42 protein-coding genes and 1 pseudogene (1 of these 43 cut by a window edge) are annotated in these 47,748 nt (G+C 70.8%); 28 read left to right on the top strand and 15 right to left on the bottom strand.

Annotated features, from left to right (window positions below; all coding sequences use genetic code 11):
• Together AB0I04_RS29250 and AB0I04_RS29245 are read left to right on the top strand one after the other, a co-directional pair.
• On the top strand, nucleotides 1–570 hold a 570-nt coding region (locus tag AB0I04_RS29250), incomplete at its 5' end, for an SDR family NAD(P)-dependent oxidoreductase (protein WP_360891219.1).
• A gap of 81 nt (nucleotides 571–651) precedes the next feature.
• Nucleotides 652–1,461 (top strand): M15 family metallopeptidase, encoded by an 810-nt coding sequence (locus tag AB0I04_RS29245; RefSeq protein WP_360891216.1) that lies wholly within the window; start codon nucleotides 652–654, stop codon nucleotides 1,459–1,461.
• A gap of 4 nt (nucleotides 1,462–1,465) precedes the next feature.
• On the opposite strand, the gene AB0I04_RS29240 is transcribed toward AB0I04_RS29245, so the two are convergent.
• Entirely contained in the window at nucleotides 1,466–2,389 is a 924-nt protein-coding gene (locus tag AB0I04_RS29240; RefSeq protein ID WP_360891236.1) for an MBL fold metallo-hydrolase, read from the bottom strand.
• 110 nt (nucleotides 2,390–2,499) lie between these two features.
• Between AB0I04_RS29240 and AB0I04_RS29235 the strand changes: the two genes are divergently transcribed.
• Nucleotides 2,500–3,921: a hypothetical protein gene (locus AB0I04_RS29235; protein WP_360891213.1), complete on the top strand. Its 1,422-nt coding sequence runs from the start codon at nucleotides 2,500–2,502 to the stop codon at nucleotides 3,919–3,921.
• A gap of 4 nt (nucleotides 3,922–3,925) precedes the next feature.
• On the opposite strand, the gene AB0I04_RS29230 is transcribed toward AB0I04_RS29235, so the two are convergent.
• Nucleotides 3,926–5,251: an MFS transporter gene (locus tag AB0I04_RS29230; protein WP_360891210.1), complete on the bottom strand. Its 1,326-nt coding sequence runs from the start codon at nucleotides 5,249–5,251 to the stop codon at nucleotides 3,926–3,928.
• Between the two features lie 23 nt (nucleotides 5,252–5,274).
• On the opposite strand from AB0I04_RS29230, the gene AB0I04_RS29225 reads away from it, so the two are divergent.
• Nucleotides 5,275–5,949, top strand: coding sequence for an FCD domain-containing protein (locus AB0I04_RS29225; RefSeq protein WP_360891207.1), 675 nt, complete (start codon nucleotides 5,275–5,277; stop codon nucleotides 5,947–5,949).
• A gap of 14 nt (nucleotides 5,950–5,963) precedes the next feature.
• On the opposite strand, the gene AB0I04_RS29220 is transcribed toward AB0I04_RS29225, so the two are convergent.
• From AB0I04_RS29220 to AB0I04_RS29200, 5 genes are read right to left on the bottom strand one after another with little or no spacing between them, the layout of a single operon-like run.
• Nucleotides 5,964–9,953 carry a glycosylhydrolase-like jelly roll fold domain-containing protein gene (locus tag AB0I04_RS29220; RefSeq protein ID WP_360891204.1) on the bottom strand — a complete coding sequence of 1,330 codons (3,990 nt, stop codon included), beginning with the start codon at nucleotides 9,951–9,953 and terminating at the stop codon, nucleotides 5,964–5,966.
• Entirely contained in the window at nucleotides 9,950–10,780 is an 831-nt protein-coding gene (locus tag AB0I04_RS29215) for a carbohydrate ABC transporter permease (RefSeq protein ID WP_360891201.1), read from the bottom strand. The genes AB0I04_RS29220 and AB0I04_RS29215 overlap by 4 nt, the downstream gene beginning before the upstream one ends.
• The gene (locus AB0I04_RS29210; protein WP_360891198.1) at nucleotides 10,777–11,715 is read right to left on the bottom strand and encodes a sugar ABC transporter permease; all 939 of its coding nucleotides are present in this window, start codon (nucleotides 11,713–11,715) and stop codon (nucleotides 10,777–10,779) included. Before AB0I04_RS29210 ends, AB0I04_RS29215 begins: the two co-directional genes overlap by 4 nt.
• A gap of 4 nt (nucleotides 11,716–11,719) precedes the next feature.
• The gene (locus tag AB0I04_RS29205; RefSeq protein ID WP_360891197.1) at nucleotides 11,720–13,012 is read right to left on the bottom strand and encodes an extracellular solute-binding protein; all 1,293 of its coding nucleotides are present in this window, start codon (nucleotides 13,010–13,012) and stop codon (nucleotides 11,720–11,722) included.
• Nucleotides 13,009–15,768, bottom strand: a complete 2,760-nt coding sequence (locus AB0I04_RS29200; RefSeq protein WP_360891194.1) for a family 78 glycoside hydrolase catalytic domain — start codon at nucleotides 15,766–15,768, stop codon at nucleotides 13,009–13,011. Before AB0I04_RS29200 ends, AB0I04_RS29205 begins: the two co-directional genes overlap by 4 nt.
• A gap of 487 nt (nucleotides 15,769–16,255) precedes the next feature.
• On the opposite strand from AB0I04_RS29200, the gene AB0I04_RS29195 reads away from it, so the two are divergent.
• Both AB0I04_RS29195 and AB0I04_RS29190 read left to right on the top strand, forming a co-directional pair.
• Entirely contained in the window at nucleotides 16,256–16,789 is a 534-nt protein-coding gene (locus AB0I04_RS29195; protein ID WP_360891191.1) for an rRNA adenine N-6-methyltransferase family protein, read from the top strand.
• 203 nt (nucleotides 16,790–16,992) lie between these two features.
• A complete protein-coding gene (locus tag AB0I04_RS29190; RefSeq protein WP_360891188.1) occupies nucleotides 16,993–18,135 on the top strand; it encodes an epoxide hydrolase family protein in 1,143 nt (380 codons plus the stop codon).
• Between the two features lie 48 nt (nucleotides 18,136–18,183).
• Here AB0I04_RS29190 and AB0I04_RS29185 read toward each other — a convergent pair whose 3' ends face one another.
• Nucleotides 18,184–19,149: a winged helix-turn-helix domain-containing protein gene (locus AB0I04_RS29185; protein WP_360891186.1), complete on the bottom strand. Its 966-nt coding sequence runs from the start codon at nucleotides 19,147–19,149 to the stop codon at nucleotides 18,184–18,186.
• Nucleotides 19,150–19,208: 59 nt separating this feature from the next.
• Between AB0I04_RS29185 and AB0I04_RS29180 the strand changes: the two genes are divergently transcribed.
• Nucleotides 19,209–20,504, top strand: a complete 1,296-nt coding sequence (locus AB0I04_RS29180; RefSeq protein ID WP_360891183.1) for an MFS transporter — start codon at nucleotides 19,209–19,211, stop codon at nucleotides 20,502–20,504.
• Nucleotides 20,505–21,065: 561 nt separating this feature from the next.
• Here AB0I04_RS29180 and AB0I04_RS29175 read toward each other — a convergent pair.
• Nucleotides 21,066–21,719 (bottom strand): TetR family transcriptional regulator, encoded by a 654-nt coding sequence (locus tag AB0I04_RS29175; protein ID WP_360891180.1) that lies wholly within the window; start codon nucleotides 21,717–21,719, stop codon nucleotides 21,066–21,068.
• 76 nt (nucleotides 21,720–21,795) lie between these two features.
• On the opposite strand from AB0I04_RS29175, the gene AB0I04_RS29170 reads away from it, so the two are divergent.
• From AB0I04_RS29170 to AB0I04_RS29160, 3 genes are all read left to right on the top strand, one after another.
• Nucleotides 21,796–23,301, top strand: coding sequence for an FAD-dependent monooxygenase (locus AB0I04_RS29170; protein WP_360891177.1), 1,506 nt, complete (start codon nucleotides 21,796–21,798; stop codon nucleotides 23,299–23,301).
• 168 nt (nucleotides 23,302–23,469) lie between these two features.
• On the top strand, nucleotides 23,470–24,669 hold the full coding sequence (locus AB0I04_RS29165; RefSeq protein ID WP_360891174.1) for an RNA-guided endonuclease TnpB family protein: 1,200 nt from the start codon (nucleotides 23,470–23,472) through the stop codon (nucleotides 24,667–24,669).
• Nucleotides 24,670–24,908: 239 nt separating this feature from the next.
• Nucleotides 24,909–25,583, top strand: a complete 675-nt coding sequence (locus tag AB0I04_RS29160) for a nucleoside triphosphate pyrophosphohydrolase (protein ID WP_360891171.1) — start codon at nucleotides 24,909–24,911, stop codon at nucleotides 25,581–25,583.
• Nucleotides 25,584–25,649: 66 nt separating this feature from the next.
• Here the strand turns inward: AB0I04_RS29160 and AB0I04_RS29155 are convergent, their stop codons facing one another.
• A complete protein-coding gene (locus AB0I04_RS29155; RefSeq protein WP_360891169.1) occupies nucleotides 25,650–26,141 on the bottom strand; it encodes an LURP-one-related family protein in 492 nt (163 codons plus the stop codon).
• A 159-nt stretch (nucleotides 26,142–26,300) separates the two neighbouring features.
• Between AB0I04_RS29155 and AB0I04_RS29150 the strand changes: the two genes are divergently transcribed.
• The 5 genes from AB0I04_RS29150 to AB0I04_RS29130 all read left to right on the top strand — a co-directional run bounded on the left by AB0I04_RS29150 (nucleotide 26,301) and on the right by AB0I04_RS29130 (nucleotide 31,996).
• Nucleotides 26,301–27,053 (top strand): DUF429 domain-containing protein, encoded by a 753-nt coding sequence (locus AB0I04_RS29150; RefSeq protein ID WP_360891166.1) that lies wholly within the window; start codon nucleotides 26,301–26,303, stop codon nucleotides 27,051–27,053.
• A gap of 137 nt (nucleotides 27,054–27,190) precedes the next feature.
• The gene (locus AB0I04_RS29145; RefSeq protein ID WP_360891164.1) at nucleotides 27,191–28,924 is read left to right on the top strand and encodes an ABC transporter ATP-binding protein; all 1,734 of its coding nucleotides are present in this window, start codon (nucleotides 27,191–27,193) and stop codon (nucleotides 28,922–28,924) included.
• 85 nt (nucleotides 28,925–29,009) lie between these two features.
• Nucleotides 29,010–31,028, top strand: a complete 2,019-nt coding sequence (locus AB0I04_RS29140) for an ABC transporter ATP-binding protein (RefSeq protein WP_360891162.1) — start codon at nucleotides 29,010–29,012, stop codon at nucleotides 31,026–31,028.
• 25 nt (nucleotides 31,029–31,053) lie between these two features.
• Nucleotides 31,054–31,488: an SUKH-4 family immunity protein gene (locus AB0I04_RS29135; RefSeq protein WP_360891159.1), complete on the top strand. Its 435-nt coding sequence runs from the start codon at nucleotides 31,054–31,056 to the stop codon at nucleotides 31,486–31,488.
• Nucleotides 31,489–31,525: 37 nt separating this feature from the next.
• Complete coding sequence (locus tag AB0I04_RS29130; protein WP_360891156.1) at nucleotides 31,526–31,996, top strand: cupin domain-containing protein; 471 nt, start codon at nucleotides 31,526–31,528, stop codon at nucleotides 31,994–31,996.
• Nucleotides 31,997–32,119: 123 nt separating this feature from the next.
• On the opposite strand, the gene AB0I04_RS29125 is transcribed toward AB0I04_RS29130, so the two are convergent.
• Complete coding sequence (locus tag AB0I04_RS29125; RefSeq protein ID WP_360891153.1) at nucleotides 32,120–33,043, bottom strand: NADP-dependent oxidoreductase; 924 nt, start codon at nucleotides 33,041–33,043, stop codon at nucleotides 32,120–32,122.
• Nucleotides 33,044–33,200: 157 nt separating this feature from the next.
• Here AB0I04_RS29125 and AB0I04_RS29120 point away from each other — a divergent pair, with 157 nt between their 5' ends.
• Nucleotides 33,201–34,064: a helix-turn-helix transcriptional regulator gene (locus AB0I04_RS29120; protein ID WP_360891150.1), complete on the top strand. Its 864-nt coding sequence runs from the start codon at nucleotides 33,201–33,203 to the stop codon at nucleotides 34,062–34,064.
• Nucleotides 34,065–34,253: 189 nt separating this feature from the next.
• On the opposite strand, the gene AB0I04_RS29115 is transcribed toward AB0I04_RS29120, so the two are convergent.
• The gene (locus AB0I04_RS29115; protein ID WP_360891148.1) at nucleotides 34,254–34,883 is read right to left on the bottom strand and encodes an LUD domain-containing protein; all 630 of its coding nucleotides are present in this window, start codon (nucleotides 34,881–34,883) and stop codon (nucleotides 34,254–34,256) included.
• A gap of 218 nt (nucleotides 34,884–35,101) precedes the next feature.
• On the opposite strand from AB0I04_RS29115, the gene sigJ reads away from it, so the two are divergent.
• Nucleotides 35,102–36,040, top strand: coding sequence for an RNA polymerase sigma factor SigJ (gene sigJ / locus AB0I04_RS29110; RefSeq protein ID WP_360891146.1), 939 nt, complete (start codon nucleotides 35,102–35,104; stop codon nucleotides 36,038–36,040).
• A 14-nt stretch (nucleotides 36,041–36,054) separates the two neighbouring features.
• Here sigJ and AB0I04_RS29105 read toward each other — a convergent pair whose 3' ends face one another.
• Nucleotides 36,055–36,183, bottom strand: coding sequence for a hypothetical protein (locus AB0I04_RS29105; RefSeq protein ID WP_360891143.1), 129 nt, complete (start codon nucleotides 36,181–36,183; stop codon nucleotides 36,055–36,057).
• 194 nt (nucleotides 36,184–36,377) lie between these two features.
• On the opposite strand from AB0I04_RS29105, the gene AB0I04_RS29100 reads away from it, so the two are divergent.
• From AB0I04_RS29100 to AB0I04_RS29090, 3 genes and pseudogenes are all read left to right on the top strand, one after another.
• The gene (locus AB0I04_RS29100) at nucleotides 36,378–36,797 is read left to right on the top strand and encodes a PPOX class F420-dependent oxidoreductase (RefSeq protein ID WP_360891140.1); all 420 of its coding nucleotides are present in this window, start codon (nucleotides 36,378–36,380) and stop codon (nucleotides 36,795–36,797) included.
• Nucleotides 36,745–36,948, top strand: a pseudogene (locus AB0I04_RS29095) (helix-turn-helix domain-containing protein); the annotation flags it as partial. The gene AB0I04_RS29100 and the pseudogene AB0I04_RS29095, both read left to right, overlap by 53 nt.
• A 51-nt stretch (nucleotides 36,949–36,999) precedes the next feature.
• Nucleotides 37,000–37,554, top strand: a complete 555-nt coding sequence (locus AB0I04_RS29090; RefSeq protein WP_360891232.1) for an IclR family transcriptional regulator — start codon at nucleotides 37,000–37,002, stop codon at nucleotides 37,552–37,554.
• 23 nt (nucleotides 37,555–37,577) lie between these two features.
• On the opposite strand, the gene AB0I04_RS29085 is transcribed toward AB0I04_RS29090, so the two are convergent.
• Nucleotides 37,578–38,771: an ROK family transcriptional regulator gene (locus AB0I04_RS29085; protein WP_360891137.1), complete on the bottom strand. Its 1,194-nt coding sequence runs from the start codon at nucleotides 38,769–38,771 to the stop codon at nucleotides 37,578–37,580.
• A 54-nt stretch (nucleotides 38,772–38,825) separates the two neighbouring features.
• Here AB0I04_RS29085 and AB0I04_RS29080 point away from each other — a divergent pair, with 54 nt between their 5' ends.
• The 3 genes from AB0I04_RS29080 (at nucleotide 38,826) to AB0I04_RS29070 (ending at nucleotide 43,167) form a co-directional block, all read left to right on the top strand.
• A complete protein-coding gene (locus tag AB0I04_RS29080; RefSeq protein WP_360891134.1) occupies nucleotides 38,826–41,042 on the top strand; it encodes an HAD-IA family hydrolase in 2,217 nt (738 codons plus the stop codon).
• 44 nt (nucleotides 41,043–41,086) lie between these two features.
• Nucleotides 41,087–42,247: an epoxide hydrolase family protein gene (locus AB0I04_RS29075; protein WP_360891131.1), complete on the top strand. Its 1,161-nt coding sequence runs from the start codon at nucleotides 41,087–41,089 to the stop codon at nucleotides 42,245–42,247.
• Between the two features lie 122 nt (nucleotides 42,248–42,369).
• Nucleotides 42,370–43,167: an alpha/beta hydrolase gene (locus AB0I04_RS29070; protein ID WP_360891128.1), complete on the top strand. Its 798-nt coding sequence runs from the start codon at nucleotides 42,370–42,372 to the stop codon at nucleotides 43,165–43,167.
• A gap of 86 nt (nucleotides 43,168–43,253) precedes the next feature.
• Here the strand turns inward: AB0I04_RS29070 and AB0I04_RS29065 are convergent, their stop codons facing one another.
• Nucleotides 43,254–44,219 carry a hypothetical protein gene (locus tag AB0I04_RS29065; RefSeq protein WP_360891125.1) on the bottom strand — a complete coding sequence of 322 codons (966 nt, stop codon included), beginning with the start codon at nucleotides 44,217–44,219 and terminating at the stop codon, nucleotides 43,254–43,256.
• Nucleotides 44,220–44,337: 118 nt separating this feature from the next.
• Here AB0I04_RS29065 and AB0I04_RS29060 point away from each other — a divergent pair, with 118 nt between their 5' ends.
• The 5 genes from AB0I04_RS29060 to AB0I04_RS29040 all read left to right on the top strand — a co-directional run.
• Nucleotides 44,338–45,300 (top strand): carbohydrate kinase family protein, encoded by a 963-nt coding sequence (locus AB0I04_RS29060; protein ID WP_360891123.1) that lies wholly within the window; start codon nucleotides 44,338–44,340, stop codon nucleotides 45,298–45,300.
• 2 nt (nucleotides 45,301–45,302) lie between these two features.
• Nucleotides 45,303–45,518: a hypothetical protein gene (locus tag AB0I04_RS29055; protein ID WP_360891120.1), complete on the top strand. Its 216-nt coding sequence runs from the start codon at nucleotides 45,303–45,305 to the stop codon at nucleotides 45,516–45,518.
• A 359-nt stretch (nucleotides 45,519–45,877) separates the two neighbouring features.
• Complete coding sequence (locus AB0I04_RS29050) at nucleotides 45,878–46,636, top strand: SDR family oxidoreductase (protein WP_360891117.1); 759 nt, start codon at nucleotides 45,878–45,880, stop codon at nucleotides 46,634–46,636.
• The gene (locus tag AB0I04_RS29045; protein ID WP_360891114.1) at nucleotides 46,633–47,448 is read left to right on the top strand and encodes an SDR family oxidoreductase; all 816 of its coding nucleotides are present in this window, start codon (nucleotides 46,633–46,635) and stop codon (nucleotides 47,446–47,448) included. The genes AB0I04_RS29050 and AB0I04_RS29045 overlap by 4 nt, the downstream gene beginning before the upstream one ends.
• A gap of 60 nt (nucleotides 47,449–47,508) precedes the next feature.
• Nucleotides 47,509–47,748, top strand: the 5' end (the start) of a protein-coding gene (locus AB0I04_RS29040; protein ID WP_360891111.1) for a hypothetical protein. It continues 468 nt past the right edge of the window; only the first 240 of its 708 coding nucleotides appear in the window; the start codon lies at nucleotides 47,509–47,511; its stop codon lies off the right edge, out of view.

Below are 47,748 nucleotides of genomic sequence, written 5' to 3'. Positions count from 1 at the left end.
CTAGGGGCCGCTCCGGGGGCCCCCCCCCCCCCGGGGGGGGGGGGGGGGGGGGGGGGGGGGTGGTGGGGGCGCGGGGGGGGGGGGGGGGGGCGGCCCCCGCTCGCGCGGATGCCGCGCGAGGCCATCGAACGGCTGACCGCGGTGAACCTCACCGCCCCGATCCTGCTGACCCGCCTGCTGCTGCCCGGCATGGTCGAACGCGGCGTCGGCCACGTGGTGTTCGTCGCCTCCATCGCCGGCGCGGTCGGGGTACGGGAGGAGGCGGTGTACTCCGCGACCAAGGGCGGGCTGATCGTCTTCGCCGAGGGCCTGCGCCATGAACTGCGTGACGTCGGCGTGTCGGTGATCCTGCCCGGCGTCGTCGACACGCCGTTCTTCGACCGGCGGGGGACCCCGTACGCGCGCCGCCGGCCACGGCCGATCCCGCCGGAGCGAGTGGCTCGGGCGGTCGTGTCCGCGATCGAACAGGGCCGCGCGGAGTGCTACGTGCCGGGCTGGCTCCGGCTGCCGTCCCGGCTCAGGGGCGCGGCACCGGGCGTCTTCCGCGCTCTCAGCGGACGGTTCGGCTGACCGAACGGCGGCCGTTCCGCCGCGCGGGCCGCCGATTCGCCCGGGCTTCCCGGAAACGGGGCGACCTGATAGGCCAGAGGAATGCAGAAACCCGCCACCGCACTCCGCCGCCTCGCCGTCTCGATCGCGGCGCTCCTCGCCGTCACCGCCGCATCCCCTGCGGCGCAGGCGCGTACGGAGCCGAAGGCCCCCAAGGAGTTCGTCGCGCTGAGCGACGTCGACCCGACGATCATCCAGGAGATGCGCTACTACACGGTGCACGATTTCGTGGGCAGCCGCATCGACGGATACCGCCAGCCGATCTGCATTCTGACCCGGCCCGCCGCCGAGGCCCTGCACAAGGTCCAGCGGAAGCTGCTGCGCCAGGGCTACTCACTGAAGGTGTACGACTGCTACCGCCCGCAACGCGCCGTGAACCACTTCGTACGGTGGGCGAAGGACCCGAACGCCACCTCGATGAAGGCCGAGTTCTATCCGCGCGTCGACAAGTCGCGGCTGTTCGCGGACGGCTACATCGCCGAGAAGTCCGGGCACAGCCGGGGCAGCACAATGGACCTGACCATCGTGAAGCTGCCCGCCCGGCCGACGCCGCCGTACCGGCCGGGACAGCGCCTGGTCCCCTGCTACGCACCGCAGGCTCAGCGGTTCCCCGACAACTCGATCGACATGGGCACCGGGTTCGACTGTTTCGACACGCTCGCGCACACCCTCGACCCGCGGATCAAGGGCGTGCAGCACGCGAACCGGCTCATGCTGAAGAAGAGCATGGAGGCCGCCGGCTTCGTCAACCTCGCCGAGGAGTGGTGGCACTTCACCTACCAGCCGGAGCCGTTCCCGAACACCTACTTCGACTTCCCGGTCTCGCGCGGTTCGCTGGCCGGGCGGCGTTGAGCCCTCAGACGGCGCAACGCAGCGGGCCGCCGTTGTAGTCGATGGCGTCGGTGAAGGCGGCGAGCAGGTCGAACTCGCCGCCTTCGGCGTCCGCGTACGCGCGGTGCAGGTTGAGGACGACGCGCTCACGGTCCGGCCATTCGGCGAAGGGTCCGAGATCGCACTCCCGCGCCGCCTCCAGAGGAGTGAGCCCCGCCGCTCTGCCGTTCCGCGCGGTGTCGAGGATGAAGCGGTAGTACGCCTCGTGCGCCGCGAGGACCGGCGAGAGATCTCCGGTGATGATCGCGCCGTGGCCGGGGACGACGGTACGCGCGCCGAAGCCGGCCAGCCAGTCGAGCGAGCGCAGCGCCCCCTCGACGGACCCCATGAACACCAGCGGCGTCACCTCGTGGAAGATCAGGTCGCCGGTGAACAGCACCTGCTCCTCCGGCAGCCAGGCGACGACGTCGCCGCCCGTGTGAGCGCGGTGCCCGGGATGCCGCAACTCGATCCGCCGCTCCCCGGTGAACAGCGTGAGCTCGTCGTCCAGGACGATGGTCGGCGGCCGCACCCGCGAGATGCCCCAGTCGGGCGACGGCGACCAGATCGGCGGGGTGGACTTCAGGATGAAGTCCGTCAGCAGCTGCTCGCGGGTGACCCGGTGCCCGACCACCACGGTGGAGTCGGGAAGGAGCGCGTTGCCGTACGCGTGGTCGCCGTGGAAGTGGGTGTTGACCGCCATCCGCACCGGGTCGCCGCCGGTCGCCGCGTCCACCGCGGCGAGGAACCGGCGGGTGCGCGCGGCGGTCGCGCAGGTGTCGATGAGAATGACGCCATCGGCGCCGTGCACGGCCCCGGCATTGTTGATCCACCAGGAGCCGTCCGGCTGCACCCAGGCGTGCACGCCCGGTGCCACCTCCGTCAGTCGCGGCTCAGCACCGCCGGCCATCGCGATCCCATGCCTTTCCACGCCTCTCCTCGTGCGTCCGGCGATCCTATCCAGTGTGCTATGACCACGATCACCCACATCGAGTCGCCGAGCGATGTCATCATGCGTTCATGGGACGTCGGGGACGCAACGCGATACCAGGCCTTGACGAAGTCGAGCTCGGCCAGCTGAATCGGCATCTCGAAGGCTGGTGGCCCAGCGGCAAACCGATTTCTGTACATGAACTGTCGGTCACCGTAGACGACGGATACTCGCTTTATACGTCATACGCAGAAGGGCGGCATACGGCTCTCCGAGTGGGACGGGCCAGGCTCCATGAAGAGCTAGCGGTACGACGACTCGAGGAGCTGGAAGGAGGCAGGACGCGTGGCCTCCACGGACTGTTCTATCCGGGCGCGACCCCATCTCACGAAGTATTGCTGCAAGCGGCCCTGTACTTCGATGAAGTATTCGTGATCCACCCCGGAAGCACCCTGCTCCGTATAAAGGGCAATGGGCTCCGTCACCCGACGGACGACAAGCCGGCACTGACGCGCTATATGGAGGGGCTGAGAGCGTTCACCGCGAGACTTGAGGACTTCGACGTGGCGACGCTCCCCTTGAAGAGAGCGGGCGTCCTGCGCACCGTCCCTCCACAGATGCAGAAACGAGCGGACTTCATAGAGCTGATCACCGCCGATACGAGTGATCCCGAGTTCCAGAAGATCGTGGAGACCGGCTGGAACAACCCCGTGTTCGTCGCGGCCACCAAGATGGAGCCGCTTTTGCCCCTGGTCGAGAAGCCGACGTCCGGCAAGAGCCGCTTGGTGGAGATGCTCCGGCGTCGATCCACCTACGCGAATTACCGCTCCGACCGACCCGCAGAGCTATTCTCATCGCGTTCCTATGGCGTGAAGGAGGTCGAGCCGGTCCTCGCGGCATCGATTCTGCTGAACCACGCCTTCCTGCTGTCCGAGCAACATGGCCTGCTGCCGTTCACCGATGACCTGATGTGCGTGAAGTTGATGCAGCGCAAACTGAAGCGAGTAGTAGAGCTACCAGGGGCTCAGGATTTTCGTCGCGCACTCGACATCGGAACGGCGTCCCTGTCGATGCGCGTCCTGGAAGAATATCTACCTCGTTTCAAATTCGCCAGCGTCGAGGACGTTCTCACGGCCCGCGAGAAGCTCGCCGAGCAGTTGGACGAGTTCCGGCGGGCGATGGCCGCGCTGGCGGCCGCCATCGAGGAGTCGCCGTATGACGCCCAATTCGAGCGGCGGGTGGAACAGATCGTCGCTACGAAGGTGAGGCCGGCGATCACGGCACTGGAGCAGGAGATCAGGACGTCCCGGGATGGGTTCATCGCAAAGTGCGTCCGGAACACGCAGGTCGGGACGGTCCCGATCATCGGTTCGATCTTCGCGGGGCTGCCCGCGTCGGCGGTGATCGCGATCAGCGCGGGCCTCCTGACCTTCGAGGCCGCGATCGAGACTTATATGGAGATATCCCGTAAACGACGCAACGGGTTCACGCTGCTGCTGAAGAAACACTAGACCGTCAGCCGATCCGGCGATCGCGGCCCGCGACGAGGCCGGCCACCAGTTGCAGCAGCATGAGCACCGCCATCAGCGTCAGCGGAGCCCGCCAGCCGCCGCTGTGCTGGTAGAGCGTCCCGACGAGGATCGGCACGGGCATCGACAGCAGGTAGCCGGTGCTCTGCGAAAAGGCGGACAGCCGCGTCACCGTCGCGCCGTCCCGGCCGCGCATCCCGATCATCGTCAGGACCAGCGGGAAGGCGCAGTTCGAGAGGCCGAGGAGCACGGCCCACAGCCACGCCCCGGTGGCCGGCGCGGCCCACAGCCCGGCGTATCCGGCCAGGCCGCACACTGCCAGGGCGGCCGCCAGACCGCTCTGGTTCCGCAGGCGGCCCGCGACGGCGGACAGTGCGAAGGACAGGGGCACGCCGAGCAGCGAGGTGACGGCGAACAGCAGACCGGCGGTCTCCGCCGACAGCCCGGCGTCGCGGAACATCTGCGGCAGCCAGCCGATGATGACGTACGCGGCGCCGGCCTGCAGGCCGAAGAACACCGCGAGCGCCCAGGCGGTGGCGTTCCGGGTGACGGCGACACCAGGTGCGGGGACATCGGACGGGGCGACACCGGGCGAGGGGGCATCGGGCGCGGGGACGTTCACGTCCGGCGCCGGGGTCGCGGGGGCACCGCGGGCGGGGACGGGCACGCCGACACCCGGTGCGGCCGCGTCACGGCGGCGGGCGAGGAGGAACCAGGCGGGCACGGCCACGGCGGCGAGGAACGCCCAGGCTCCCAGCCCCGCACGCCAGTCACCGCCGAAGCCCCGGGCCAGCGGAACGGTCACCGCGGCGGCGGTCGAGGCGCCGACGTTGAGGGCCATGGAGTACAGCCCGGTCATCGCGCCGACCCGGTCGGGGAATCTCTGTTTGACGACCACCGGCAGCAGCACGTTGATGAGCGCGATCCCGGCGAGGGCGACGGCGCTCAGCGCGACGAACACGGACGCGCCCGGCGCGAAGGGACGCGTGGCCAGGCCGACCGCCATCACGACGGCGCCGGTGGCGATGACGCCCTCGGCGCCATGGCGGCGAGCGAGGCGGGGCGCGGCGAAGCCGACGAGCGCGAAGCACAGCGCCGGGAGCGAGGTGAGCAGCCCGGCGACGGTGGCGCTCATCCCCAGCGCGGCGCGTACCTCTTCGAGCACCGGGCCGACGCTCGTCACGGCGGGACGCAGGTTGAGCGCGGCCAGGACGAGGGCGGCCGCCGCCAGGTGACGCTTCCCGAGAGCGGGCCGGATCTGGTCCGCCGGCGGTTCGGCACAGTGCGGACGAACCACCTCATTGTTCGACATAACGCTAATCGTAGAATGATGGGATGAATCTCGGTCCAGTCCCCCGCCGGGCGATTCTGTCCGACCAGGTGATCGCCCGGCTGCGGCAGCAGATCACCTCGGGCGCCTGGCCGGTCGGGTCGCGGATCCCGACCGAACCAGAGCTGGTCGAGCAGTTGGGCGTCGCCCGCAATACCGTGCGCGAGGCCGTACGGGCGCTCGCGCACAACGGGATGCTGGACATCCGCCAGGGTTCTGGCACCTACGTCGTGGCGACCAGCGAGCTGGCCGGCGTGATGCAGCGCCGCTTCGCCGCCGTCGAGCAGCGCGACGTGGCCGAGGTACGGGGCGCTCTGGAGGCCTCGGCGGCGGCGCTCGCGGCCGAGCGGCGGACGGACGACGACCTACGGCGGCTCGACGCGCTCCTGAAGCGACGGGAGGAGGCCTGGGAGTCCGGCGACCGGGACGTCTTCGTCGACGCGGACGCGGCCTTCCACCTGGCGGTGGTCGCCGCTTCGCACAACGAGGTCCTGTCCGAGCTGTACGCCGACCTCGGGCAGGTGATCCGCGACTCGCTCCGGGAACATTTCGGCGCCGAGCTGTCCCCCAGCGAGTACATGGACCACGGAAGGCTCCTCGACGCCATCCGCGCCGGGGCCGCGGACACGGCCGCCGCCGAGGCCGCAGCCCACCACACCGGCTGCCGTGTCGCCCGCTGACCGGCACCGCACGCTCAGCCGCCGGGGGCGCGAAGGAGGCGGACCGGGCCGAACAGCCCCGACGCCCGCTGACCGGGGAAGACGAAGTGCGTCGGGCTGACCGCGTCGAGATAGGGCGCCAGCGTGCCGAACACGAGGATCTCCAGGTCGTTCGCGCCCTCCCGTACCGCGTCGGTCAGATCGAAGCGGTACGGGGAGCAGACCCGTACGCCCGCGCTCCGCCCGTTCACGAAGACCTCGGCGGTCCCGCGCACCCGACCCAGATCGAGGACCATACGGCCGCCGGCCGTCAGGTCGACGCGCGTACGGTAGCGGACTCCCCCGCTGTACTCCGCCAGTCCGGCGGCCTCCCAGTCCCCCTGCTCGATCCGCCCGGCGCCGACCTCGAACCGGATCGGCGCGGCGAACGCGGCACCGCCCTCGTACCCCGGCCGCGTCCGGATCCGCACCGCCCCTGCGCGTACGGCTCCTCCGGGCGGCAACTCCACGGAGACCCGCGCCGGCCGCTCCCCCGCCCCGTCCCCGGCCGGGCAGACGTCGGGCACGCGGGCGCCGTCGACGAAGACCTGCGGCTCGCCGTGAATCAGGAGGTCCATGCGGGAAGCGCCCGGCGGGATGCCGAAGCGGAACCATTCGGTCCGCTCGGCGCCGGCGCGCGGGACGGCGAGCGCGACCGGCAGGACACAGCCGTCGGCGGGGGCGTCCTCGAGCCAGGCCGCTCCGGGCAGCGGATGCGGCCGACGCCGCAGGTGCAGCGCCGCGGGATCACCGTACGGGCGACGGCGCACGGTCACCGGAACCGGCTCGCCGTCCCTGGTCACCCGCCACCCCGACGCCGCCGTCACGCCGACGCCGCCCTCGGTCCCCCGCCCGGCCGATGGCGCCGTGACGGCGATGTCTCGCTCGGTGTCCTCCACGGACGCCCGCCGATCCGGCACCGCCGTCACGGTGACGTCCCCGTCGGCGAGCACGGCGGCGGGGGCATCGCGCTCGGTGAGTTCGAGGGTGAGATCGTTCGCACCGGCGCGCAGTGCCTCGGCGATGTCATACCGCCGTACGCGCGGGGCGTCGTGCTCGGCGTACGGGTCGAACCCGCCCTGCCGCCCGGCCTCCACCCCGTTGACGAGCACCCGGCAGGGTTCGATCGCGGCGACCTGGAGGACGGCCCGCTCGGGGACGGCGTCCAGGTGGACCGTCGTGGTCAGGGCAACGCGAGCCCCGGGCCGGGCGGGTCCTGCGGCGGCGATCCATTCGGGCCGCCGGTACCGGTCCGCGTCCCGGACGAACGCGACGTGCGCTCGCAGCCGTACGTCCTCGTCGGGCGTCAGGCGCAGGTCGAGGACGTGCGTGCCCGCCTCCAGCCGGACTGACGCCATCGCGAGGTGGCCGCCGTCCTCCAGCGGTACCCGCGTGCCGTCGAGCCAGGCGGTCTTGGCGGCGGCCGCTCCGACGGCCAGTGTCACCTCCACCGCCTCCGGGACCGTCAGCGCCGTACGGACGTGCACGACCTGGCCCGCCGGTACGTCGCCGAGGTCCATGAACTCCTCCGGCACATGCCCCTTGGGACCGAGCGTCTCGCGGTGGATCGGGTCCTTGCGGATGCCCCGCGACGAGGAGTACGTCACCGGTCTCCAGCCCGTGCCGTCCTCGGGCCAGGGACCGGGAAGCCCGCCGGGGCGCGCGGGACCGGTGGCGAGCGCGTGCGGCCCGAACGTCGCGTACGCGGCGTCCCATGCCGCGTCGTCCTGGCCGGGTGCCGCCCAGCCGTCGCTCAGGCCGTCGTCGCCGTCGGTCTCGACGCGGTGCCGGAGCTCCCACCGCTCCACCGGCGACCGCGACCCGCCGGGTCGGGAGAAGTCGCCCCAGGTGTCGTCGAGCGTGGGGACGAGCTCCATCTCCCACGTCGGCCCCAGCTCGGTCCAGGCGCCCTCGGGCGTCCCAGCGTGAGTGCTGTCGGCGTCCGGCTCCCCACGCCTGGGAAGGCCGTCGTCACCCGGATCCTCGGAAAAGACGAGGAGGGCGGCCGGGCCGTCGTCGAACGCGACCACGACCTCGGTGACGTCGCCGTCCAGCTCGTACGGCAGTGGCCGGGGCGGGCCGCCGAGCGGGCTCACGAGCAGCGGACGGCCCGCGACGCCGCGGACGCGCACGCGCATCTCGGCCGCGTACCGGCCGGGGTCGAAGTCGCAGACCGCGTCGAGCCAGCCCAGTTCGATGCCGCGCTCGTCCGGACGGCCCACGGACACCTCGCTGGCGCGTGGGAAGGCGGCCGTGAGGAACACCAGCGTCGCGCCGTCCACCTCGCGGACGAGGGCGGGCACCGGCGCGTCGACGCGCGGCGGGCCGGTCAGCGCGGTGGTCAGCTCGCTCGGCGAGCCGACGAACTCGTACGCGCGAGGCGGCCCACCCGGGTCGGCGCCGAGCCCTGGTTCGGGCTCGCCGTCGGCTTGCCGACGAGAGACCCCACCGGGGTCGGTGCCGATGGCGATCACACGGCCGCCCGCGGCGGCGAACTCCGCCAGTCGCCGTTCGGTGGCCTCCTCCAGCACGGTGCAGCCGGGCAGGATGACCGTGGCGTACGCCTCGCCGGCGACCCGTAGCCGTCCTCCTGCCACCGTGGCCCGCGCGACCGAGTCGTCGTCGATGACGTCGGCGTCCAGGTTCAGGCGGTCGAGCACGCCGGGGACCGTACGGAACCATGCCATGTCGCCGACGAGCTCGCGGTAGATCCGCTGGGCTCGTTCGGCGTCCTCGTCGACGCCGTCGAGCCGGGTGCCCGCCTGGGCGGTCGCGGTCGGCAGCAGGACCGCGACGTCGCAGACGTGGCGGCCCAGGGACAGCGCGGCGCACAGCCGGGTGACGGCGTCGGCGAAGACGCTGTGGTGCCGCCAGTACGGCTGGCGCCAGTCCGTCGACGGCGGTGCCCACTCCCACCAGCCGCCCTTGGTCGTGTAGTAGACCGCGTGGGGGTTGTAGAGGGTCGCGCCGGACCGCAGCCACGGCAGCAGCCAGTCGAACGTCTCCTCCAGCGTGCCGCCCCAGCCGCTGGAGTGGAACGCCTCGATCCACGTGCGCGGCCGCCCGTACAGGTGCGCCAGGGAGGAGTGGATCCGCGCGTCGCCGTGGTGGTCCGAGCCAGGGGCGCCGAACCACCGGTGCGTGCGCGCGTAGTCGGCGTACAGCCGGACGCCGTCGACCGGGTGCCCGGCGCGGGCGGGATCCTGCTGGTCGCAGCCGTGCAGCAGGCCGTGGCGGTCGTGCCAGGCGGCGAGCGGGCGGAAGAAGGCCTCCTCGGCCAGTTCGGCGCGGGTGCGGTGGTAGTCGCGGCGGACCCGCGGGCCGTCCGAGTCCTCCTCCCCGGCCCACAGCAGGCGCAGCCGAGGCGTCAGGTCGTAGCCGCGCCGCCGCTCGAACTCCTCGGCGAACGCCGGAGACCAGGTCGGCAGGGCGGGCAGCTCGTCCTGGAAGGAGCCGACGAGGACCGTGCCCAGCCAGTGCGGCAGGCGCCGCTCGAACTCCCCGTGCACGCGGTCGATGAGGGTGGCGCAGGCGTCCGGGGACAGGTAGTCGAAGCCCCGGGTGACGACCGTGACGTCCCCGTCCCGGCGCTCCAGCCACCGTCCGGCGTACGCCGGCGTCTCCTGGACGAGGCGGGCCTGCAGGTCGGCGCCGGAGAAGCCGAGCTGGTCGTAGAACCACAGGAACGCGCCGAGTTCCTTCGCGTCGGCGCAGACGCCGTCGAGCAGTTCCCACCAGGGTTCGGAAAAGAACGCCGGCTCGTCGGCGTCGGAGCCGAACATCGGCCCGGACGGCGCGAGGTTCAAGATGATGAGGTTGCGCACGCCGCCGGCGACGAACCGCTCCAGCTGCCACCGCAGCCGGGCCCGGTCGAGCGGTTCGCCGCTCCACCACCAGATCGCGGCAGGCGAGAACCCGGCCGGCGGATGGTCCAGGACCTCCGCCAGCCGGGCCGGCAGCCCGGTCATCCCGTGCGCTGCGGTCATCCCTTGAGTCCGCTGGCGAACCCGCGGATCACGTAGCGCTGCAGCACCAGGAAGACCACGAGGATCGGCAGCGCCGCCAGGACCAGGCCGGCGAACACGAGGCCGTAGTCGGAGACGTACTGGCCGACGAAGGCGAACACGCGGACCGGCACGGTCTCGCGGGCCGAGCCGCCGAGGTAGAGCAGCGGGGTGAAGAAGTCGTTCCAGATGAACACCGCGTTGAGGATCAGCACGGTGCCGGTGATCGGCCGCAGCAGCGGGAACACCACGCGCGTGAACGCCTGCAGGTGCGTCGCGCCGTCGATCAGCGCGGCGTTGGCGTAGTCGCGGGGCAGCGCCCGGATGAACCCGGTGTAGAGGAAGATCGTGAAGGGCAGCTGGATGCCGGTATAAAAAACGATCATCCCCTGGTACGTCCCGAGCAGCCCCATCTGGTCGACCAGCTTGAACAGCGGGATCATCCCGAGCTGGAACGGCAGCACGATGCCGAGCAGGAAGAGCACGTACAGCCCGAACCCGAGCCGCGAGGCGCAGCGGGCCAGGAAGTACGCCGCGAACGACCCGAGCGCGATGAGGCAGATCAGGCTCGCGATCGTGATGACGGTGCTGTTCACGAGCGCGGAGCCGAGGCCCGCCGCCGACCAGGCCCGCGAGAAGTTGCCCATCGTGGGCGACGTCGGCGGCGACAGCGGCGCACTCGCGATCTGCCTACTGCTCTTCAATGAGAGCGTGACGAGCGCGTACACCGGGAACAGGAACGCGATGCCTGCCGCGACCATGAGCAGCTCGAGCAGGAACGTACGGAAGCCGTACCGCAGATGCGTCATGCCTGGACCTCCCTGCCGCGCAGGTACGCGATCTGGATCATCGACACGGCCGCGACGAACAGCGCGAGGACGAGCGCGATCGCGGTGCTGTAACCGAACTTGCCGTAGACGAACGCCTGCTTGTACAGCACGGTCGACAGCGTCTCGCTGGAGTAGCCAGGCCCGCCGCCCGTCGCGGCGTACACCTGGTCGAACAGCTTGAGGCCGCCGATCGTCGACAGCATCACGTTGATGGTCAGCGCGGGCGCCAGCAGCGGCCAGGTGACGTACCGGAACCGCTGGAAACGCCCGGCGCCGTCGATCATCGCCGCCTCGTGCAGGTCGACCGGGACGCCCTCCAGCCCGGCCAGGAAGATGACCATGGAGTAGCCGGCGTACTGCCACACGACCATCCCCGCGACCGACCACAGCGCCAGCGACGGATTGCCCAGCCAGTCCTGCCGCAGCCCGCCGAGCCCGAACGCGCCGAGCAGCCCGTTCAGGCCCGCGTGCGGGTCGGGGTTGTAGACGTACTTCCAGAGAAAGGCGATCATCACCGGGCTGACCACCGCGGGCGCGAAGAAGATCACCCGCAGGGCGGTGCGCGACTTGATCCGGGCGTGCACGCCAAGCGCGAGCAGCAGTCCGATGCCGTTCTGCACGACGACGATCGCGACGGTGAGCAGCAGCGTGTTCTTCAGCGCGCCGACGGCCCGCTCGTCGTGGAAGAGCGTGCTGAAGTTGTGCAGGCCGTTGAACGACTTGTCGCCGATGCCGCTCCAGTTCGTGAAGGCGTACAGCACGCCCGAGATGCTCGGGTAGAGCACGACGAGCGCGTATACGAGCAGCGCCGGGGCCACGAACCACCACGGCGGTGTGAGGAAGCCCCTCCGGCGACCGCGCACGGGAGGAAGCGCGGTCGCCGGACGGGCCCTTCGGGGGGTGGTCACGGTCATCGGGTCAGGACTTCTTCCGGTAGACCTGGTCCATCTTGGCCAGGCCCTTGTCGATCGTCGTCTTGCCTGCCAGCAACTCCTGGACGACGGCGAAGTGGGTGGGCTGGACCTCCGCGTTCGGCCACGCCTGGTCCATGAACGGCACGGCCTTGTTGCCCTCGATGAACGGCAGGAAGGACTCGAGCACCGGGTCGATCTTGGAGGACGCGTCGCGGTGGAGCGGGATGCAGGCGACGGCCTCGGCCCAGCGGTTGATGTTCTCCTGCTTCCCGAGGAACTCGATGAACGCCTTGGCCGCGTCGGAGTTGCGGCTGCGCGCGCTCACGCCGAGGCCGACGACGACGCCCGCCGGGATCCACACGCCGTCCGCGTTGTCCGCGCCCGGGAACGGGAACATCCCGAGGTCGTCGGGGCTCGAGGCGGCCTTGCGGAAGTCCGGCAGCACCGCAGAGACCTGCACGGCCATCGCGGCCTTGCCGGTGGCGACCATCGAGGTCTGCTGTTCGAACGTCGTGCCGTTGGGGTTGTCGTTGAAGAACCCGCGCTTCTGCAGGTCCAGGTACATCGTGAACGCGTCGCGCCAGCCCGACTGGGCGAAGCTCGTCGACCCCGCCTGCATCTGGCTGTCGAACTGCGGGTTCTTCGCGTAGACCGTCGACGGGACCAGCGCGTACGTGATGAGCTGGGTGATCCAGGACGTCTGCGCGCCGAGCGCGATCGGCGTCACCCCGGCCTTCTTGAGCTTCCCGCACACGTCGAGCAGCTCGGTCCAGGTCTTCGGCGGCTGCACGCCCGCCTTCTGGAAGACCTTCTTGTTGTAGATCGCGCCGATGACGCTGGACCCGGCCGAGTAGATGAACGTCTTGCCCTGCAGCTGGAACGCGGGCTTGAAGTTGGGCGGGATCAGCTGCGTCCACGACTGGGAGCTGAGGTCGGCGAGCAGGCCCGCCTGCGCGATCTGCGCCATCGCCATGGCGCTGCCGTTGCCCGGGTAGACGACGTGCACGTCGGGCGCGTTGCCCGCGCCCAGCTGCGTGCGCAGCGACGTCTCCACCTGGTCGGTCGGCGCGTACGAGGTGCTGAACTTCGCCTGCGTGTAGAGCTTGGTCAGCTCGTCCAGGGCCTTCTGCTGGTCCGCGACGCCGACCAGGCGCAGCGTCTTCCCGCCGCCGGAGCCGCCGGCGCCGGAGGATCCGCCGCAGGCCGCCAGCCCGACGGGCAGCGCCGCCACGGCCGCCAGCCCACCGGCCGCGCGCAGGAACCCTCTGCGGTCGATCCGCTCGAATCGCGATGTCATTCCGTCCTCCTCGCCAAAAATCGGTAGTCCCCCGAGCTCACGCGGCATACGAACGACCGCCCTTCCGCGGTCGGCTCGCTGCCGACGATCTCCACCCCGGGGGCATCGCCGACCGGGTCGTCTCCCTCCCGCACGTCCCACGTACGAGGCACGGGCAGGTGCACCGTCGCCGTCGCCCCCGGCGGCACGGTCAGGTCCAGCAGGAACCGGCCGTCCGCGCGCTCCCAGCGGACCCGGATCCGGCCGCGCGGCGACTCGTAGGCCGCCTCCGCCCAGCTCGGCTCCGCGCCCGGGATCCCGGGCGGCGTGAACGGGCGGGGCCGGATCACCAGGTCGCCGTAGGCCACCGAGTCCGGCGCCTGGTCGAGCCCGGCCAGGCCGCGGTACAGCCACTCCCCCACCGAGCCGAGCGCGTAGTGGTTGAAGGAGTTCATCGCCGGGGCCTGGAAGCCGTCCTCGTCGGTGTAGCCGTCCCAGCGCTCCCAGATGGTGGTGGCGCCGTGCTCCAGGGGGTACAGCCAGGACGGCTGCTCCGTACGGCGCAGCAGCGCGTGCACGAGGTCGGGGCGGTCCAGCCCGTCGAGCACCGGCGCGACGAGGCCGACGCCGAGGAACCCCGTGGACAGGCGGGGTCCGGTCTCCTCCACCAGGGCGGCGAGCCGTTTCCCGGCCGGGTCGGCGAGCTCTCCGGGGAGCAGTTCGAAGGCCAGCGCGAGCAGGTACGCCGTCTGCGTGTCGCCCTCGATCCGCCCGTCGGCGGAGACGAACTCCTCGATGAACGCCCGCCGGACGTCCGCGGCCAGGGCGGCGTACCGGTCCGCGCGCCCGTCGCCGAGGACGCGGGCGGCGCGGGCGGTCAGCTCGGCGCTGTGCGCGAAGTACGCCGTGGCGACCACCTCGCGGGAGGTCGGCCGGCCCAGCGACAGCCAGTCGGCGAAGTGCGGGCCGACCTTGATCCGCCAGATCAGGTCGGGGTTGTGCCGGTGGATCAGGTCGACCCACGCGGCCATCGCGTCCAGGGAGCGCTCGAGGAACCGCTCGTCGCCGTACACGCGGTACAGGTGCCAGGGGACCAGCACGCCGGCGTCCGCCCAGCCCGGGGCGCCCTCGTCGGCGACGCCCGCCAGCCGGGGCGCGACGTTCGGGAATCCGCCGTCGGGTGCCTGCGCGTCCAGCACGTCCTGCGTCCACTTGGCGAAGAACGCCGCGACGTCCGCGTTGAGGCACGCTGTCGGCAGGAACACCTGCGCGTCGGCCATCCACCCCAGGCGCTCGTCCCGCTGCGGGCAGTCGGTCGGCACGCTGACGAAGTTGGAGCGCTGCCCCCACGTGATGTTGTGGTGCAGCCGCCGTACGCCACGGTCCGAGCAGTCGAACGTGCCCGCCCAGGGGGTGTCGCTGTGCAGGACGACGCCTGTGACGTCGGCCGCGTCCAGCTCGGGCAGCCCGGTCACCTCGGCGTACCGGAAGCCGTGGTAGGTGAAGCGGGGTTCGAACACGACCGTGTCGTCGCCGCGTCCGATGAGGACGTCCGTCGCCGCGGCCGTACGCAGGTTGGCGACGTAGAGCGCGCCGTCCTCGTCGAGGGCCTCCGCGTGCCGGAGGACGACGCGACCGCCGGGCGCCAGGCCGCGTACGGTCAGCCGCACCCGGCCCGCGAAGTTCTGCCCGAAGTCGACGAGGTGCGTCTCCGGGCCGACCCTCCGGACCTCGGTGGGGGCCAGCTCGCCGAGTGCGCGCACCGGCTCGTCGACGGACGCCACGAGGAGGCTCGTGTCCGTGTCGGCCACCCGGGCGGCCGCCCACGCGCCGTCGTCGAAGCCCGGCCGGTCCCAGCCGTCGACGGCGTGCCGCGCGTCGTGGCACTCGCCCATGAGCAGGTCCGCGTAGCGGAGCGGTCCCTGGGCGGCACGCCAGGTCTCGTCCGTGCCGACGACGTCGGTGGAGCCGTCCGGGTAGTCGAGATGGAGCTGCGCGATCAGCTGTGGGAACGTTCCGTAATGCGCGCCGGCCCGCCGCGGGTCGAACCCGACGTACCCGCTCCACCAGCCGTCGGCGAGCGTGGCCGCCACGGCGTTCGCGCCCTCCCGGACGAGCTCGGTGACGTCGTACGCCTGGTACTGGATCCGGTGGCGGTAGTCGGTCCAGCCGGGGGCCAGTTCTGCGTCCCCGGCTCGTTCGCCGTTGACGCGGAGCTCGTACAGCCCCCGCGCGCTGACGTACAGCCGGGCCTGGACCGGGGCCACGGACGTGGTGAACTCGTGCCGCAGGAGCGGGCACGGCGACAGACCGTGGGAGTCGAGCGCGCGCTCGCCCTCCTCCGGCGGGTCGACGACGTCGACGGCGGTCCAGTCGCGGGCGATCCAGGACGCCTGCCACTCGCCCTCGCCGAGCCCCGTCTCGAACCACGACTCGGCGCTCTCGGCACCGCCGCTCGCCGCCCACACCGTGACGCGCCAGTGATAACGCGTCCGCGGCCGCAGGGGCGGGCCGGCGTAGACGGCCCCGGTCGCGCCGGCGTCCTCGACCCGCCCGGTGTCCCAGTGGGAGGGCCCGTCCAGGTCCTCCGCGACGTCGACCCGGTAGGCGACGGGTGCGTCGCCGCGTGACGTCTCATCGCCCGCGGCGAGCCGCCATGACAGCAGCGGCGTCGGCTCCCCGATGCCCAGCGGAGTCGTCCGGTGGTCGCAGCACAGTGCGTACGGCCGGAGCCCGTGGGATCGTTGGGAGTGGCGTGAGGACCCGCCCTCGGTCACCTGATCCTCCATCGCTAGGGGGGGACGACAGAGACATAACACTGATCGCCGCACAGTTCGCATGAATCCGCGTCTCAGATCACAGAGCTTGTAACATCCACGTTTCCCACGTCAAGAGGATGCGACCAATTCGTAACACCGCAGGTCGGGCACTGACCCAGGAAGGGCGCGACGAACGCGTCCGCCGCCCGACCGAGAACCGGCCGCGAGGAAATCACATCTGAAGATGTTTACTTAACCATCGCTGAACGTGACCTCCAGGTCACACAACCCAGCGACGGAAGCCGCCTTCACAGTCGATGACCTGGCCGGTGACCCAGGCTCCCTCGTCGGAGGCCGGCCACCGGACGGGGCGGGCCACGTCCTCGGGGTGCCCCAGTACGCGCCGTAGGGGGTCCGGCCGCCCCCGAAGCCGAAATTCGGTTTCGCCGCGCCGCCCGGCTCCCTACGGTGGCGTCCATGCCGATGTTCATGAACGTGATCCGCCGTGTCCGCCGGGAACTCGCGGCGGGCCTGGGGCTGGCACCCGCTCACTGACGAATGGGCGGCGCGCGTCGTCGCGGACGCCGCCGTGCGCCCCGGAAACCTGGTGCTCGACCTCGGCGCCGGTGAGGGCGCGCTGACGGCGCATCTCCTCGAGGCGGGCGCCCGGGTGATCGCGGTCGAGTTGCACCCCGGCCGGGCCCGGCGTCTGCGAGAGCGCTTCGCCGGGGCGCGGTTGACGGTCGTCGAGGCCGACGCCGGGTCGCTGCGCCTGCCGGACCGGCCCTTCCGCGTGGTGGCCAGTCCGCCGTACGGCATCTCCAGCGCACTGCTCCGCACGCTGCTGGCGCCCCGGTCCCGGCTCGTCGCCGCCGACCTGGTGCTCCAGCGCGCCGTCGTGCGCCGCTACGCCGAAGGCCGGTCGGCCGCGCGCGTGCCCGGCCGGTGGACCGTACGGGCCGGCCCGTCGCTGCCCCGCCGTGCCTTCCGGCCACCGCCGAAGGTCGACTCCGCCGTCCTCGTGATACGCCGACGGTGACCGGCCGGCAGCAGGTCACGCTTGGTGTGATCACGTGGGTGCCGATGCGACGCAATGTCGTGTACAGTCCACCGCAAGCAGGGCGACGCGAGGAGGTGAGCCCGATGACGATGACCAGTTCTCTCCGGGCGCTCTCCGCCGCCGCGGCTGTCTGATCCGCGCCGAGGAGTGCCCGGCCGTACCCACTCCTCAGTGAAGGAAGCATGACAGTAACGCCTTTTCAGATCGCTGTTTCCGACGACGTCCTCGACGACCTGCGCACGCGCCTGGCCCGTACGCGCTTCACGACGGCGTCCGACTCCACCTTCTGGGCGGCCGGCACCGATCCCGGCTACCTTCGCGAACTCGTCACCTACTGGGCGGACGAGTTCGACTGGCGCGCCGCCGAGGCGGCGCTCAACGCCTTCCCGCACTTCGTCGCCGAGGTCGCCGGCCGCCGGGTGCACTACATCCACATCCGGGGCGTCCGCCCCGAAGGGGCACCCGCGCCGCTGCCGCTGATCCTCACGCACGGCTGGCCGAGCAGCTTCGTGGAGATGCTGCGGGTCGCCCGGCGGCTCGCCGACCCGGCGAGTCACGGCGGCGACCCCGCCGACGCGTTCGACGTCGTCATCCCGTCGCTGCCCGGCTTCCTGTTCTCCGAACTGCCCGCCGGGCCGTGGACCCGCAGGGGCGTCGCCGAGATCTGGCACACGCTGATGACCGAGACCCTCGGCTACGAGAGGTTCGGGGCGTTCGGCGGTGACATCGGGGGCGGGATCACCCAGTGGCTCGGCGCGCTGTACCCCGGTGAGGTAGCGGGCGTCCACGTGACCACGGCGGTCGTCACGACGGACTTCGCCGACCGGCCCGCGACCGCCGAGGAGCAGAAATTCCTCGACGACCTGGACGCGTACGACGAGAAGGACGGGGGCTACAGCGAGATCATGCTGACCCGTCCGGACACGATCGCCGCCGCCCTGATGGACTCCCCCGCCGGGCTCGCCGCCTGGATCGTCGACAAGTACCGCGACTGGACCGACGGCGGCGGGACCCTGGAGAGCTGGGACAAGGACACACTGTGCACGATCGCGACCCTGTACTGGGCGACCGGCACGATCGGCTCGTCCTTCCGGCAGTACTACGACTACCCGCAGAACCGGCCGGTCCCGCGGATCACCGTCCCCGGGGCGGTCACCCTGAGCAACGAGCCGGCGTTCCGCAGCTTCCCCAAGAGCCTCGCCGAGCGGATCTACGCGGACCTGCGGCACTGGCACCGGCCGGAGCACGGCGGGCACTTCATGGCGCATGAGGAACCCGAGCAGGTGGCCACCGACCTGCGCGCGTTCTTCGGACCACTGCGCTGAGATCCGGTTCCCTCGCGGCGGTGCGCCACCGCGAGGGAACCGGGCATGTCACCGGGCCTGCGCGGTCACCAGCACGTCCCCGGCCGCCGTGCGGTAGTACAGCACGGACCGTCCGGCGCGGCGCCGCCGGACCAGCCCGGCGGCGAGCAGCACCTTCAGGTGACGGCCCACGGAGCCGAGGCCCTGGCCGGTCAGGGCCACGAGCTGCGTGGTGCTCTTGGGCGCGTCCAGGAGCATGAGGACCCTCGCGCGCGCGTGCCCGAGCAGCGCGCCGAGCGCGTCGGGCACCGGGGCGGGGTCCGGCGCGGCCAGCGCGCCGGAGCATGGGTAGATCACGGCGTACCGGCCGGCCTCCCAGGACACCCACCCGAACCCGGCCGTGACCGGCACGAACAGCAACCGCACACTCGACAGGTCGCGGGGCGGATAGTCGTAGGGGTTGACCTGCAACCGTCCCTCCCCGAGCCAGCGCATACCCGGGCGCATCGCGTCCAGCGCCGCGGCCCATCCGCCATGCGTCAGCTGGCCGGTCCGCGCGACGACGTCGGCCTCGATGATCCGGCGGCGGCGGGCCCAGTCCGACCGGACCATCTCCGTCCAGATCCACTCCAGCAGGTCGGCGAAGCGCTCGGCGAGATCGGACCGGCGCAGTTCGCGCGGGACCGGGCCGCCCAGCCCGAACTCCAGGTCCGTACGGACCCGGTCGGCGGGCGTCTCGCGGATCCGGGCGAGCTCCTGGTGGAAACCGAGGTCCGCCTCACCGGTCGGCGTCGGCGTGGCGAAGTCGGCGATCCAGCGGGGACGCATCGCCGCCCGCAGCAGGAGCGCGGTGATCGGGTCGCCCGCCAGCCGCGCCCGGTAGGCGGCCTGGTGGGCGTCGAGCCACGCCCGCTCGCCGGGGTGCGCGGCCGTTCCCCTGTCCAGCGTGCCCAGGCACGAGCTCGTCTCGGCCAGCGCCGAGACCACGAACCGGCTCTCGGCGAGGGTGTCCGTGTTGATCCGCCACCAGCCCACGTTTCGCCTCCCCGCGAAACATTAACGGGCCCGCGAACCCCGCCGAGACACTCCCGATCATGCCCCTCACCTATCGCGGACTCTTCCGCACACCGGAGTTCACGCCGATGTTCGCCGGCACGTCGGCGAGTATCGGCGCGTCCACCCTGAGCTCGCTCGCGCTGGGCACACTCGTCTACGCGGACACCCACTCGCCGCTGTTGTCCGCGCTCAGCATGTTCGGCCCGTCGCTCGTCCAGGTGATCGGGGCGGCGACGCTGCTGTCGGCGGCCGACCGGCTGCCGCCGCGCGCGGCCACGGCGGCGCTGGCCCTGCTCTTCGGCCTCGGCACCGCCGTGCTGGCCATCCCCGGGCTCCCGATCTGGCTCCTGTTCACGGTGATCATGACGGTCGGGCTGGCCGGTTCCGTGGGCGGTGGCGTGCGGTACGGGCTGCTCAGTGAGATCCTTCCCGGCGAGGGCTACCTGCTCGGCCGGTCGGTGCTCAACATGGCCGTCGGCACCATGCAGATCTTCGGCTTCGCGGCCGGGGGCGCGCTCCTGACGGTCCTGTCCCCGCGCGGCACGTTGCTGGCGGGGGCCGTCCTCTACCTGGCCACGGCGGCCGTCTCGTGGTTCGGCCTGACCCCGCGCCCGCCACGCGCCGCCGGAAGGCCGTCGATCGCCGTGACCTGGCGGACCAACGCGCGGCTCTGGTCATCGCCGCCCCGCCGCTACGTCTACCTCGCGCTCTGGTTGCCGAACGGACTGATCGTCGGCTGTGAGTCCCTGTTCGTCGCGTACGAGCCCCGGCACGCGGGTCTGCTGTTCGCGTTCGCGGCCGGCGGGATGCTGATCGGGGACACGGTGGCCGGCCGGTTCCTCCCCGGGCGGTGGAGGCGGCGGCTCGACGCCCCGCTGCGCCTGCTGCTCGCGGCGCCGTACCTGGTCTTCGCGTCGCACCCGGCGCTGCCGGTCGCCCTGGCCGCCGTCACGCTCGCCTCCATCGGATACTCGGCCACGCTGCTGCTCCAGGAACGCCTGATGGCGCTCACCCCCGAGGACGTGCACGGGCAGGCGCTGGGGCTGCACGCGGCCGGCATGCTCACCATGCAGGGCGTCGGCGCCGCCCTCGCCGGAGCGGTCGCCCAGCACACGTCCCCGGCCCTGGCCATGGCCGCGATGGCGGTGGCCTCGGTCACGGTCACCGTCCTGCTGGCTCCGGGCCTGCGCGGCGATCCGCAGGCCGCCGACGCTTCCCGGGATGTTTCAGCGGCGGATACCGCTGAAGGTAATGTCCGTCCGGAGACGACCGAAATCGGACACCACGAGAATCCGAAAAGTGAGTCAAGTCTAGTGTCCGACGAATTGCGGTGATTCGTCCCGGGGAAGACCAGTCAGTGCACCGTGATGCGCGCCGGCCGGGCCGGAATCGCGTTCTTACCCAGAAGTCCGGCGGTCATCCGATCCCGAAGTTCCCGAGGAGGTCACGTCGATGAAGGTACCCATGGGACTTGTCGTGTCAGGCCTGGTCCTCGCAGGTGGCGTAGGCCTCGCGGCCACACCGGCGAACGCGGCCACCGGTCAGGCGAAGGTCACCGTCTCCGCGCGAGGCGCGGCACATGAGGCGACCGCCACAGCGATTCGCGACAGCCGTCCCCGCTGCCGCAGATACGTACGCGGGCACTGGGTGCACACCCGCAGAGGAAGGGTATTCATGCAGGGCTTCTGGCTGCCCCGGGGCTGCGTACACCGCCGCTGACAATCGCGATTAGAACCTGAGGTCGAGGGGGAGCTGCGGCTCCCCCTTTCAGGCGTACGGGACGGGCCCGCGCGTCGCGCCGGACGCCGGCGCCGCAGCGGGCACGGCACAGGCCTGCGCCATCACCCGGACAACGGCGTCACGGTGGGCAGGGCGTACGGGACGGGCCGGCGCCGTCACCCGGACGCCGGCGTCGCGGTGGGCAGCCGGCCCAGCCCGTTCTCCAGCAGGGCGAAGCCGTGCTCGGCGTCGCTCACCGCGGTCGCGTACCGCTCGTCGGCGGCCTCTCCGCGCGCGAGCCGTTCGACGTTGTCCAGTGCCAGTGCCCAGTGGACGGCGACGAGCTGGGCCGCCGCCAGCCGTGCGGTGAGGGCCGGGGTGTCGGCCGTTTCGCGCAGCGCCTGGGCGAGCGCGTGCTGCGCGGCGGTGTTGAACCGCTCCACTCGAGCGACGAGCGCCGGGGTGTCGAGGATCATCCTGAAGAGCGCGCGGATCCCCGGATCGTCGTTGAGACCGGTGACCGGGTCACGCCTTCGCAACCCGTCGAGGAAGTGCTCGCGCAGCGCGGTCAGCGGCGTGGTCCCCGCCGGCCGGGCCCGCACCACCCGCGCGGCCTCGGTCTCGTGGTCCGCGAAGCGGTGCACCACAAGGTCTTCCTTGGTCGGGAAGTACGCGAAGAGGGTGCGTTTGGAAACCTCTGCCGCCGCGGCGACCTCGGCCACCGAAACCCGGGTGAAGCCTCGTTCGAGGAACAGCGCGATCGCCGCCTCGGAGATCGCCCTATGGGTCCGCTGCTTCTTACGCTCGCGCAGGCCGGTCACGTCGCTCACGCTAACAGACAGATATACCGAGGAGATTTTTGCACCGGGTATACATATGCACTCAGGCGACCTAAGGTGTGGAGACGTGACGTTGACGGAGATCGAGACCGAGGTTGTCATCGCGGGCGCAGGCCCCACCGGCCTGACGCTGGCGCACGAGCTGGCCCTGGCCGGGGTCCGGACGCTGGTGCTGGAGAAGCTGCCACGGCGAATCGATCAGGTGAAGGGCGGTGCGGTCCAGCCCCGCACGGCGGAACTGCTCGAGCTCAGGGGGCTGCTGGAGCCGTTGCTGGGCCGGGCCCTGCCGCGTGAGCCGGTCGGCGGGCATTTCGCGATGTTGCCGGTGCCGCTGGACTGCGGTCCCTGGCGTACGAGGCATCCGTATCCGATCTCGATCCCCCAGTGGGAGATCGAGGAGGTGCTGGAGGAGCAGGCGACCGCCCGTGGCGCACGGATTCTGCGCGACACCGCGGTCACCGCGATCGCCGCTAACGAGCCGGACGACGGTGTCACCGTGACCGCGGGCGGGCTCCGGGTACGAGCGCGTTACCTGGCCGCCTGCGACGGTGGCCGTAGCACGGTCCGCAAGCTGCTCCGGCTGCGGTTCCCCGGCAGGCCGGGCACCTATCTCGCCGTACTGGCCGACATCCGCCTGTCCGCAACGTCATCGCTGGTACCACGGGCCATGGGGCACATCAGCACCATGACCCGCAGGGCCGACGGCTACTGGGCCATGCTGGTCCCGGTCGGCGGCGAGCGGTACCGGTTCACCTTCGGCCGCGAGACGCAGGAGGACGTCGACCGGGACACCCCGGTCACCGAGGAGGAGATCGCCTCGGCGCTGCGGACCGTCTACGGTGACGAGACCGTCCTGAGCGCGGTGGACAACTCCTCGCGGTTCACCGACGCGACCCGGCAGCTGGAGCACTACCGTGCGGGCCGCGTGGTGTTCGCCGGGGACGCGGCGCACATCCACCCGCCTCTCGGGGGGCAGGGCCTGAACACCGGTGTGCAGGACGCGATCAACCTCGGCTGGAAGCTGGCCGCGACCGTCCAGAACCGTGCGCCGAGCGGCCTCCTGGACACCTATCACGCCGAACGCCATCCGGTGGGAGCCCAGGTGCTGCACCACACGTCGGCGCAACGGGTGCTGGCCTACCCGGAGCCGAGCGAGGACGTCGCGGCGCTGCGCGACATCGTCGTGGACCTCCTGCGGCTGCCAGACGCCAATCGTCACCTCGCAGGCCTGATGTCCGGCCTGTCGCTGCACTACGACCTGCCCGGCGAGCATCCGCTCACCGGTCACCGGATGCCGGACACCGACCTCATCACCGACGCCGGGCCCGTCCGGCTGTCGGCGCTGTTCGGTTCCGGGCATGCCGTCCTGCTCGATCTGGCCGGGATCGTCCCGGCCGATCTCCGGATCCCCGCCTTCGTCGACGTCATCCGCGCCGAACCCGCCGACGACCCGGGAGCCGCCGCCCTGCTCATCCGGCCCGACGGTTACGTCTGCTGGGCCTCCGACGACGCGATGACCGACGCCGCCACCCTGCTCGCCGCGATCGCCGAGCACCTTTCACCACTGCCCTGAGGCGGTCCCTGCGCGCCGAGGTCGCTGCGGATCGCCGATCCGGTCGCGAGAGACCTCACGCCCCCCGATGGTGTTCCGGCGGGGGTGGGGTTGACCCGTCGTGCCGGCGCCGGGAAAGTGGCCTGATGAGCGCACACGGTCACACACTGACGCTATAGTTTGCGGACTGTGACCACTCACGTGAAGCGTGCTTTCAAGTACCGCTTCTATCCGACCGATGCGCAGGCAGCCGAGCTGTCGCGCACGTTCGGATGCGTGCGCAAGGTCTACAACATGGCGCTGGACGCCCGCACCGAGGCCTGGACGCTGCGCCGGGAACGCATCGGCTACAACGCCACGTCGGCGATGCTAACGGTATGGAAGAAGACCGAGGAGCTGGCCTACCTCAACGAAGTGTCCTCGGTCCCGCTCCAGCAGACGCTGCGGCACCTGCAAACCGCCTTCACCAACTTCTTCACCAAACGAGCCAGGTATCCGCGGTTCAAGGCGAAGAAGAAGTCTCGCAAGTCGGCGGAGTACACCGCCAGCGGATTCCGGTTCCGGGAGGGGAAGCTCACCCTCGCGAAAATGACAGAGCCGCTGAACATCGCCTGGTCAAGGCCTCTTCCCGAGGGCGTCAAGCCGTCTACGGTGACCGTATCCCAAGACTCGGCGGGACGCTGGTTCGTGTCGCTGCTGTGCGAAGACCCCGGCATCCAGCCGCTCCCGGTCAACGGCAACGCGGTCGGGGTGGATGCCGGGCTGGATCACCTGCTGACGTTGTCGACCGGAGAGAAGATCACCAATCCCCGGCATGAGCGCCGGGACCGCAAGCGTCTGGCCCGGGCGCAGCGGAGGTTGTCCCGCAAAGCCAAGGGAGACGGTTCGAACCGGGCCAAGGCCCGGCGTAAGGTCGCCCGGATCCACGCCCGGATCGCCGACCGGCGCCGCGACACCCTGCACAAGCTCACCACTCGACTCGTTCGTGAGAACCAAACGATCGTGATCGAGGATCTGACCGTCCGGAACATGCTGAAGAACGGCAACCTGGCCCGCGCCATCGCCGATGCCGCGTGGTCGCAGTTCCGCAGCATGCTGGAGTACAAAGCCGCCTGGTACGGCCGCGAAGTGATCGCAGTCGACCGCTGGCTCCCCTCCTCCAAACTGTGCTCGATCTGTAGCACCTTGGCCGACAAGATGCCCCTGAACGTCCGTACTTGGACGTGCGAGTGCGGCGCGACCCACGACCGGGACGTGAACGCAGCCAAGAACATTCTGGCCGCCGGGCTGGCGGTGTCGGCCTGTGGAGCCGCGGTAAGACCTCAACGGGACTCCTCCCAGTTGGGGCTGTCGGCACTGAAGCAGGAAGCCCAACGGCGCGAGCCGTAGGAACCCCCCTCGTTTACGAGGCGGGAGGAAGCCAAGCAGAAGAATCTCCCGATCTCCGGCCTGATCGAGGAGGGCCGTACGATCCCCGTCGCCCGCGTGCAGGCGATGCGCGAGGGCAAACGACGGGCCCAGGCACGCCGCGAGGCCGAATGACCAACCCGGCGACGTCCGGATTCCCGCCTCCCAGGGGTGCCGACCCGTCCAGACTGACGGCATGAACCCAGCCGACAACCCGTACGGTGGGTGCCCCGGCGGCAGGCGACTCCGGGACACCTGGCGCGCTCGCCCGCGTGCTGGCCGACGTCGCCGCGGAGCGCGCCGCTCAGGACACGATGTGGGGCGTCCAGGATCTCCCCGACGGCACCGGGCCCGAGCACGCGGCAACGGCCGACGCGGCCAAACGCGACTGCCGGGAGGCGTGGGAGGGGGCCCGGCTCACCTGGCGGCACATTCTCGCCGAGGAGTTCCACGAGTCGCTGGCCGAGACCGACCCGCAGGCTCTGCGGACCGAGCTCGTCCAGACCGCCGCCGTCGCGGTCAAGTGGGTCCAGGCGCTCGACCGCCGCGACGGCGACCTGACGCACCGCACCAAGGCCGGCCCCGGACGGCTGGAGAAGCTCGTACGCGACCGCGCGCCCGAGCTCATCCAGGCCACCGGCCGCGTCCCCGAGGTCCGGGCCGCCGGCGACGGCGAGTACCGCATGCTGCTCCGCGCCAAGCTGTACGAGGAGGTCGGGGAGTTCGCCGAGTCCGGCGCGGTGGAGGAGCTCGCCGACATCCTCGAAGTGGTCTACGCCCTCGCCGCCGCGAACGGCGTCGAGCCCGGTGAACTCGACCGCCTCCGGGCCGCCAAGGCGGCCCGGAACGGCTCCTTCGCGCAGCGCCGGGTGCTGCGCCGCCCCGAGGACGGGTGAGCTCCAGGCGTTCATGGAGTGCGCCGAGAAACGGTTCTTCGGCGATCGGGGAGGTACGCCCTGCCGTCAGTCGTCCTCGCGCCGCTCGTCCGCGGCGAGTTCGTCGACCGCGACGGCGACGGCGAGGACCAGCGGCACGTCGGGGTGGTGAACCTCGACGCCGTACGTGTCGCGGATCCGGAACCACTTGCGGGACGTCTGGGCGACGACGCCCTCGTCGCCCTCGATCTCGTAGTTCTTCTCGATGAGGTCACCGCTCGCCGTCCACTCCTGCCCGTCGGCGAGCTCGATCAGCATCTTGTGCCGGAGCGGGCTGAACAGCTTCCGGTGCACCTTGGCCACCGTCTCGCCGTCGCGTTCGACGACCATCGTGTCGCGGATGGCGACCATCTTCTTGCGGATGACGGCGAGCACCTCCCCTCCGGGCCCCTTGAGCTCGAAGGTCTGACGCAGCCGCAACGCCTTGCCGTCGACGAGGAAGACGCGCTCCCCCGCCTCATCTTCGACCCAGAAATCCTCACCGATCCCGAACACCCGCTCACGCAGCACAAACCTCACGGCGCCTCCTTGGCCGATCGTCCTCGACGGCAGAGCGTCCCCGCGGCGCGGTCGATCACACCGGCGGCGGCGCCCCTCGTGAAGCCCAACGTCTCAAGGACGAGTGGTGTCTCCCGTACGGTGGCCTGCCGTCAGAAGGACGCGGCTTATCGTGAACCCGTGCTCGCCCTTGGAGTCGATCTCGCCGCGGAGCCGGCCGGTACCGCGCTGGCATGGCTGGAGTGGGGGCCTGACACGTGCTCGGTTCGCGAGATCCGCTGCGGCTGTGACGACGGAACGCTCATCGACGCGCTGATGACGGCGGACAAGGCGGGCATCGACTGCCCGTTCGGCTGGCCGGTCCCCTTCGTCGAGTTCGTCACCGCGCACCGGTCGGGGAACGTCGACGTGCCCGCGGGAGCGCGCGGCCGCGACTGGCGCAGGAACCTGGCGCTGCGGCTGACCGACCGGGTCGTCCACGACCGCACCGGCCTGACCCCGCTGAGCGTCTCCGCCGATCGGATCGGCCACGCGGCCATGCGCTGCGCCGCGCTGCTGGCCCGCCTCGCGCGGGCCGGCCGCCCGGTGGACCGCTCCGGGACCGGTGTCGTCGTCGAGGTCTACCCGGCCGCGTCCCTCCGGCTGTGGGGGCTGCCGCACCGCGGTTACAAGCGCCCCGGCGACCTCGCGGCTCTCGGACGGCTCGTCGACGCCCTGCGGGCGGCGGCGCCCTGGCTGGATCCGGGAGCATTCGATGCGCTCTGCCGCCGTTCACACGACGCCACGGACACGGTGATCGCGGCGCTCACCGCGCGTGCGGCGTACCAGGGCCGCACCGTCACCCCGAGGACGGACGAGCTCGAGACGGCGACGTCCGAGGGATGGATCGCGCTCCCGACCGGCCCCCTGGCCGATCTCCGGCCGGGAGCGTGACGATCGCCGAGGGCGCAAAAAATCAGACCGCCGGTGCCGTCTCTTGGCGGTATTTTTCTGTTTGCACCTGCTGTGTGTGATTTCCCGGCAGAGAGCCGGTTCGCCCTCCGTTGCCGTCCCCCCCGAGAGAGTGTCGTGTGCTGATCCGACTCCTGCGCGTCCATCTGCGCCCCTACCGCCGGCCGCTGGCGCTCGTCGTCGCGCTGCAGTTCGTGCAGACGCTCGCCACGCTCTACCTGCCGACCCTGAACGCCGACATCATCGACAAGGGGGTGGTCAAGGGCGACACCGGTTACATCATGAGCACCGGCGGCGTCATGCTCGCCATCTCCCTCGTGCAGATCGTCTGCTCGGTGAGCGCCGTCTACTTCGGCGCCCGTACCTCGATGGCAGTCGGCCGCGACATCCGGGCCGCCATCTTCACCCGCGTCCAGGACTTCTCCGCCCGTGAGGTGGGCAGGTTCGGCACCCCGTCGCTGATCACGCGGACCACGAACGACGTGCAACAGGTCCAGATGCTCGCCCTGATGACCTTCACCATGATGGTGGCGGCTCCGATCATGGGCGTCGGCGGCATCGTGCTGGCGCTGAACCAGAACGTGACGCTGTCCTCACTGCTGCTCATCATCGTCCCCATCCTCGGCGTGGTGATCGGGCTGATCATCACGCGGATGCGGTCCCTGTTCCGGCTGATGCAGGAACGCATCGACACCATCAACCGCATCCTGCGCGAGCAGATCACCGGGGTCCGAGTCATCCGGGCCTTCGTCCGCGACGCCCCCGAGCAGCGGCGGTTCGAAACGTCCAACACCGAACTGCTCGACGTGTCGCTGGGGACCGGCCGGCTGATGGCCCTGATGTTCCCGCTGGTGATGCTGGTGGTCAACGTCTCCAGCGTCGCCGTCCTGTGGTTCGGCGGTCACCTGATCAGTGACGGGTCGATGAAGGTCGGGGCGCTCACGGCGTTCCTGAGCTACCTCATGCAGATCCTGATGTCGGTCATGATGGCGACCTTCATGTTCATGATGGTGCCGCGCGCGGAGGTGTGCGCCGAACGCATCCAGGAGGTCCTGGAGACCGAGTCGAGCGTCGTCCCGCCGGCGGACCCGGTGCGGACCCTGAACGTGCACGGCCATCTGGAGCTGCGGGACGTCGAGTTCCGGTTCCCGGGCGCCGAGGAGCCCGTACTGTCCGGCGTCGGCCTGGTCGCGCGGCCCGGTGAGATCACCGCGATCATCGGCTCGACCGGCAGCGGCAAGACCACGCTGCTGAACCTCATCCCACGGCTCATGGACGCCACCGGCGGCACCGTCCTCGTCGACGGCGTCGACGTCCGTGACCTGGACCCGGTGACGCTGTCCGACGCGGTCGCGCTGGTCCCGCAGAAGCCGTACCTCTTCACCGGCACGGTCGCCTCCAACCTGCGGTACGGAAAACCGGACGCCACCGACGAAGAGATCTGGCGCGCCCTCGAGATCGCCCAGGCCAAGGACTTCGTGGAACGCATGGAAGGCTGCCTGGACGCCAAGATCGACCAGGGCGGCACGAACGTCTCGGGCGGCCAGCGCCAGCGCCTGGCCATCGCCCGCGCGCTCGTCCGCCGGCCCGAGATCTACCTGTTCGACGACTCGTTCTCCGCCCTGGACTACGCGACCGATGCCGCCCTGCGCGCGGCGCTGGCGAACGAGACCGCCGACGCGACCGTCGTCATCGTGGCGCAGCGGGTCTCCACCATCCGGCACGCCGACCGCATCATCGTCCTCGACGAGGGCCAGGTCGTCGGCACCGGCACCCACCACGAACTGATGGACACCAACGCCACCTACCGGGAGATCGTGCTCTCCCAGCTCACGGAGCAGGAGGCGGCATGAGTAGCGGGGGAAATGGCATGAGCGAGCGGAGCGAGCGAATCATAAGCATGGCGCGCCTGGTCACCCCTCCGACGAAGGAGGCCGCATGAGTGGGGGACAGAACGGAAGCGAGCCCGCGTCCTCGGGCAACGGCGAACGGGCGGTGCCCAGCCGGGGGCCGGGGCCGGCCGGCGGCGCGGGCATGGCCCGTGGGCCGGCGGCGTTCATGGCCGGGCGGTCGACGGAGAAGTCCCTGGACTTCGGCGGATCGAGCCGGCGGCTGCTGCGCATGCTGCGGCCCGAGCGGCCGATCATCGTCACCACCCTGCTCCTGGCCACGGCGAGCGTCGCGACGACGGTGGTCGGCCCGAAGATCCTCGGCCGCGCCACCGACCTGATCTTCGCCGGCGTCATCGGCCGCCAGCTGCCCGCCGGCCATTCCAAGGCCGAGGTGGTCGCGCATCTGCGGAGCACCGGCCAGGGCACGCTCGCGGACATGCTGAGCTCGATGGACGTCGTACCCGGGCACGGCATCGACTTCGGCAAGGTCGGCATGGTGCTGCTGGCCGCGCTGGCGCTGTTCGCGGTGGCCGCGGTCTTCGGCCTGATCCAGGGCCGGCTCACGACCACGATCGTGCAGCGGTCGATGTTCCGGTTGCGTGAGCAGGCGGAGTCGAAGCTGTCCCGGCTGCCGCTGAGTTACTTCGATCGTCAGCCGCACGGTGAGGTGCTCAGCCGGGTCACCAACGACATCGACAACCTCGCCCAGACGCTGCAGCAGACCCTCAGCCAGATGCTGACCTCCCTGCTCACCATCGTCGGCGTGCTCACCATGATGATCCTCATCTCCCCCCTCCTGGCACTGATCGCGCTGGTCACCGTGCCGGTCGCGATGGTGGTCGCCTCCCGGATCGGCAAGAAGGCGCAGCCTCAGTTCATCAAGCAGTGGGCCACGACGGGCCGGCTCAACGGGCACATCGAGGAGATGTACACGGGCCACTCGCTGGTCAAGGTGTTCGGACGCCAGAAGGAGTCGCTGGAGACCTTCCGGAAGCACAACGACACGCTGTACACGTCGAGTTTCAAGGCGCAGTTCATCTCCGGCCTGATCCAGCCCGCGATGATGTTCATCGGCAACCTCAACTACGTCCTCGTCGCGGTCGTCGGCGGCCTGCGGGTGGCGTCGGGCTCGCTGTCACTGGGAGACGTGCAGGCGTTCGTGCAGTACTCCCGGCAGTTCACCCAGCCCATCACCCAGGTCGCGAGCATGGCGAACCTGCTGCAGTCCGGTGTCGCCTCGGCCGAACGCGTCTTCGCGCTGCTGGACGCCGAGGAGCAGGAGCCCGACCCGCAGACGCCCCTGCGGCCGGAGGAAGTACGCGGCCGGGTGGTGTTCGAGCACGTGTCGTTCCGGTACGCACCCGACACGCCGCTGATCGAGGACCTGTCCCTGACCGTCGAACCGGGCCAGACGGTCGCCATCGTGGGCCCGACGGGCGCGGGCAAGACGACCCTGGTCAACCTGCTGATGCGGTTCTACGAGGTCACGGGCGGCCGGATCACCCTGGACGGGGTGGACATCGCCGAGATGACCCGGGAGGACCTGCGCGCCAGGACCGGGATGGTGCTTCAGGACGCGTGGCTGTTCGGCGGCACCATCGCCGACAACATCGCGTACGGGGCGGCCGATGCCACCCATGAGCAGGTCGTGGAGGCCGCACGCGCGACGTACGTCGACCGGTTCGTCCGCACCCTGCCCGACGGCTACGAAAGCGTCATCGACGACGAAGGCACCAACGTCAGCGCCGGTGAGAAGCAGCTCATCACCATCGCCCGGGCGTTCCTCGCCCGCCCGACGATCCTCATCCTGGACGAGGCCACCAGCTCCGTCGACACCCGCACCGAAGTACTGATCCAGCGTGCGATGAACTCCCTGCGCAAGGGACGGACCAGTTTTGTCATCGCCCACCGCCTGTCCACCATCCGCGACGCCGACCTCATCCTGGTGATGGAGGCGGGCAGCATCGTCGAACACGGCACCCACGACGAACTCCTCAAGGCCGAGGGCGCCTACGCCCGGCTCTACCAGGCGCAGTTCGCCCAGGCCGTCGCGGAGGTCGACTGACGTCATCCGGTGACAGACTTCGCTCGTGGAATCCGACGACGCGATCGAGCGGGCCCTCGCCCCGCTGCGCCCGATCACCTACCAGAAGGTCCCGGTCGAGGGACGGTGGCGGAAGCCGCCGTTCCCCGACCACGTCCTCGACGGCAGGACGATGGCCGTGGTCTGCGAGGATCCCGGCATCTCGCTGCTCGGCGTCGACCGGGACGGCGGCGAGGTCCTGATCGTCGACGCGGACGAGGGAGCGCAGCTGGTCAACCGGTCGGCGGCGCTACTGATCGCCTGTGCCGAGGTGTTCCGTAAGGCGTGCCGCGATGCGAAGCGGGCCGAGGACGACGACGAGGAGCTGGAGGCGATCGCCACCCGCGCCCTCGCCGCGTTCGCCGAGATCGACCCGGACGCGGTACGGGGCGAGAACCAGCTGTGGTCCGTCGCCGCCGAAGAACTCGGCTACGGCATGTAAGGACGCGGCCCGGGCGGTGATCGGGCAGGATGCGATCATGACCGATTCCACGGAGGGTCGTCCGCTCCTGCGCACGCCGGGTGAAGGCGAACTCATCGCGGTGGCCGGAGTCGACCATCTGTTCCGGCTCACCGCGACGCATACCGGAGGCAGGTTCGCCTTCGAGGAGTTCACGCTGGACCCCGGCGTGCTGGGCGCACGGCCGCATGTGCACCACGGCCACGACGAGTACTTCTACGTCCTCGACGGCGAACTCACGCTGCATGACGGCGACGGCGAGATCACCGCGGGGCCCGGACATCTGCTGGCGGCCGTACGCGGGACCCCGCACGGATTCCGTAACGCCGGTGAGGTGCCGGTACGTGGCCTGTGCATGTACACGCCGGCGGGATATGAGGACTACTTCCGGCAGGTGCACGCGGAGGTGGAGGCCGGCGCGGAGGTCACCGAGGAGCTCCTCGCCGAGTTCCGTGCGCGCTTCCAGACGACGCCCTACCCGGCTCGCTGATGCCGTTCCGCTGAGGGCGGCCATGACGGACGTCGCGGACCACCCCGGCCGACCGCGGCGGTGGGGTCCGAGCCAGGCAGGCCGTGCGCGGCGGTTCTGGCGCGCACGGCCTTGCCCTGCGTCTCACGGCTTCAGGACGATCTTGCCCCGGGTGTGGCGCTTCTCCAGCTCGCGGTAGGCGTCCCGGATCTGGTCGAGGGGGTAGGTGCGGGCGATCGGGATCTCCAGCTGCCCCTTCTCGATCAGCGCGGCCAGCTCGGCGAGCACCTCGGCGTTGGCCGCCTCCGCATTCCCCTCGGTCTTGACCCCGTACTTCTCGGCGGCCTTCCAGTCGGTGATGGTGTCGATCCGCTCGGGAGCCACCCGCAGGTCGAGCGCGAGCTTGACGTAGCTGGAACCGAAGGTGTCGATGAACGCGTCGACCTTCCCATCAGGCGCGGCGGCCTTGATCCGGTCGGCGACGCCGTCGCCGTACGAGACCGGGATCGCCCCGTGGTCCGCGAGCCACTGATGGTTGGCGTCACTCGCCAGGCCGATCACCCGGGCGCCCGCGTTGCCGGCGAGCTGGACGGCGATCGTCCCCACTCCCCCGGCGGCGCCGGAGATCACGACCGTGTCTCCGGGTCCCGCCGCCACGGCGCGCACCGCCGCGTACGCCGTGGTCCCCGCGATGTACAGCGTCCCGGCCTGCTCCCACGGGACATCCGCCGGCCGGTGAATGAGGTTCGCGGCCTCGACGAGCACGAACTCCGCGTGGCTCGCCCGGTCGTCGGTGAAGCCGATCACCTCGTCACCGGCCGAGAACCCGGTGACGCCCTCGCCGATCTCCTCGACGAACCCGGCCAGGTCGCTGCCCTGGCCGGACGGGAACGTCGCGGGCCACCGCTCGTGCAGCGCCCCCGTACGGATGTGCACCTCCCCCGGGTTGATCGACGTGACCTTCACTCGTACGAGCACCTGGCCGGGTCCCGGGACGGGCCGGTCGACCTCGACGACCTGCAGAACCTCGATCCCGCCGTACTGCTCGAACCGCACTGCCTTCGCCATGACGTGCTCCCTCAACGGTCTGCGCCCGGCCGGTCCGGCCGAACACCGACCACGTTGCCAAGAACCCACGGCGGGGACGAGCGGACAGTTCTCCCTAGGATCGCCAATCCCTGGCTGAGCGTCCGGACCTGCGGGGAACCTCGGGGATGATGACGTTATGGAGATGGACCGCCGCGAGCTCGCCGACTTCCTCCGTCGCTCCAGGGAACGGTTGCGCCCCCAGGAGGTCGGCCTGCCGGCCGGGCCCCGCCGCCGTACGCCCGGGCTGCGGCGCGAGGAGATCTCCCAGCTCGCGGGGATGTCCGCCGACTACTACATGCGCCTCGAGCAGGCCAGAAGCCCCCAGCCGTCTCTGCAGATCCTGAGCTCGCTGGCCCACGCGCTGCGCCTGACCGACGACGAGCGCGACCACCTCTACCTGCTGGCGGGGCACCGGCCGCCCGCAGGCCGGCTGGCGGGCGACCACGTACGGCCCAGCCTGCTCTACCTGCTCGACCAGCTCAATGAGACCCCGGCGCACATCACCAACGACCTCGGTGACCTGCTCGCCCGCAACACCATGGCCGAGGCGCTCCTCGGCTGCATCTGCTCGGTCCGCGCGCAGGACCGCAACTTCATCTGGCGGTGGTTCACCGATCCGACGATCCGCCGGATCTACTCAGCGGAGGAGCGCGAACGGCAGGGCCGCGACTACGTCGCCGACCTGCGGGCCTCCGTCGCCCGGCGCGGCAACGACGCCGTCTCCACCCGCCTGGTCGCCCGGCTGCGCGAGGTCAGCGCCGAGTTCGCCGCCCTGTGGGAGTTGCACGAGGTCGCCGTGCGGCGCGCCAGCCGGGTGCGCGTCGACCATCCGGCGATCGGGCCCATCGAGCTGGAGTGCGAGATGCTGCTGAGCCCGGCCGAAGACCAGCGCCTGACCATCTTCACGCCGCCGCCGGGCACGTCCACCACCGATAGCCTGAGCCTGCTGCGCGTCCTGGGCCACGATGACTTCACCCCCGCCGCCCCCGAACGCCGCTGACTCGCATCAGCGCGCCGGGCTTAGAACGCGCGGATCGGTGGGCGCGGCAGGGTCCAGAAGCAACGCAGGCACGGAGCCTCAAGATCACTCGGGTGCCTGCCCCCTGTGATCGAAAACGAGGATGTCCGTGCCTGTGCTGCCATCTTGGCTTCAAGCTGGAGGATCTGGACCCGCTGCCCTACGGGTGGTTCAGAATCCGATGGCTTCGCGGAGCAGCAGGACGGTGCCGCGCCCGGGGTGGGGTTCTGCGTTGAGGATGAGAAGGCGGTTGAGGGCGCTGGGCACCCCGTAGGCTTTCTTGGCGCGTTCGTTTTCCAGCGGGACGCAGTGGTCTTCGATGCGGCGCAGCGCGGTGCTCAGGTCAGGCACCACCTTCTGCGCTCCGACGATCCAGATCACGCTTGCCGCGGCGCCCGAGTAGCCGGCCAGCTGGCTTCCGCTGGCCGAGGCGGCCACAAGGGAGCCGGTCTCGGTGACCGCGGCGACGCTGCCCACAATGACGTCGGGGCAGGCGATCATCCGCCAGATCTCGGCCAATTGGGTGGCGCGGTCCATGGTCACACTGCGCGCCTTGGCGGACTCGTATCGTCCGCTGCCGTTGAGGTCCTCATCGATGCCGGACAGGCGGAGGGTCTCGCTGGCTCCGGTGAACACGCTGGCGCCCTCGGGAACCAGGTCTTTGACGCGGGTACGCGCGGCGGCGGCGTCATCGAGGATTTCGACGGCGAAATTGTTCTCCCTCAACGCAGCGGCCACCCGCTCCAGGGTCTCCGCGGGCGCCGGGTCGGTGAACGATGCTGCGGGAACCGAAGTCGTCATGGTGTCTCCTGGCTGGTCGTGTGTGGCGGGTCAGCGCGATCACGGGGGACGGAGGAGCGGGTCCTGGTGTCTCCCGGGCCTGCTGCCCGCTGGATGATGTGTTCGTCTCAGCAGCACGACGACGCAGCCCCCCGGAATGTGAGGCGACGTGTGACCTCACATTCCGGGGGGCTGTCTCGTCGAACCGGTGAGAGCGGATACGACCAGGGGGCGACACCATGACCACCGAATACGGGCCAGGAGAGGGCCGGCCCGATCCGGGCCTGGACGCGATCGTGAGCGAGCGGCGGCAGCTGATCAATCTCGCCTACCGGCTCCTCGGCTCCCTGGCCGAGGCCGAGGATGTCGTCCAGGAGACCTACGCCCGCTGGTACGCCATGTCCAGGCAGCAGCAGGAGGCCATCGAGTCCCCCGGCGGCTGGCTCACGACGGTCGCCAGTCGCATCTGCCTGGACGTGCTCGGCTCGGCGCGCGCGAGGCGGGAGCGGTATGTGGGCGAGTGGATTCCCGAGCCACTGCCCGAGCGTACGGAGTGGATCAGCGGGCGGCCGGGCGGTGCGACCGTCGACCCGGCCGACCGGGTCACCTTGGATGAGTCGGTCAACATGGCCTTCCTGGTCGTGCTCGAGTCGATGACCCCGGCCGAACGCGTCGCGTTCATCCTGCACGACGTCTTCCGCTATCCCTTCGCCGAAGTGTCCGAGATCGTCGGCCGTACGCCGGCGGCATGCCGCCAGCTGGCCTCCTCGGCCCGCCGCCGCATTCGCGAATCGCGGGGCCCCGCGAGTCCGACAGCCCAGCAGGCCGGCATCGTCAGGGACTTCAAGCAGGCATGGGAGGCCAAGGACATCGACGCCCTGGTCGGCCTGCTCGACCCCGATGCCACGGCGACCGCCGACGGCGGCGGCCTCGCCGTCACCTTCCTGCGACCCATCGAAGGCGGCGAGCAGATCGCGCGCGCCTGGGTCGAGATCGCCGACCGGAGGCCCGGCAACATGACGTTCCTGGAGCGTACGGTCAACGGTCAGCCCGGTCTGGTGGCTCAGCAGGACGGCGTCACCGTGACGGTGTTCGCGTTCGAGGTCGCGGGCGACCGGATCAAGCACATCTGGGCCGTACGCAACCCCGAGAAACTTCGTCACTGGACGACGGGCTGAGTCGCCTCTCCAGGTCAAAGCTCGAGGATGGTTCCGTCGTCGGCCAGGGGAAAGCCGAGGTCGGCGGAGGCGTAAGCGTGGCAGACGCCGTCGGCGCGACACCACGGGGCGACCGCGGACGACGTGGCGGTCGATCCCGGCATGTCGCCGAGGATCGTCGTGGCCATGGCCCCGACGATCCTCGGCGATCCCGATCCGTACGGTGACGGCACGCTCATCAAGGTCACCGCCCGCCGCTGAGAGGGGCGACGCGGACGCCCCTCGCCGGGATATGGCAGCGTGGAGACGCGTTCCGGGACGCCCCCGGGCGCGGCCCATCACCATAGGAGGAGAAGTCATGTCGAAGCCGCCGCTCCCCGAGACCGCAGTCGCCATGCTGAAGAAGCCCAACCCGGCCGTCATCGCCACGCTGCGATCCGACGGGCAGCCGGTCTCCGCGGCCACCTGGTATCTCTGGGACGACGGCCGGGTGCTGGTCAACATGGACGAGGGCCGCAAGCGGCTCGACCACATGCGCAACGACCCCAGGGTCACGCTGACGGTCCTCGACGGCAACTGGTACTCCCACGTCACACTGATCGGCCACGTCGCCGAGATACGTGACGACAAGGATCTCGCCGACATCGACCGGCTGTCCCGGCACTACGGGGGCCAGGCGTACCCGCAGCGAGACCGCCGCCGGTTCAGCGCCTGGATCGAGATCGATCGCTGGCACGGCTGGGGCGGCTTCAAGGACAGCGACCAGGCGGGCGGCTAACCTGCGCGCAGGTCGCAACGCCCTATCGGACGGTACCGGCCAGCTGCTGTCCCACAGCGGCCAGGGCACCATTCTGGAGGAGCTCGCGATCCGCTCGGGGATCCCCCACAGTTCGCTGCGCCGGCTGCTCGGCGCGCTCAAGCACCGAGGGTTCGCGTCGCAACCCGAGCCCAACGGGCCCTACTTCCTCGGCAGCGAGCTGATGGCGGCGGCGTTCCGCTTCCACGACCGGCTCGACCTGCGGGCGCTGGTCCAGCCGGTGCTGATGCGGCTGCGCAAGGAGCTCAACGAGACCGTGCACATGGCGGTGCTGGACGGCGCGGAGGTCGGGTACGTCGACAAGGTCGAGGCCATCCACCCGATCACCATGTCCTCGGTGATCGGCGGACGGAACCCCGCCCACTCGACAGGGGTCGGCAAGGCGCTGCTCGCCTGGACCTATCCCACCGACGAGGCCATCCGGCTCTGGGCCAAGACCCACCAGCCGCCGGCCGCCAGGACCCGGCGCTCGATCACCTCGACCCCGGCGCCGGCCGAGGAGATGGGACGCATCCGCGAGCAGGGCTACGCGCTCGACCTGGAGGAGAACGAAGGGGGCGTACGCTGCGCCGCGATCCCCATCTTCCTCGGCCGTACGACCCCCGCGGCCGGGGTGAGCGTCACCGCGCCGAAGGACCGCTTCCCCTCCGGCCCGGCTCACCGAGGCCGCCGAGCTGCTCCGCAAGATCGTGACGGAGGAGATCGCCACATCGGCTGACGGCCGGTGCCGACCTTTGACGCCTACGCGAAGGACCGGAGGGCGGCCCAGGCGGCGAGGCCGTCTTCGGTGAGGACGTGGTCGAGCGCGGTCACCACCGCCCCGTGCAGTGCCCCGTCGCGGCCGAGAGTGGCGGCGACCACGGCGGGCGGGTTCGCGCGGCGGAAGCGCATGAGGCCGTCGGCCAGGGCAGCGGTGAACTCCGGCTCGGCCGCGACCCGGAGTGACTCCGCGAGGCCGCCCAGGGTGACGATGGCGGGATCCACGGCATTGATCAGTCCGGCGAGACCGGCGCCCAGTCCGCGCGCGGTGCGGCCGATGGCGGCCCGGACGCGCGGGTCCGCCGGCGCGCGGGCGAGGGCCTGCTCCGCGTACGTACGGGCGTCGCGGGGTGGAGGATCGCCGAGATGGCGGGCGATGGCCCGGCCGTCGACCACCAGGTCCCAGCAGCCCCGGGCGCCGCACGGGCAGCGCAGGTCGCGATCGCCGAATGGCAGGTGACCGAACTCCCCGCCGGCGCCCGTCGCGCCGTCCACCGGCCGGCCGTCGACGACCAGGGTGCCGCCGACGCCCACCTCCACGGTGATGTGGAGGACGGTCGCGGCTCCGGCGGCGACGCCCTGCCGGGCCTCGGCGAGGCCTGCGAGGGTCGCGTCATTGCCGATCAGCAGCGGCATACGCGGATCGACCGCCAGCGCCGCCAGGTCCACCGCGTCCCAGCCGAGCACGGAGGACTGGACGACCCTGCCGCGCTGCACGGTCGCGGCGATCGCCACGGAGACCGCCCGGACGCGATCTCCATGACGGCGGTGGAGGCGCCGCACCCCCTGCGCGACCGCGTCGATCACATGCTCGGGGTCGCGGCTTCGGTGAGTGCCGGTCTCCGCGATCTCGGGCCGTCCGTCGAGCGGCGCGACCGCGCACCGCCAGTCCTCCTGCCGGAGGTCCACAGCGATCACGACGGGCCCGTCCGGATGGGGGGTGAGCACGGTCGTCGGCCGGCCACGGGCCGCCGTGGCGGCAGGCGTCTCGGCGAGAAGGGACAGGTCGCGCAATCGGGCTGTGATCTCGGTGGCCGAGCCGGTGCTGAGACCGAGTCGGCGCGCGACGGCCGCCCGGGTCACGCCCGGCTCCCGGCGCATCTCGTCGAGTACGGCGAGCGCGCCGCGCCAGCGGACGTCCCTGGCGCGCGCGGATCGCGGTCGGGGGCTTGCCATGCGTACCTTCTCCTCGTTTATGCTCGCCACACGAGTTTAATCGAAGGGGACACTGTGCGACGACAACGAACGGACCTCGGAGCGATCGAAGCGGTTCTCCTGGACATGGACGGCACTCTCGTCGACTCCGACGCTTCGGTCGAGCGCGCCTGGTCGATCTGGGCGACGGAGAACGGCGTCGACGTCGACTCGGTGCTCGCCATCGCCCACGGGAACCCGGCCGCACGTACGGTTCGGCGGCTGCTTCCCGAACTCGACGAGGACGCGGTCGCGGAGGCGGCGCGGCGGCTGCACGCCCTGCAGTACGAGAACCTGGCGGTCGTCACCGCGGCGCCCGGCGCGGGTCTCCTGCTCGCCACACTCGACCGGCTCGGACTGCCGTGGGCCGTGGTGACCAGCGCCGACGGACGGCTGGCCGAGGCGAGCCTCCACGCGGCGGGAATCGACCCGCCGTTCGTCCTCACGATCGACGACGTGGGAGCGGGCAAGCCCGATCCCCAGGGCTACCTCAAGGCCGCGGCTCGCCTGGGGGTTCTTCCATCCGCCTGCCTCGTGGTGGAGGACTCCGAGCCAGGGCTGGCCGCCGGGCGGGCGGCGGGCATGTCGACCGCGGCGCTCCGGGGGCTGTCCGGCGATCTGTCCCTGCCCGACCTCGGCCGGCTGGCCCAGCTGCTGGAACGGTCGCGGGTTCGGCCGTGGTGGCGCGACGCCGTCGGCTACCAGGTGTACCTTCCGTCGTTCGCGGACGGCACCGGTGACGGCTGGGGCGACCTGACCGGGGCGAGCGCGCACCTGGATCACCTGGCGCGGCTCGGGGTCGATGTTGTGTGGCTGACACCCTTCTTCCGCTCGCCGATGCGCGACCACGGCTACGACGTCGCCGACTACCGAGCCGTGGATCCCTTGTTCGGCGGGGAGGCCGCCCTCGACGGGCTGCTGGCGGAGGCGCACCGCCACGGGATGCGGGTGATCGGCGATCTGGTCGTCAACCACACCAGCGACGCCCACCCCTGGTTCGTCGCCGCCTCCTCCTCACGGACGGACCCGCACCGTGACTACTACATCTGGCGGGATCCGGCCCCGGACGGCGGCCCGCCCAACAACTGGCCGTCCCACTTCGGCGGGCCTGCCTGGACGTTCAGCCCGGCGACCGGTCAGTACTACCTGCACCTGTTCCGCCCGGAACAGCCCGACCTCAACTGGCGTAATCCCGCGCTCGCGGCCGAGATCGACGCGATCGTCGAGCACTGGCTCGCGCGGGGGCTGGACGGCTTCCGCATCGACACCGCCGCCTACCTCGTCAAGGACGCGGACCTGCGGGACAACCCGCCGCTGCCCGCCGGCGGGACCCTCCCGGTGCGGGGCGTGACGATGGACTGGCGCCGCCAGGAGCATCGTCACGACATCCACCAGCCCGGCGTGCACGCCGTCCACGAGCGGTGGCGGCGGATCGCCGACCGGCACGACGCCTTCCTCGTCGGCGAGGTCTACGAACTCGATCCTCGGGCGCTGGCACGATTCGTCGAGGGCGAGCGGCTGCACTCGTCGTTCTGGTTCGGGTTGGTGGAGACCGGCTGGGACGCCGACCGGATCGACACCATGGTCGAGGCCGCCGTAGCGGCGTCGCCACGACTCTCCTGGGTCCAGGGCAACCACGATCGTTCCCGTGCCGTCACCCGGTTCGGGGAGGGGCTCCGGGGACGGCGCCGCTCACTCGCGCTGCACGTCCTGATGGCATTGCTGCCGGGAACCTTCTGGCTCTACCAGGGCGAGGAACTCGGCCTGGGTGACGGGCATGTGCCGCCCGGCCATGGCGCCGACCCGCTGGGCGCCGCCCAGCCGGAGGAGAGCCGCGACGCCGCGCGCACCCCCATGCCGTGGCACCCCGGCCCGGGTCTGGGGTTCACCACGGGGCGTCCGTGGCTGCCCGACGGCGCACGCGGTGACGACGAGACGGTGGTGATGCAGCAGGACGACCCGGCATCCCACCTGAACACCGTCGGCCGGCTGCTGGCCACCAGACGCCGGCTGACCCACCTGCTGGCCGCCACCGACGACGTGACCAGGGCCGTGCTCGCCGAACCGGTGACCGCCTACCGCCGCGGAGCACTCTGGGCCGTGGTGAACCTGCGGGACACCCCGGTGCCCGATCTGGACCTGCCCGCGCCGGCGGTGTTCGACACGGCCGATCCCTCCGTCACGCCCGACCGGCCCAGGACCGGCCGCGTCCGGCTCGCTCCCCAGCAGGCGCTCCTCCTGGCCGAAGGATGACCGGCCCGACGACGCGCGCCTCACGCTCTGATGAGGAGGACGGCATGACCGACGACGTGATCCCGTTCCAGCTCGACGTACCCGAGTCCGTACTCGGCGACCTGCGGGAACGCCTGAGGCGCACGCGGTGGCCGGAGGAGGAGACGGTCGACGACTGGTCGCAGGGCGTACCCCTGGACTACCTGCGCGAACTGTGCCGGTACTGGGCCGAGGAGTACGACTGGCGGGCCACCGAGCGGCGCCTGAACGCCCTGCCGCAGTTCCGGACCTCCATCGACGGGCTCGGGATCCACTTCCTCCACGTCCGCTCGCCGTACGAGGACGCGCTGCCGCTCATCCTCACCCACGGCTGGCCGGGATCGGTCGTGGAGTTCCTCAAGGTGATCGGGCCGCTCACCGACCCAGCGGCGTACGGCGGCGACGCCCGCGACGCGTTCCACGTCGTGTGCCCGTCGCTGCCTGGCTACGGCTTCAGCGACAAGCCGGACCGCCGCGGCTGGGGCGTCGAGCGGATCGCCGGCGCCTGGATCCGGCTGATGGCCCGCCTCGGCTACGACCGGTACGGCGCGCAGGGCTCCGACTGGGGCACGACCATCACCACGCTCATCGGCCGGCAGGATCCGGACCACGTGGCGGGCATCCACCTCGTCCCGCCCCTGGCCGCCCCGGACCCGGCCACGTTCGGCGACCTCACGGACGCGGAGGCCGCCGCGCTCGCCGACCTCGAGCGGGCCCAGGAGACCGAGGACGGATACTCGCTGGAGCAGTCCACCCGGCCGCAGACCATCGGCTACGGACTCGTCGACTCCCCGGTGCTGCTCTGCGCCTGGATCATCGAGAAATTCCGCTCCTGGACCGACTGCGGCGGTCACCCCGAGAACGCCCTCACCCGCGACGAACTCCTCGACAACCTCATGTTCTACTGGCTGCCCGGGACCGGCGCGTCCGCCGCCCGGCTCTACTGGGAGAGCTTCAAGCAGGTCCAACGGGTCTTCACCGCCGAGACGACGGACGTGGTGACGGTCCCGGCCGGTTGCTCCATCTTCCCCAAGGAGAACCCCCGGCCATCCCAGCGGTGGGCCGAGAAGCGCTTCACCGACATCCGGTACTGGCACGAGCCGGACAAGGGCGGTCACTTCGCAGCGTTCGAGCAGCCCGGGCCGTTCGTCGAGGAGCTGCGGGCCTTCTTCCGACTGGTCCGCTGACCTCGACGGCGACGGCACGCTCACGACTTTCATCTTCATCACCGGTGAACCGATGAGTTCCGCGGCCCGCCGACGTTCTACCTGTCGAACGGCGGAACACCACTGACTGGAAGGACGACGTGATGAGCTACGCGGACGTGAACGGGCTGTCGCTGTACTTCGAGGAGCAGGGCTCCGGCGAGCCCCTCGTCCTCCTGCACGGAGGACTCGGCGCGGGCGAGCTGTTCGGCCCGACCCTGCAGGCGCTGGCCGAAAACCGGCGGGTGATCACGGTCGACCTCCAGGCCCACGGCCGCACGGCCGACATCGACCGGCCGCTGCGCCCCGAGACGATGGCCGACGACATCGCCGCGCTCATCGCTCACCTGGGCCTGGCGGACGCCGACGTGATGGGCTACTCCCTCGGCGCCGAGGTCGCCCTGCGCACCGCGATCCAGCATCCGCGGCGCGTACGCCGCCTGGTCCTGGTCTCCATCCCCTGCAAGCGGGACGGATGGTTCCCGGAGGTCCTGGCGACGATGGACCAGATGGGCCCGCATCTGGCGGAGCCGATGAAACAGTCCCCGGTCTACGAGCTGTACGCCCGCCTCGCACCGCGAGTGGAGGACTTTCCGGCCCTTCTCGGCAAGACGAGCGAACTGTTGAAGCGTGACTTCGACTGGTCGGCGGAGGTCGCGGCGCTCACCGCACCCACCATGCTGGTCTTCGCCGACGCGGACTCCGTACGGCCCGCGCACATCATGGAGTTCTTCGCCCTGCTCGGCGGCGGCCTCCGCGACGCCGGCTGGGACGGCTCGGCCCGCCCCGCCGCGCGGCTCGCGATCCTGCCCGGCACCACCCACTACGACATCTCCACGTCCCCGGCGCTGCCGGCCGCCGTGGTCCCGTTCCTCGACGCGCCGCTCCCCCAGCGGGCCTGAGTCCACCGGGGTCGCCTGCGCCGCTCCTCACCGGGCGCCGAGAGCGGGAAGCCTGTTCCCGCCGGGCGCCCGGTGGCCGGGCGGCGTCAGCTGCCGGTCGCGTTGATCGCGTGTACGCCGCTGGCCACGACGGATGCCGGGCCCTGGGGCGGCACTTGGGTCGCGAACGTCCACAGCCACTCGCCCCTGAAGCGGTGGTAGTAGCGCTTCGGTCCCAGTCCGTTGAAGTCCGAAGGGGGCTGGTACCACACGTTCGGCTGCGTCGCCGTGTAGCTCAGCGCCTGGTCAGCGGGGCTCAGGACCAGCGCGCCACCGTCGGTGGTCTTCAACGCGTAGACGGGCTGCGTCCGGGGCGCCCACTCGGAACGCCCCTGCCACCGGTTGCCGCTGTTGATCTTGTAAACGTCCTTGGCCCAGCGCTGACCGAGCTTCAAGGTCAGCGGACCGGGAACGAATCCCGCCGGAGCCTTCCGGCGGGCCGCGACGTACGACAGGTACGAGGAGAGCCGGGTGCCGACGTCGAGGGCCGGTCCGGTCGTCACCGCCGTCGCCGAGCCGTCCGCACCCCGTGCGATCGACGGGAGCTTCTGCCCCTTCGCGAGCCACGATCCCATGGCCGCCTTGTACTTGCCGCCGCCGGTGTCGACGAAGACGACGTACTCCTTGTCGCTGCTGCTCACCGCCGCGAAGACCGCGAACCAGGCGGGGCTCACACCGTGCGGGATGAAGAACTGGGGGCTCTTGTAGTGGAACGGCTTGATCTTCGTTTCCTGCTTGGCCCGGATGCGCTTGTTGCCCACGAGATCGACCTCGAGCATCGGACCGGTCTCGTTCTCGCGCAGCAGCGCGTCGGAGACCTTCGCGTTCGCCTCGTTGTTGACCCGTTCGTAGTTGGTGAAGACCGCCTGTGCCTGCGCCTCGGTCAAGGCGGCGGCCGCCTTCGACGCGCTCGGCGACGACGAGTGCGCCGCGGGTTGCTCGGTTCCGCCACCACCGCACCCGGCGACGAGCGAACCGACGGCGACGGTTGCGAGGACAATCCCGTATCGCACTAAAACTCCATAAAAGCGAGGCCGAAACAGACGTGATCATACGGGGACGTTCCAGGTGGTCAGCGCACTGGCGGCCGTAGGACGTCATACTGGCGCCCGGCGAACCGAGGAGGAACGGGTGGATCCACGGCAGGCGGCGTACGACGTCGTAGTGGTCGGAGGCAGCGGCGTGGACACCATCGTCCGCGTCGGCTCACTGCCGGTCCCACTCGCCGACTCGGTCCCCGTCGGCCCGATCGAGGAGTGGCCAGGCCACACCGGCGGCAACGTCGCCCTCGGCACCCGCGCACTCGGCCTGAAGGTCGCGCTGCTCGACTACATCGGCGACGACTGGATCAGCGCACAGGTGCGCGAACGGCTGGCCGAAGGCGACGTGGAGTTCGCCCCGCTGATCTCCCCCGCCGGCACGCGCCGCGCGGTGAACCTGGTGGACGCGACCGGCCGCCGGATGTCCTTCTACGACGGCCGCGACCCCGCCGACCTGCGGATGCCCCGGGACCACTATCTGCCCTGGCTCCGCCGGGCACGGCACGTCCACCTGTCCATCATGAACTTCACGCGCTTCCTCTACGACGACATCGAGACCCTCGGCGTCCCGGTCTCCACGGACCTGCACGACTGGGACGGAGCGGCCGACCATCACCGGGAGTTCGCCCTCCGCTCCGACCTCGTCTTCTTCAGCGCCGCGAAGGCGGGCGACCGCACCCCCACGCTGATGCGGGAGATCCTCCGCGAGGGCCGCGCGGAGATCGTCGTCGCCACGGCCGGCGCGGACGGGGCCTACCTGCTCACCCGCGACGGCGACACGACCCCCCTGCACCTCCCGGCCGCCGTCCCGCCCGCACCGGCGGTGGACTCCAACGGAGCCGGTGACGCCTTCGTCTGCGGTTTCCTGTACGGCAGGCTCACCGGCCGGGACGTACGGGACTGCGCCCGCCTCGGCACGGTTGCGGGCGCCTACGCCTGTACGGCACCGGGCTCGACCGCCCTCATCTCCGCAGAGGCCCTGCGCGCGGCGGATCCCGCATCAGCGCACGCCGATGTCACCCACGAACGGCTCGCCGCCGACAGGGAAGCCTGACGATGGCGCGCCTCGCGTTGGCCGCTCGGGACGGCGACCGCCTCGTCCGGGAGGAAGACCTCCGCCAGCTCCCGGGACAGTTTGACCGCTCGGCACTGGCCGACGCGCTCGACCACGCGGGCCTGCTCCAACACCGGCGCGGTCCGGTCCTCGTCCTTCCCGGCACGCCACCCGGCCACCGAGACCGGCTCCGCAGCTGCGAGCGCTGCCTGGCCTGAGGCGGGGGACTGCGGATCTGCGACCCGTGCCGGGAGTGGGAGGAACTCGAAGAGTCACGCTAAGTCGCCTTCCACGGGCTTCCTTGGCGAGACTTTCCGTGTTGACGGCGCGGGGGCGTCACACGACCGCGATGGCGTCGATCTCGACGAGGAACCCAGGGCCTAGGTCCCCAGCCGGCTGGTAGGCGCCGGCGAGGTTGTTCCGCGACGACAGCGTGTCGCGATGGTCGCCGCGGCGGTGTGCGGGCGGTATCGCCGCGCATGGGGTGATGGCGCTGAGGTTGTTCGACGAATCCGTGTCGGCAACCCGAACCGAGCCGCAGCGATGACTTTCGCGGTGAGCTCGCCTCTGTACAGGTATGAGCTCAACGCGCCAGTCACAGACCACGGCGGTGGTCACCGGAGCGGGCCGCGGCTTCGGATCGGCGATCGCCGCCGCGCTGATCGACCAAGGTCACCAGGTCGTCGGCGTTGCGCGCACCGCTGACGCATTGGCGGACGTGCACCGACGATTGGGGGCGGCGTTCGTCCCGGTTGTCGCCGACGCGACCGACGCGGTGACCGCCCGCACCCTGATCGAGCAACACCAACCGACGTTGCTCGTGCTCAACGCGGGCGCGACACCCGCCATCGGCCCGGTACACGAACAGTCCTGGGAATCGTTCAGCCGCAACTGGCAGGTCGACACCCAACACGCTTTCCATTGGATCCGCGCGGCACTGCGCCACCCGCTGACGCCAGGCAGCCTGGTGGTGGCGATATCCAGCGGGGCTGCCCTGCGCGGCTCACCGCTCAGCGGCGGATACTCGGGCGCAAAGGCGATGATCCGATTTCTCGCCGGATACGCCGCCGATGAATCCCGCCGCGCCCAACTCGGCATCGGCTTCGCCACCGTGCTGCCGCAACTGACGCCTGCCACCGAACTCGGCGCCGCTGGGGTCGCCGCATACGCCCAGCGGCAGGGAATTGACACCAACACATTCGCGGCGGCACTGGAACCGCTTCTCACGCCGGCCATCGTCGGTGCCGAGATCGCGCGGCTGTGCCAGGACACCGACAACCAGGACGAGCACCGGGAGTACCAGCTCACCGGCCACGGACTTCACGCGATGGCGTGAGCAACCAGAAAGAGAAGGTTATGTTGCTGGAAAACAAGAATGTCGTCGTCTACGGCGCGGGCGGCGCGGTCGGTAATGCGGTGGCCCGCGGTTTCGCTCACGAAGGTGCCAGGGTGTTCCTGACTGCGCGAAATCTCGACGTCATCGACACGGTCGCGAAGGAGATCTCCGCCGCGGGTGGAGCGGTCGAGACCGCCGTGGTGGACGCCGGGAACGAGAAATCCGTGACCGAGCACCTGGACGCGGTCGTCGCCGACGCCGGCAGCATCGACGTGTCGTTCAACGCGATCGGAATCTCGCCCGTGGGATTGCAGGGAATACCGCTCACCGAACTGCCGGTCGAGAATTTCCTGCGCCCGATCACCACGTATGCCCAGGCTCATTTCATCACCGCGAAATCCGCCGCACGGCACATGATCGCCCGGCGGTCGGGGGTGATCATGATGCACACACCCGAACCGGCCCGCTTGCCACTGCCCCTGGTGGGCGGCATGAGCGTCGGCTGGGCGGCGATGGAAGGTCTCAACCGCGCGCTGTCGGCCGAATGGGCCCAGCACGGTGTTCGCGCGATCTGCCTACGCACCACGGGCATGGTGGAGACACCGGTCATCGACGTCGTGTACGGGCTGCACGCCGACGCGCTGGGGATCACCAAGGAGCAGTTCACTGCGCTAGCGAGTGGTATGAGCCACCGCAAGCGCCCGACCACGCTGGCCGAACTCACGGAAGCGGCGGTGTTCCTCGCCTCCGACCGGGCATCCGCGATGACTGGCACCGTCGCCAACCTGACCGGCGGAATCATCGTCGACTGACCCGACTCGCCCCGGCCGCCGAAACGGCGGCCGGGGCATCCCTACAGAGGAGTAAGAGCAATGAACGATCTACTCGCGAGCGCCGTCGCCGCGCACGGTGGCGTGGACCGGTGGAACCGGATCCACACGATCGCTGTCGACGCCGCCATCACCGGGGCCTTCTGGCAGATCAAGGGACAAGGCGACGCGCTGACGAAGGTCCGCTTCGAGGTGGACACCACGCGGGAACGGCTGACCATGGACTTCGTCGGCCAGGACCGACGGTCGGTCTTCGAACCCGACCGGGTCGTCCTGCAACGA

It is taken from the genome of Actinoallomurus sp. NPDC050550, from assembly GCF_040655075.1.
GTDB lineage: Bacteria > Actinomycetota > Actinomycetes > Streptosporangiales > Streptosporangiaceae > Actinoallomurus.
This window is presented reverse-complemented; position numbering and strand designations above follow the sequence as displayed.

Bases quoted from the DNA above. Each gene is read 5' to 3' on its own strand.
- AB0I04_RS29245 (WP_360891216.1), top strand. From the start codon at position 652: ATGCAGAAACCCGCCACCGCACTCCGCCGCCTCGCCGTCTCGATCGCG.
- AB0I04_RS29240 (WP_360891236.1), bottom strand. From the start codon at position 2,389: ATGGCCGGCGGTGCTGAGCCGCGACTGACGGAGGTGGCACCGGGCGTG.
- AB0I04_RS29235 (WP_360891213.1), top strand. From the start codon at position 2,500: ATGGGACGTCGGGGACGCAACGCGATACCAGGCCTTGACGAAGTCGAG.
- AB0I04_RS29230 (WP_360891210.1), bottom strand. From the start codon at position 5,251: ATGTCGAACAATGAGGTGGTTCGTCCGCACTGTGCCGAACCGCCGGCG.
- AB0I04_RS29225 (WP_360891207.1), top strand. From the start codon at position 5,275: ATGAATCTCGGTCCAGTCCCCCGCCGGGCGATTCTGTCCGACCAGGTG.
- AB0I04_RS29220 (WP_360891204.1), bottom strand. From the start codon at position 9,953: ATGACCGCAGCGCACGGGATGACCGGGCTGCCGGCCCGGCTGGCGGAG.
- AB0I04_RS29215 (WP_360891201.1), bottom strand. From the start codon at position 10,780: ATGACGCATCTGCGGTACGGCTTCCGTACGTTCCTGCTCGAGCTGCTC.
- AB0I04_RS29210 (WP_360891198.1), bottom strand. From the start codon at position 11,715: ATGACCGTGACCACCCCCCGAAGGGCCCGTCCGGCGACCGCGCTTCCT.
- AB0I04_RS29205 (WP_360891197.1), bottom strand. From the start codon at position 13,012: ATGACATCGCGATTCGAGCGGATCGACCGCAGAGGGTTCCTGCGCGCG.
- AB0I04_RS29190 (WP_360891188.1), top strand. From the start codon at position 16,993: ATGACAGTAACGCCTTTTCAGATCGCTGTTTCCGACGACGTCCTCGAC.
- AB0I04_RS29180 (WP_360891183.1), top strand. From the start codon at position 19,209: ATGCCCCTCACCTATCGCGGACTCTTCCGCACACCGGAGTTCACGCCG.
- AB0I04_RS29140 (WP_360891162.1), top strand. From the start codon at position 29,010: ATGAGTGGGGGACAGAACGGAAGCGAGCCCGCGTCCTCGGGCAACGGC.
- AB0I04_RS29130 (WP_360891156.1), top strand. From the start codon at position 31,526: ATGACCGATTCCACGGAGGGTCGTCCGCTCCTGCGCACGCCGGGTGAA.
- AB0I04_RS29125 (WP_360891153.1), bottom strand. From the start codon at position 33,043: ATGGCGAAGGCAGTGCGGTTCGAGCAGTACGGCGGGATCGAGGTTCTG.
- AB0I04_RS29120 (WP_360891150.1), top strand. From the start codon at position 33,201: ATGGAGATGGACCGCCGCGAGCTCGCCGACTTCCTCCGTCGCTCCAGG.
- AB0I04_RS29115 (WP_360891148.1), bottom strand. From the start codon at position 34,883: ATGACGACTTCGGTTCCCGCAGCATCGTTCACCGACCCGGCGCCCGCG.
- sigJ (WP_360891146.1), top strand. From the start codon at position 35,102: ATGACCACCGAATACGGGCCAGGAGAGGGCCGGCCCGATCCGGGCCTG.
- AB0I04_RS29105 (WP_360891143.1), bottom strand. From the start codon at position 36,183: ATGCCGGGATCGACCGCCACGTCGTCCGCGGTCGCCCCGTGGTGTCGC.
- AB0I04_RS29100 (WP_360891140.1), top strand. From the start codon at position 36,378: ATGTCGAAGCCGCCGCTCCCCGAGACCGCAGTCGCCATGCTGAAGAAG.
- AB0I04_RS29090 (WP_360891232.1), top strand. From the start codon at position 37,000: ATGGCGGCGGCGTTCCGCTTCCACGACCGGCTCGACCTGCGGGCGCTG.
- AB0I04_RS29085 (WP_360891137.1), bottom strand. From the start codon at position 38,771: ATGGCAAGCCCCCGACCGCGATCCGCGCGCGCCAGGGACGTCCGCTGG.
- AB0I04_RS29075 (WP_360891131.1), top strand. From the start codon at position 41,087: ATGACCGACGACGTGATCCCGTTCCAGCTCGACGTACCCGAGTCCGTA.
- AB0I04_RS29070 (WP_360891128.1), top strand. From the start codon at position 42,370: ATGAGCTACGCGGACGTGAACGGGCTGTCGCTGTACTTCGAGGAGCAG.
- AB0I04_RS29055 (WP_360891120.1), top strand. From the start codon at position 45,303: ATGGCGCGCCTCGCGTTGGCCGCTCGGGACGGCGACCGCCTCGTCCGG.
- AB0I04_RS29050 (WP_360891117.1), top strand. From the start codon at position 45,878: ATGAGCTCAACGCGCCAGTCACAGACCACGGCGGTGGTCACCGGAGCG.